37 protein-coding genes, 3 tRNA genes and 1 pseudogene (1 of these 41 running past the window's edge) are annotated in these 57,671 nt (G+C 56.2%); 24 read left to right on the top strand and 17 right to left on the bottom strand.

Going from position 1 to position 57,671, the window contains the following annotated elements; translation table 11 throughout:
- Positions 1-33: 33 nt before the first annotated feature.
- A tRNA-Ser gene (locus ABJK56_RS11090) sits at positions 34-116 on the bottom strand.
- A 121-nt stretch (positions 117-237) separates the two neighbouring features.
- Positions 238-2,073 (bottom strand): hypothetical protein, encoded by a 1,836-nt coding sequence (locus tag ABJK56_RS11095; RefSeq protein WP_347244734.1) that lies wholly within the window; start codon positions 2,071-2,073, stop codon positions 238-240.
- A gap of 286 nt (positions 2,074-2,359) precedes the next feature.
- Here ABJK56_RS11095 and ABJK56_RS11100 point away from each other — a divergent pair, with 286 nt between their 5' ends.
- A complete protein-coding gene (locus ABJK56_RS11100; RefSeq protein WP_347244735.1) occupies positions 2,360-2,809 on the top strand; it encodes a hypothetical protein in 450 nt (149 codons plus the stop codon).
- Between the two features lie 190 nt (positions 2,810-2,999).
- Here the strand turns inward: ABJK56_RS11100 and ABJK56_RS11105 are convergent, their stop codons facing one another.
- On the bottom strand, positions 3,000-4,247 hold the full coding sequence (locus ABJK56_RS11105; protein WP_347244736.1) for an HD domain-containing phosphohydrolase: 1,248 nt from the start codon (positions 4,245-4,247) through the stop codon (positions 3,000-3,002).
- A gap of 682 nt (positions 4,248-4,929) precedes the next feature.
- Here ABJK56_RS11105 and ABJK56_RS11110 point away from each other — a divergent pair.
- Together ABJK56_RS11110 and ABJK56_RS11115 are read left to right on the top strand one after the other, a co-directional pair.
- Positions 4,930-6,333, top strand: a complete 1,404-nt coding sequence (locus ABJK56_RS11110) for an undecaprenyl-phosphate glucose phosphotransferase (protein ID WP_347244737.1) — start codon at positions 4,930-4,932, stop codon at positions 6,331-6,333.
- A gap of 51 nt (positions 6,334-6,384) precedes the next feature.
- Positions 6,385-7,641 (top strand): glycosyltransferase family 4 protein, encoded by a 1,257-nt coding sequence (locus ABJK56_RS11115; protein WP_347244738.1) that lies wholly within the window; start codon positions 6,385-6,387, stop codon positions 7,639-7,641.
- Here the strand turns inward: ABJK56_RS11115 and ABJK56_RS11120 are convergent.
- On the bottom strand, positions 7,625-8,533 hold the full coding sequence (locus ABJK56_RS11120) for a N(4)-(beta-N-acetylglucosaminyl)-L-asparaginase (protein ID WP_347244739.1): 909 nt from the start codon (positions 8,531-8,533) through the stop codon (positions 7,625-7,627). The genes ABJK56_RS11115 and ABJK56_RS11120 overlap by 17 nt on opposite strands.
- 146 nt (positions 8,534-8,679) lie before the next feature.
- Positions 8,680-10,590: an ATP-binding protein gene (locus ABJK56_RS11125; protein WP_347244740.1), complete on the bottom strand. Its 1,911-nt coding sequence runs from the start codon at positions 10,588-10,590 to the stop codon at positions 8,680-8,682.
- Between ABJK56_RS11125 and ABJK56_RS11130 the strand changes: the two genes are divergently transcribed.
- Positions 10,570-10,812: a hypothetical protein gene (locus ABJK56_RS11130; RefSeq protein WP_347244741.1), complete on the top strand. Its 243-nt coding sequence runs from the start codon at positions 10,570-10,572 to the stop codon at positions 10,810-10,812. The two genes, ABJK56_RS11125 and ABJK56_RS11130, sit on opposite strands and share 21 nt — an antisense overlap.
- On the opposite strand, the gene ABJK56_RS11135 is transcribed toward ABJK56_RS11130, so the two are convergent.
- Together ABJK56_RS11135 and ABJK56_RS11140 are read right to left on the bottom strand one after the other, a co-directional pair.
- Entirely contained in the window at positions 10,788-11,381 is a 594-nt protein-coding gene (locus ABJK56_RS11135; RefSeq protein ID WP_347244742.1) for a YfiR family protein, read from the bottom strand. The two genes, ABJK56_RS11130 and ABJK56_RS11135, sit on opposite strands and share 25 nt — an antisense overlap.
- 23 nt (positions 11,382-11,404) lie before the next feature.
- Complete coding sequence (locus tag ABJK56_RS11140; RefSeq protein WP_347244743.1) at positions 11,405-13,465, bottom strand: TonB-dependent receptor; 2,061 nt, start codon at positions 13,463-13,465, stop codon at positions 11,405-11,407.
- Between the two features lie 565 nt (positions 13,466-14,030).
- On the opposite strand from ABJK56_RS11140, the gene gatC reads away from it, so the two are divergent.
- The 5 genes from gatC (at position 14,031) to bioA (ending at position 19,748) form a co-directional block, all read left to right on the top strand.
- Complete coding sequence (gene gatC / locus ABJK56_RS11145; RefSeq protein WP_347244744.1) at positions 14,031-14,324, top strand: Asp-tRNA(Asn)/Glu-tRNA(Gln) amidotransferase subunit GatC; 294 nt, start codon at positions 14,031-14,033, stop codon at positions 14,322-14,324.
- 36 nt (positions 14,325-14,360) lie between these two features.
- A complete protein-coding gene (locus ABJK56_RS11150) occupies positions 14,361-15,938 on the top strand; it encodes an Asp-tRNA(Asn)/Glu-tRNA(Gln) amidotransferase subunit GatA (protein ID WP_347244745.1) in 1,578 nt (525 codons plus the stop codon).
- An 84-nt stretch (positions 15,939-16,022) separates the two neighbouring features.
- A complete protein-coding gene (gatB, locus tag ABJK56_RS11155) occupies positions 16,023-17,504 on the top strand; it encodes an Asp-tRNA(Asn)/Glu-tRNA(Gln) amidotransferase subunit GatB (protein WP_347244746.1) in 1,482 nt (493 codons plus the stop codon).
- Between the two features lie 102 nt (positions 17,505-17,606).
- Positions 17,607-18,386, top strand: a complete 780-nt coding sequence (locus ABJK56_RS11160) for an SAM-dependent chlorinase/fluorinase (RefSeq protein WP_347244747.1) — start codon at positions 17,607-17,609, stop codon at positions 18,384-18,386.
- Positions 18,387-18,395: 9 nt separating this feature from the next.
- Positions 18,396-19,748, top strand: coding sequence for an adenosylmethionine--8-amino-7-oxononanoate transaminase (gene bioA / locus ABJK56_RS11165; protein WP_347244748.1), 1,353 nt, complete (start codon positions 18,396-18,398; stop codon positions 19,746-19,748).
- Between the two features lie 62 nt (positions 19,749-19,810).
- Here the strand turns inward: bioA and ABJK56_RS11170 are convergent, their stop codons facing one another.
- From ABJK56_RS11170 to ABJK56_RS11180, 3 genes are all read right to left on the bottom strand, one after another.
- Positions 19,811-21,196: a DUF362 domain-containing protein gene (locus ABJK56_RS11170; protein WP_347244749.1), complete on the bottom strand. Its 1,386-nt coding sequence runs from the start codon at positions 21,194-21,196 to the stop codon at positions 19,811-19,813.
- Positions 21,197-21,484: 288 nt separating this feature from the next.
- Entirely contained in the window at positions 21,485-21,796 is a 312-nt protein-coding gene (locus ABJK56_RS11175) for a hypothetical protein (RefSeq protein WP_347244750.1), read from the bottom strand.
- A 382-nt stretch (positions 21,797-22,178) separates the two neighbouring features.
- On the bottom strand, positions 22,179-23,627 hold the full coding sequence (locus ABJK56_RS11180) for a PAS domain-containing protein (RefSeq protein ID WP_347244751.1): 1,449 nt from the start codon (positions 23,625-23,627) through the stop codon (positions 22,179-22,181).
- A 469-nt stretch (positions 23,628-24,096) separates the two neighbouring features.
- On the opposite strand from ABJK56_RS11180, the gene ABJK56_RS11185 reads away from it, so the two are divergent.
- From ABJK56_RS11185 to ABJK56_RS11210, 6 genes are all read left to right on the top strand, one after another.
- The gene (locus ABJK56_RS11185) at positions 24,097-25,410 is read left to right on the top strand and encodes a UDP-glucose/GDP-mannose dehydrogenase family protein (RefSeq protein WP_347244752.1); all 1,314 of its coding nucleotides are present in this window, start codon (positions 24,097-24,099) and stop codon (positions 25,408-25,410) included.
- Positions 25,411-25,752: 342 nt separating this feature from the next.
- A complete protein-coding gene (locus ABJK56_RS11190; RefSeq protein WP_347244753.1) occupies positions 25,753-28,662 on the top strand; it encodes a serine/threonine-protein kinase in 2,910 nt (969 codons plus the stop codon).
- Positions 28,663-29,182: 520 nt separating this feature from the next.
- On the top strand, positions 29,183-33,199 hold the full coding sequence (locus ABJK56_RS11195; protein ID WP_347244754.1) for a hypothetical protein: 4,017 nt from the start codon (positions 29,183-29,185) through the stop codon (positions 33,197-33,199).
- 236 nt (positions 33,200-33,435) lie between these two features.
- Positions 33,436-35,082, top strand: a complete 1,647-nt coding sequence (nadB, locus tag ABJK56_RS11200) for an L-aspartate oxidase (RefSeq protein WP_347244755.1) — start codon at positions 33,436-33,438, stop codon at positions 35,080-35,082.
- Between the two features lie 141 nt (positions 35,083-35,223).
- A complete protein-coding gene (locus tag ABJK56_RS11205; RefSeq protein ID WP_347244756.1) occupies positions 35,224-35,697 on the top strand; it encodes an L-rhamnose mutarotase in 474 nt (157 codons plus the stop codon).
- A 100-nt stretch (positions 35,698-35,797) separates the two neighbouring features.
- Entirely contained in the window at positions 35,798-36,700 is a 903-nt protein-coding gene (locus tag ABJK56_RS11210) for a TIGR01777 family oxidoreductase (protein WP_347244757.1), read from the top strand.
- 109 nt (positions 36,701-36,809) lie between these two features.
- On the opposite strand, the gene ABJK56_RS11215 is transcribed toward ABJK56_RS11210, so the two are convergent.
- Both ABJK56_RS11215 and ABJK56_RS11220 read right to left on the bottom strand, forming a co-directional pair.
- Positions 36,810-38,033, bottom strand: a complete 1,224-nt coding sequence (locus ABJK56_RS11215) for a Rid family hydrolase (protein WP_347244758.1) — start codon at positions 38,031-38,033, stop codon at positions 36,810-36,812.
- 526 nt (positions 38,034-38,559) lie between these two features.
- Positions 38,560-41,661, bottom strand: coding sequence for a hypothetical protein (locus ABJK56_RS11220; protein WP_347244759.1), 3,102 nt, complete (start codon positions 41,659-41,661; stop codon positions 38,560-38,562).
- A 374-nt stretch (positions 41,662-42,035) separates the two neighbouring features.
- On the opposite strand from ABJK56_RS11220, the gene ABJK56_RS11225 reads away from it, so the two are divergent.
- On the top strand, positions 42,036-43,040 hold the full coding sequence (locus ABJK56_RS11225; protein WP_347244760.1) for a polyprenyl synthetase family protein: 1,005 nt from the start codon (positions 42,036-42,038) through the stop codon (positions 43,038-43,040).
- A 345-nt stretch (positions 43,041-43,385) separates the two neighbouring features.
- Positions 43,386-43,467 (top strand) — tRNA-Leu (locus ABJK56_RS11230).
- 88 nt (positions 43,468-43,555) lie between these two features.
- Here the strand turns inward: ABJK56_RS11230 and tig are convergent.
- The gene (gene tig / locus ABJK56_RS11235; RefSeq protein ID WP_347244761.1) at positions 43,556-45,076 is read right to left on the bottom strand and encodes a trigger factor; all 1,521 of its coding nucleotides are present in this window, start codon (positions 45,074-45,076) and stop codon (positions 43,556-43,558) included.
- 167 nt (positions 45,077-45,243) lie between these two features.
- A tRNA-Gly gene (locus tag ABJK56_RS11240) sits at positions 45,244-45,316 on the bottom strand.
- 308 nt (positions 45,317-45,624) lie between these two features.
- Here ABJK56_RS11240 and ABJK56_RS11245 point away from each other — a divergent pair.
- Positions 45,625-47,094: a protein kinase gene (locus tag ABJK56_RS11245; RefSeq protein ID WP_347244762.1), complete on the top strand. Its 1,470-nt coding sequence runs from the start codon at positions 45,625-45,627 to the stop codon at positions 47,092-47,094.
- A gap of 417 nt (positions 47,095-47,511) precedes the next feature.
- Here the strand turns inward: ABJK56_RS11245 and ABJK56_RS11250 are convergent.
- The 3 genes and pseudogenes from ABJK56_RS11250 to ABJK56_RS11260 all read right to left on the bottom strand — a co-directional run.
- Positions 47,512-47,772 (bottom strand): annotated as a pseudogene (locus ABJK56_RS11250) (hypothetical protein); the annotation flags it as partial.
- An 889-nt stretch (positions 47,773-48,661) separates the two neighbouring features.
- Positions 48,662-49,243 (bottom strand): carboxypeptidase-like regulatory domain-containing protein, encoded by a 582-nt coding sequence (locus ABJK56_RS11255; protein ID WP_347244763.1) that lies wholly within the window; start codon positions 49,241-49,243, stop codon positions 48,662-48,664.
- On the bottom strand, positions 49,210-50,271 hold the full coding sequence (locus ABJK56_RS11260; RefSeq protein WP_347244764.1) for a DUF1559 domain-containing protein: 1,062 nt from the start codon (positions 50,269-50,271) through the stop codon (positions 49,210-49,212). The genes ABJK56_RS11255 and ABJK56_RS11260 overlap by 34 nt, the downstream gene beginning before the upstream one ends.
- Positions 50,272-50,655: 384 nt before the next feature.
- Here ABJK56_RS11260 and ABJK56_RS11265 point away from each other — a divergent pair, with 384 nt between their 5' ends.
- From ABJK56_RS11265 to ABJK56_RS11290, 6 genes are all read left to right on the top strand, one after another.
- Positions 50,656-51,402, top strand: coding sequence for a hypothetical protein (locus tag ABJK56_RS11265; RefSeq protein ID WP_347244765.1), 747 nt, complete (start codon positions 50,656-50,658; stop codon positions 51,400-51,402).
- A gap of 268 nt (positions 51,403-51,670) precedes the next feature.
- Positions 51,671-52,822: an alpha/beta hydrolase fold domain-containing protein gene (locus ABJK56_RS11270; protein ID WP_347244766.1), complete on the top strand. Its 1,152-nt coding sequence runs from the start codon at positions 51,671-51,673 to the stop codon at positions 52,820-52,822.
- A gap of 38 nt (positions 52,823-52,860) precedes the next feature.
- Entirely contained in the window at positions 52,861-53,931 is a 1,071-nt protein-coding gene (locus tag ABJK56_RS11275) for a non-reducing end alpha-L-arabinofuranosidase family hydrolase (protein WP_347244767.1), read from the top strand.
- A gap of 124 nt (positions 53,932-54,055) precedes the next feature.
- Entirely contained in the window at positions 54,056-54,985 is a 930-nt protein-coding gene (locus ABJK56_RS11280) for an alpha/beta hydrolase (RefSeq protein ID WP_347244768.1), read from the top strand.
- Positions 54,986-55,057: 72 nt separating this feature from the next.
- Positions 55,058-56,461, top strand: coding sequence for a carbon-nitrogen hydrolase family protein (locus tag ABJK56_RS11285; protein WP_347244769.1), 1,404 nt, complete (start codon positions 55,058-55,060; stop codon positions 56,459-56,461).
- Between the two features lie 147 nt (positions 56,462-56,608).
- A protein-coding gene (locus ABJK56_RS11290) for a M28 family peptidase (RefSeq protein WP_347244770.1) crosses the window boundary here: on the top strand, positions 56,609-57,671 show its 5' portion. It continues 629 nt past the right edge of the window; the window shows 1,063 of its 1,692 coding nt (coding positions 1-1,063); its start codon is at positions 56,609-56,611; the stop codon falls past the right edge of the window.

The raw sequence follows: 57,671 nt of genomic DNA on the forward strand, positions 1-57,671 counted from the left end.
GATAAGACCGCCTGCGAGACGAGTGAAAGGGAGCGGAGGGCACGGGACTCGAACCCGCAACCCCTTTCGGGGCACCACATCTCCAGTGTGGCTGCTCACCAATTCGCATACCCTCCGAACGTCGGGCGATCGATTCTCGCCCATCATTTGATATTATACGTCTGCTGCTTTGGCCCGCGAAGACCACCCAGATCCACCTGGGTGGAACGCCGATCGGTGGTTGCCGTCCAGTGGTGCTCAGGGCCAGCGCAACTCGACGATGGTCCACAGGTCCACGGCCGGTACGGTTACCTCGACACGCTCCTCGTAAGTACGAATTGCCGCGTCATCGGCCCCCTGAGAGAAGGTTCGGACCGTTCCCAATTGGCAGTTTTCGGGTGAGCCTGGCAAAATATCCCTGTCAAGCGTGATTCCCACGTTTTTCACCGGGGTCATACCATCGTGGGTGGGGTCGTACTGGCGATTCACGATGTGGATCGCAACACGCTTTTCCCGCAAATTTCGGCGGAGAGTGACAAAAAGCTGTTTCTCCGGATTCACGCGAATCCAGCGATCGGCCAGCGCTGCCGCGTCCTGAGGTGATTTGCAGCGCACGAGCTTTTTCTGAACTGGAGCGCTGGCCAGAACCTGTTCCAGGTCTGCGGAAGGAACGATGTTTTCTGGAATGAGCACCGCCGCATACTGGGCCAGGTCGGATTCACGGATGTTGTACCCCGGCAACCAATCGTCGCCCTGAACGAGGATAGTGAAAGGCACATTGAGTTCGGCAAGAACCGTACAGACCGGCTCAATCTGTCCTTTTCCCTGCCGGTGAGAGTGATTGTCGTAGATGACGGCGACTTTGGCTACCGGTTCAAAATTATCGAGGAGCTCGGCATTGGCGCGGACGAATTGGTAAATGGGGGCATATTCCTCGGTCGGTCCGCTGTACCAGTGGGTTCCCTTTTCCTGAGTGTAGCACCACTGGCGGTGGGGCGCCATGAAGTTGTGGCCAAAAGCATACGAAAGGGCGATCCACGTGCGGACCAGGGCGGTGAGGTTGTTGGCGGCCACATCGGCCCAGTCACCACCGCTGGCCGTCGAAGTAACAGGACGGTCCAGGCCGTCAGCAAGTTTATAAACGTAGATGGGATGGAGAGGTACCTGCCGCTTTCCTGCCTGGTGATCCACTTCGCAGCAAAAATAGTCCAGGTGAGGCGTAATCGCAAGGTTCATGGGGCCCACCAGGCTGGAATTGACGGCGAGCGGCATATGGGAGCCTTTCCATTCGTTTGCCTTCTCGCGGAATTCCGCCACAAACTTCGTTGCGGACTTGACCTGAAAGTCCAGAAATTCGGCGGCCAGGGGTAACTGGGCCCGTTGCGCGTGGTACTTTTCGGGTGTAATACCCTGTTCCATCAAATACTGACGGTAGTCGAATTTGTTGAGATCGGCCAGTTTAAGTTCCTCCAACCGTTTTTGCGAAACGTTGTTCTTGAGATACTCACGGAAACCCGACATGCAACTGGCGCAAAAACACGCGTCCAACCAGGTAACGGCACCGGCTGTCCCTGTGTAATCATCGATATGAAGTGCATCCGCGCCGCAAGCGATAACTTCCCGCAGTCGAGAGTAGAGGTACTCCCGATAAAGCGGACTATTGGTGCAGAACCACCAGGCGGGTTGATCTTTGTGTTTGTGATCCCAAAGCCAAGGGACGATGAAAGGATCGCCTGCGAAATTTCGGCAGGTGGCTTCCAGAAAGTGCGGAGTGAAGTCAATCATCCGGGCAAATTCTGTTCGGAACCCGATGCTCACCGCGAAGAGGCGTACTCCGCGCTGGTGAGCCAGGTGGATGCGATCGGAAGATTGACTGCCTGCCCAGCCCAGAACGGTACATCCATAAGGCTCGTACATCTGTGGATTGTCGTACATAAAAACGACATCGGAATGTTTGATCACTCGCGCCGGGGGGTAAGTCCTTTCGGTCTGGGGCGAGTCGGGCAGAGTCGTGCTTCCGAGAACCTGCGAAGCTCCGACTACGCTTATCGCCGCAAGTAAGCAGGGCAACGGACGCCACATTCTTCGGTTCATGGTCAAATCCCTCCTGAAGCTTGCGTCGTAGAATGATTCGCTTTTTCTTCGGAAAGTTTCATGGATGAATTGACGGGAGACACCCGTCGCGGACAGCGCACCTCTCAAATTGTGGGTGCCAGTATAGTCCCAATGATTCTCATGCACAATGTGCCAATCTCGGTTAGGGAAAGTTTAACGATTTTGTGGATTTTGCAGGGTGCGTCGGCCGATTAATACAACGCGGACGCGTGTGCGCTAGGGTGTTTGTCCAACCTAGGAAAGTGCCCGATTCAGGAAAGAGGAAATGGCTGGGACAACTGTCAAATCAGCGAGTGTGGGCGGATTAGTGGCCGCCGCGATCGGCCTCGTTTTCTTAGCCGGCTGTTGCGCTACATGCTCACATCGAACTGGTCCGCTGCTGGGGATGGCACGACCCGGAGCGGTTTATCCGGAGGTTGCGCCCACTGTTTATCATTCCGGGCCACTCGCCGGTCTGTTCCATCTGTTGGGCATCGGCCGGGGATACCCCTGTGACGGTTGTGGCCCACGCTACTGGGGTGATTGGGGTGGGGAACGGGCAGGGTGTGAAGCGTGCGACGAATACGGACATTGGATTGGGGCACCTGCCGCTCGTCCAGTCGCTCGTTCTATGATCGTCGAACAGCCGCCGTGTGAAGAATGTCATAAAAACGGCAAGCAGGAGGTTATCCCAGGGGTACCGACGCGGATAACCCCTGACGGTGCAGCCGGCTAAAGCTGCGAAAAGGCTGTGTGGTTAAAGTTCCGCGTCCCGTCGCTTGGTCTGGACGTCATGTGTGTTACTGAGTTTTCTCGAAGAGCATCTTCCCCGCAGATCAGAGCATTCACTGGACCTGAGAGAAGTACCAGCTCAGAATGATCCCGGGCGTTGCCGATCGGCGCGTGGAGCATCTTTGAATTGCCGTTCAACAGGGAACAGCTTGCCGGGTAAGAAGTACCGTCTCAGTTGTGAACGACTGGCCAACAATGCCTTTAAATTCCGCGAATGACCGCTCCAGCCTTTCCTCAGGAATTTGTCGCCAGTAGGGTTCGCCCACCGCACAGATGTCTTTCCAGCGACGTTCAAAGGCTGCGACGATTTCGGGGTCGAATTGGGTTCCCGCCTCCCGCAAAATAATGCTCTTCGCGAAGTGGGGATCGATGGCTTTTTTGTAAACCCGTGGCGACGTCAATGCGTCGAAGACGTCGGCAACTGTGACCACCCGGGCAGCGAGAGGAATCGACTTTCCCGCCAATCCGTCGGGATAACCGGTCCCGTCGAACCGCTCGTGGTGGGATCGGGCAATTTCTGCTGCCCTGGCAAGAAATGATCCCGCCGGATTCTTCTTAAGCGCCTCCTGCAGGGCCTGATAACCGATGATCGTGTGCTGTTTCATTACTTCGAATTCCTGCGGGGTGAGGCGTCCGGGTTTGAGAAGGATGGAATCGGGGATCCCGACCTTTCCAATGTCGTGCAGGGGTGCGGAGCGGAAGATTTCCTCGGCGAATCGAGGGGACATGTCTTCGTTTCTCACTGGACCAGCAAACAATTCTTCGGCGATGATCCGAGAATACCAACGCATCCGCTCCAAATGTTCGCCGGTTTCAGGATCGCGCGACTCGGCGAGTTTGGCAAGGGCAAAAATGGCGAGGTCGCGGACCTCGATGATTTCCTGGAAACGGATTTCTGCGAGCACTTCGAGTTCTTGGTTGATCCGCTGAATCTCTGCGTTGAGCGTCCAGACACGTTCCACGGCTGCCCGCAATCGTTGTTGTAATCGCACCTGGGCCCAAAGTTTGAGGCGCAGACAGTCGCAGCTCAGCGGCAGTTTGATGAAGTCGTCCGCCTGAGATTCGCAAAACTGCTCAGGTGTGGCGATGGTATCCGGTTTACCAACAATAATGACCTGAGTGAACGGACCAATGGGACCGTCTTTGATTTTGCGGGACAAGTCGAAACATCTTTCGGTAGCGGCCAGGAGAACGACGTCTGGATTTGATTGGGCGATCGTGTGTAACTGTGCCTCCTCGATCGGTTGAACGATAACTTCGAATTCGTCTTTTAAATCTTTAATGAGCGTTGAAAGCTCGTCGTCTAGTCCGCTTGCGACAAAAACCCTGGGTTTGAAGGAAAGAAATCCCGCGTCGGTTTTCGGAGTAATCTCGACGGACATACTCACCTCCTCAAGACGGCGGGGCAGGTGAACCTGCAGGATGTTTTGCGGTCAAATCGTTGACGCAATTGACTCCCGCTGGCCCCAGTTTTTAATTAATCCCTGAACTCTCCAAATGGAATTGAGTTCATGCCCATTCCGGATTAACTCATGCTCGGCTGAGGTGCGTTCACACTTTGGCCCGGGCTGCTTCGGCCGTTGTTTGACAGCACGCCAAAGCCGACGGTCAAGGCGTTGGGATGAACATCCCTTTGAGTGCATCCCAGCGAAAACGGCCGGTGCGCTCTTTCTGTGACGATCTCAAACACAACAAACATAACGTGTTCGTAGCCTCTGAGAAGCTCTCGACAACCTGAAAAATGTCCCGCGGAGGCGCCGCCGTGTCGTTAGGGCTTGACTAAGCGGTAATCGACACACTTGTGCCACGCGACTAAAGCTAACAACAGAAGTGTAATGAATATCGGGGTCGTATCACTTTTTCATATTATGCTGCGATGCGCGACATGTAGCTGTATTCTGAGAGTTTCCAGTCCACGAGGAGCAACACCGATAGAACCGTCGGTTTGTATTTTCGAGGTTTGTCCTATTATTGTACAGGGACTTCAAGCACCGGCTGCCTTTGTCCACAGCGTTGCTTGGGATGTTTGAGCAATAAAACACAACGCGGCGACGGGTTCTCGCCATGGCTACGATACGTCGCATCCATCAGTACTGGTCAGTTCGGGAGTTATTCTACCGCTTGTTGGATGGGGCCGCTGTGGTTATTGGGTTATGGGGGGCGGTTGTTTTACAGCGCGATTTTCGACAATCTGACTTACTCGCCGCTGTGCTGACTGTTCTGGTTTTTCACTTTGTGGCAGAGATCACCGGCCTTTACCGTAATTGGCGCGGCATCTCGGTGGAACGCGAATTGTGGTGCGCTGTCTCGACGTGGTTGTTCACGGTGCCTGGGTTCCTCACTTTGGGCTTTGTCCTCGGAGAGCTGTGGGATCTCTCGCGGAATACCCTAACTTTGTGGGTGGTGTTGACGGCGGTGATCCTGGCGGTTGACAGGGGATTAGTTCGCGGGGTGCTGAGCATTCTTCGGGCGAAAGGTTACAACACTCGCTATTACGCGGTGGTGGGGATAAATGAATTGGCTTTTCGCCTGATCGAAGCTCTCGAAAATGCTCCGGATTTGGGACTCAAACTCCTTGGTTTCTATGACGATCGGCCTGAAGAGCGCACAGGCGCAGTTCCCCCGGAAATAGGGCATAAACTTGGGAATATTCAGGAACTGGTTGAGCACGCGCGCCAACATCGCGTGGATATGATTTACATTACTTTTCCAATGCGTGCTGAAGAGCGCATTCGCGGCATCCTGGCACAACTCGCCGATACAACCGCGTCGGTTTATATCGTTCCGGACTTTTTCGTGTTTCAGTTACTTCATTCACGATGGACGAATATCGGCGGATTGCCTGTTGTTAGCGTTTATGAAAATCCGTTTTATGGAATTGACGGTTTTGTGAAACGGGCCATGGATGTTGTGCTCGCTTCGGTTTTGCTGATCCTCTTTGCACCGCTGATGATCGCAATTGCCATACTGATTAAGGCGACGTCCCCAGGTCCCGTGTTCTTTCGGCAGCGTCGATATGGTCTGGACGGGCGCGAAATTCGTGTTTGGAAGTTTCGCACGATGACGGTCACCGAGGATGGAGACCAGGTGACGCAGGCGAAAAGGAACGATCCGCGGGTGACCAAGATCGGTGCGTTTTTGCGGCGAACCTCACTGGATGAATTGCCGCAACTCTTCAATGTTCTGCGGGGTGAAATGTCATTGGTAGGGCCGCGGCCCCACGCAACCGCGCACAATGAGGAATATCGACGCATTATTCAGGGATATATGCTGCGGCACAAAGTGAAGCCGGGGATGACAGGATTGGCTCAAGTTCACGGGTGCCGCGGCGAGACCGAAACGGTGGAAAAAATGCAGAAACGAGTTGAATGGGATTTGCAGTATATTCGCGAATGGTCGTTGTGGATGGATATCAAAATTCTATTCCAAACAATATTTGTTGTTTTGAAAGGTCAAAATGCATATTAATGGATCGTACGAGTGTAACATTTTACGATTGTAGTGAATAGGAAATAGCTAATGGAGACTATATGTGAAATATCGGCCTTAGACGGACTCAGCCGGTCCGGCCTCGATGTAGGTTATCGAGCGGCGACGGGACTGGCATCCGATGGTGAGGGAGAGAATAAACGGGAGCTATTGAGGGTGCTCCATGTCATCAACGGAGAGTATTATTCCGGCGCCGAACGCGTGCAGGATAATCTGGCGCTGACACTAGACCGATTTGGGTTTGAAGTGGTTTTCGCCTGTGTCAAGGATGGAAGGTTTGAAGCGAGTCGTCGCGCGAAAAAGTCGCCTTTATACCGCGTTCCGATGCGGGAAATGGGTTGGCGCCAGACAATGGGTCAACTATCGAAGGTCTGTGCCCAGGAGAGGATTTCCCTTCTGCATGCCCACACACCACGGACCGCGGTGCTTTGCGCAGGAGTGCATGGACGAACGGGGCTCCCTTGGGTGTACCATGCGCACAGCCCGACGCTGTGGGATAGTGCACGGTATCTAAAAAACATTGTTGTGACAATTGTCGATTGGTGGGCGGCTCGACAGGCCGACCGAATCATCGCGGTAGCAGAGAGCCTTCGCAGATACTGGATTCGCCTTGGGATCCCGGCGCAGCGGGTGGTTACAGTCCCCAATGGTGTCGCTGCCTGGGATTCTCTCACGGTGCGGAAGCCTCCTGTGGGAGCCTGGGTGTTAGGAACCATGGCGCTTTTTCGTCCCAGAAAGGGTGCGGAGGTTCTCTTGAAAGCGGTCCGGGAACTCGTTTTGAAGGGCTATAAGATACGGGTGCTAGCAGTTGGGCCGTTTGAAAGCGAGGCGTATGAGCGGCACCTCAGGCACATGACACACCATCTTGGACTCGACGAAATCGTGACATGGACAGGTTTTGTCGAGGATACTCGGGAGATGTTTATGGCCATGGACCTGTTCGTTCTGCCCAGCCTTTTCGGTGAGGGGATGCCGATGGTGCTCCTTGAGGCCATGGCCGCGGGCCTTCCCGTGGTGGCTTCGGCCGTCGAAGGGGTGCCGGAGATCATTCGCGATGGCCGTGAGGGTTTCCTGGTGCAGCCCGGATCTCCTTCCTCCCTTGCGAGCGCTATCGCCCGTTTTCTGGAAGGTGCTGCGGATTGGGAGAGCATGCGTCGCGCAGCGTACGAGCGCCAGCGGGAACGGTTCTCCTTGGAGAGTATGGCAGCGGGTGTAGCGGCCGTTTATCGTGATCTCACGTTCCCCGAGAGGATGGCGGGATCAGAGTGCTTCACTCGCCATCCATGAGCACCAGCGGCGGCTCCATAAGAGTATCGACTTTGGCCGAGCGTACAGCTACCTGAAAGCCTTTCCGCAGACATCCGGCGCTCCATTCGCCATCGCGACGGAGCGCAATGAAGGCTGCCTGCTGTCGGGGATTAGGCCGGCACTGGCGGTTGATTCGCTCCAGAGCCGTCTTAATTGCCGCGGTGGGACTTGAGCCTTTTCGCATTTCCTCCACGATCAGGAACGTTCCACAGACACGCATGATCAGCTCGCCATGACCTGTGCCCACGGCCCCACCCACCTCGGGGTCTACATAGAGACCGTGGCCAACAAGCGGTGAGTCGCCTACCCGGCCCGGCAACTTAAAAGGCAGACCGCTGGTCGAGCATCCCCCCGCGATGCGACCTTCAACGTCGAGGGCGAGCACCCCGATAGTGTCATGAGCATCTTGGGCCAACGAATTGTCCCCCGAGTGTTTGTCAAAAATATTCCCTCCGTGTTCCTGCTTCCAGCGTTGCCAGGCTTCTCGAGCCTCTCGGGTGAGAAGAGAGCGTTGGGGAAAACCTTCGGCAGCGGCGAATGCTTCGGCCCCCGGTCCAACGAGAAGGACGTGGGGAGTTTTTTCCATCACACGCCTAGCGATAGAAATGGCGGGTAAATAATTGCGGACACATGCCACGGCACCACACCGATGAGGAGCAGCCATGATTAGGGCGTCGAGAGTTACTTCGCCTGCGGCATCGGGATAACCCCCGAAACCTACGCTCGTGACGGAAGGGTCTTCCTCAACGGCCCGACAGCCCGCCTCTGCAGCGTCCAGGGCGTTCCCACCCTGGCTGAGAATCGCCCAGCCGGCACGGTTGGCTATTTGGCCGAAACGCCATGTGCTGAGGATCAGCGGTGTCTGGTTCACGGAGTTTTCCATGGGCCGAGGCGCCACTCTGAGTCAGGAGGATCTGTTGGTTACAGGTTGCGTGGTGGTGTTTTCGTCCCTTTTTGGAGCCTTTCCATCGTGAAAAGGAGCGAACGAGATTTCAAGGGGATCCGTTAAGAGCCAATTCATTTTTCGGATTGGGAATGAGAAGCGCACGCTACCTCCGGCTTCACGCTATCTCGATAGGCAGCGACATGGCGGGCGACAATCTTGACCAGCGTTTTTCGATCCACCGGTTTGGAGAGATAATCGTCGCACCCGGCAGCCAGGCACGCTTCCCGGTCGCCGACCATGGCGTGAGCCGTTAGTGCGATGATCGGGGTACGGCATCCCCGACTGCGCAGTACACGCACCGCGGTGTATCCATCAACAATGGGCATTTGCATATCCATCAGGATGCATTCAAACGGCGTACCGTGGTGTTCGGCCAGTTCTACCATGCGGATGGCCTCTTCACCATTACTGGCGACGGCTACCTGAAAGCCCGCCTTGCGAAGGATAAAGCTGATCAACCGCTGATTATCCAGACCGTCTTCCGCTAACAGGACGTGACCGTCAAGCTGCTGACACGATGCTCGGTTTTGGTTCTGAACCTCGGCTTCGGCCGGGGGCGCCCATGTGGTTATCATCGGAATCCCTTCGAGAGGGCCGGGATCGACGGTGAGGACAAAGGTGCTTCCCTGGCCGGGTGTGCTCGAAACTGTAATATCGCCACCTAATAATTCAGCGAGTTTGCGACTGATTGTCAGTCCCAAACCTGTTCCGCCGTGTCGTCGGGAGAGTGATTCCTCACCCTGGACAAACGCTTCGAAAATGCGCTCCCGATCGGATTCTGCGATTCCTGGGCCGGTATCCACAACGGCAAAGCACATTCGAGGTTTATTCTGTTTATTCTGTAAATAGAGTTTTAACGTGACTTTGCCCTGCTTCGTGAACTTAACGGCGTTATTCATTAGATTAACGAGAATCTGCTTTAATCGTATCGGATCACTGTAAATTTGCTGGGGAACTGGGCCGGCGACTTCGAAGACCAGCTTGAGGCTTTTAGCGGCCGCCTTCACTTCCATGAGAGAAACCACATCATGAGCGATTTCAATAGGATGGCAGGGCTGACGTGCGACTGAGAATTTTCCAGACTCAATTTTTGACAAATCCAAAATATCATTGATCAGGTTGAGCAGATGTTCGCCATTCCGGCGGATAATGGCCAGATAATTCGCCCGCTGTTCCGGGGTTGTATCGTCGTCTGCGAGGAAATCGAGGTATCCCAAAATCGCGGACATGGGCGTGCGAATTTCGTGGCTCATATTCGCCAGGAAGATGCTTTTAGCATGGTTGGCGGCTTCGGCAGCATGACATGCCTGTTGGAGTTGTTCGGTACGCTCCCGAACGCGTTCTTCGAGCTTTTCGTTGGTTTCCCGAAGTGCGGCTTCGGCCTGCTCGATATGGCCTAGCATGATATTGAACTGGCGGGCCAATTGTCCGAGCTCATCCCGCGAACTCACATCGACCCGCATGGAATAGTCCCCCGTCCGAACGATTTCTTCCATTGTTTTCTGGAGACGTGTGACGTGCATCAGGAACGCCTGTTGGAAATAAACCGTTGCCCTGGCGGAAAATGCGCCGGCCAGGGCGAAAACCCCGATCATCACAGCAAGGTACAGAGCCAAGTTGTGCCATGCTCCGCGGAGTGAGGATTCCACCACCACGTGACCTGCGGGATGATTGCGATGAACGATGGGTACAACAGCGGTGAGTCGGCTGAGCGGCGCAGTGCGTCGAGCATTCAGATCCGATAGATCATCGGGAAGAGGTTGGAGCCCGGATGTGGGGGTGGGAGAAAAGGTGGAGACGAATAATCGGCCGTGGGCATCGTAAATCGCCGCCTGCAGGACATCCTTTTTACAAAATGTGCTCTTCAGAAGTTCGGCCGCCGTTTCTCGGTCTTCGAATTCGACAGCGGCGGATGCGTTTGCGGCCACCACGCCGGCCAGCGCCCGGAGTTGTGCGGCTTCATGGCGGAGCGTCAGATGCACCTGGAGTCCGACGACGGCAAGACTCACGATTACGAACGCACTTCCCAGGGTAACAGCGAAAATCAGCCGGAGCTTCGTGCGCAGAGGACGATCCAGAAACCACTGCAGATTTTTGCGATGAAGTGGGAGATTAATAATCGGCTTGATGAGTCGGGCGAAGATCAGGGCAATCCCCGACGGATGCTCCGGGGAACAATCTATCTTACTGCTCTCGCAATTTGAATGAGTTTGGAACTGATTTTCAGTCCCTGAGCCTGAGCCTGCGAGGCGTTGATCTCCAGGCGTACCTTGTTTTCCACGATGACAAAATTGATTGTGCCACCCCATTCCAAAAATCCCTCTGTTTCGCCAACCAGGAGAACGCCTTTGACTGGGATGGTCTGCAAAATGTTCCGTTGCGTTTCTGGGGGGACAGCTCTAGGAAAGTATAGGATATGGCAGCGCGGAACCGGATCATCCGGATTAAGTATCCGAAGTTGTATTGGGCGGGGGACCGCGTCAGTCTCAATAGCCTGACGGAGGTAGGGGCTGATCGAATCGGGTTTATAAACGCCAATAATCACCGGCTGGCTGGGGGCCTCGGCAGGGTCGGGCCATTCGATGTATCGAACGAAGTTTATGAGAAATGCTGCCTTTATCAGATATTCACGGTTGATCACTTCTTGCGAGTATGATGGCCGGGATACAAGCAAGAGAATAAGTGCAGCAGCGGAAACCAGGGCGTTTAAGGGGTCCGCGCCCCGTTTAAAAGTGATTGGCAGTTCGTCATGCCGGACGTTGGACCGATCCATTAGGTCTTCACCAAGATTCTCGCTTAATAACGTAATGTGATGCCGCCGTATACTTCGCTTTGAACTTCCGTGCCGATGATGGCGAGGGAATCCTGTCGCGACCACTCACGATGGGCACCGTCAAACATGTTGCGCCCTACCACGAACACTTCTGCATGGTTTGACAATTGTCGTGCAAGCCGGATGTCTCCTACGAGATAACGGGGTACGTTCGGACTATCAACCTTATCAACATAGCGAAGAATAAAATCTGTCTGCCACTGTTTCCATGGGCGTCCCATCAACCAGATAAAAAAGATATTTCGAGGTGTACCTCCTTCCTCCACTGCGCGGACGACATTCGGTGCCGGTTCAATATTCAGCCTAATAAAACTATAGCCCCCGCGCAGGGACCAGGTTTCGGTGAGTTCCCAGGACCCTGACCATTCGAAGCCGTACGTCTGTGCCCTGACGCCGTTAGCCCACGTGACTGGGACTATGACAGCAGGCCAGCCACCGGGAGTAGTTCCGGCGATGGGTGTCAATGGCAGGAAACCGCGCAGATCATCATAGTCGTTATAAAACACAGAGAGGTCCCAATAGATGGTTTTGACAGGTTGACGGCGCAGGCCGATTTCGTAACTGAGGAGAGTTTCACTCTCGAAGTCAGGATTTCCCCGGACAAGGGCGAATTCCGGAAGCGGGCCGGGAAGAATGTCGTAGAGTAGAGTTAATTCTAAATCCGAGTCAGCTCGAGAGGGGCTTCGCACCGCACGGGAGACGGCCCCCCACACGGCTGTTCGTGGATTCGGTTGCCAGACGACCCGTCCTGTGGGCTGATATTCAAAACCGGAATAATCGTTATGTTCAAACTTCGATCCAACGAGGAAGAATAGCCGCTCGTCGATCACTTCAATTTCATCTTGGATGAAGTAACTGAAAAGATCATCGGCGCGCTTAGCCGGGTTGAATGCCAGGTACCAGGGCTGGGAATTCACAAAATCTTCCGTGTACCTGTATCCAAATCCCCACGTCAGCGTATGACGATCCCCCAAGAGAAAGCTGTGCTGGAAGTCGATGTCGAATATGTCACGGTCTTCGGCATACAGGTACCTGATGTTGTGACGCTCGGTCCGATCATAGTAAATTTGGATGGACCAATTGGAATCTTCGTCCACTTGCCGCGACCATCGCCACAAAAGGTTACCGCCCTCCACGTGGGCGTCATTACGGAGAGTCGTGCGGAAATCTGGTGGGAATGAACCGGGGAGACGGATTCCCTCTCCAGAATAGCCGTTGTAGTAGTCACCCTGCAGCGTCAGGAGATCGTCTTGCGTGGGAATATGGTCAACGCGGAATCCGGTCCGCGCTTGGCGCCAGTCATCTGGCTCGTTTCTTGAAAGCGAATGTGTGGGTGGCAAGTAGCCACCGTCTCTTTCAAACCATTTGCCGTAGATTCGGAACGTAGTGTGTTCGTTGAGTTTTCCGCCGTAGCGTGCTTCGGCAAAACCCTTTTCTTCCGTTCCTGCTCCCGCCTGAAAGAATGACCCCTGTGTTTTTTGGGAGTTTTTCGTGATGATATTGACAACACCGTTAACAGCATTGGCACCCCAGACGCTGGCGCCGGGACCGCGAATGACTTCGATCCGCTCGATGTCCTCAAGGAGAAGGTCCTGGACGTCCCAGTACACGCCGGAGAAAAGCGGGGTGTAAACGGTGCGCCCATCGATTTGCACCAGGAGTTTATCGGCAAAACGGTCGGTGAAGCCCCGGCACGAGATGGCCCATTTGTTGGCGTCCATGCGGGCCACATGGAATCCGGGCACAAGCCGCAGAATATCGGGAAGAGTGCGGGCTCCCGATTGGCGAATCATTTCAGACGTGATCACATAGACCGCTGCGGGCGATCTTCCGACGTTGCTTTCCTGCCGGGTTACGGTTGTCACTTCCATTTGAAAAGATGGAGCAACCACATCGATCTGTGTGAGTTGCTCCACATCCAGTTTGAAAATGTCATGAACGTCCTCTTGGTTCTGAATAACGGAGGGAGGGTCGCCCAAATTGGGTGAACCGTCGGAGGTGATGGCAGATGGTGGGGCGGCCATTTCAGAAGAATTCCCACCAGCAACTGCGATCGCTTGCGGGCAGGATGGGCCCGGTGTTAGACTCCCGAATAAACCTGCCAAAGCGGCGATGGTCCACGCTGTCCACGGCGAAAAGGGACGCCACATCCGCGTCGTGCTGGACGAACGACGATGAGAAATTTGGGCTGGAGTTATCATGTCCGCGGTTCTGCCCGCATTGTTGGCCGATTGGTTCGGGGAATCCGTCAGTCATCAATCGAAGCGAACGGCACTCTTTTCGCCGCGGAGTCGTATTCACAGATGCTTTGCGCGTCGCTCCGGGTGTGGCATCGTCAAGAGGATCAGAAAATCTGAATAAGTTTCGCTCAATCGCCAGAATTTACCCAGATTCGTGCGACGAAATCGCGTCAACGGCCTGAAATGGTTGGCCATAAAGGAGCTGGGGAGCCGCCCAGTGCGATGGTACTCGCTGTATACTGGATAGTTCTGGTGCGATCCTGAAAAATGGTTGCCATGGCGTAAGTGTGACGGGGCTATCGCCCCCACAAAGTGGACTGCTTCAAGCTGAGAATTGACTGAGGACGCGATGACCCTCACTCGCCAGGAAATTGAAAAGGTGGCTCTTTTGGCCAGGCTGATTCTCACGCCCGAGGAAGTCGAGGAGATGACCGGGCAGCTCGGTCGGGTGCTGGAATACATGGCTTTGTTGAACGAGGTCAAGACCGAAGGAGTGGAACCACTGGCCCACGCCGTGGAATTTGCCAATGTTTTTCGCGACGATCAGGTAGAAAAAAGCCTGGATCGTGAAGTAGCGCTGGCAAATGCCCCCCATCGAGATGAGGAGTGTTACCTCGTTCCGGCGGTTTTGGGTGACGTGTGAGTTCTCAGGTGTCTTCTGGAATCAATCCGATTTGCAATGACGAGTCTCAATAGATTCCCGTTCGCCAGTTCTGCTGCTGAGTTACTAGTGGCTCTCCGTAAGGGGGATATCACTTCGGAAGATTTGGTGACAGCAGCACTGGCTCAGATTCAGACATACGACCGGCATGTGGGGGCATTCCTTTCCATTCGGGGTGAAAAGGCGCTGGACGAAGCTAGGGAGATTGATCGGCGGCGAACCCAGGGAGACAAGCTTGGTCCACTGGCGGGGCTTCCTGTGGCAGTTAAAGACAATCTTTGCACGCAGGGAGAGCCTACCACGTGTGCCTCGCGGATGCTGGCCAATTTCATCCCGCCGTACGATGCTACGGTGGTGGCGCGGCTCAAGGCGGCGGATGCCATCATCATCGGCAAGACCAACCTTGACGAATTTGCGATGGGCGGATCGACGGAAACGTCCGCCTTTCAGAAAACGCGCAATCCCTGGGATCTGGAGCGGATTCCTGGCGGCTCGAGCGGCGGCGCGGCGGCCTGTGTCGCTGCCCGGATGGTGCCTCTCTCGGTGGGAAGCGATACGGGTGGTTCCATCCGGCAGCCAGCGGCTCTCTGTGGAGTGACGGGATTGAAGCCTACCTACGGCCGGGTGAGTCGTTTCGGTCTTGTCGCATTTGCCAGCAGTCTCGATCAGATCGGGCCGCTGGCTCAGACCGTGGAGGATTGCGCGCTATTGCTGGAGGTCTTGGCCGGCCATGACTCTCGGGATGCAACTTCGATTAACAGACCCGTGCCTCCTTATCGGGAGCTGCTTTTGCAGCAGCCAGAAAAGGTCAGAATTGGATACGTTCCGGAAATGCTCAGCGACGGGATTTCCCCCGACGTTGTTCGGACCATGGAAGAAGCGATCGATGTGTTTCGGTCATTGGGTGCGGCAATACAGGAGGTTTCACTGCCTCATGCCCGATACGCCGTAGCCACGTACTACATCATCGCGTGCAGTGAAGCCTCCAGTAATCTTGCGCGGTATGACGGCGTGCATTACGGATATCGGACCGACGAAAAGGCGATGCTGGCGGAGCTGGCTGAAGAACGCCGTCGCTTGCAGCAAGAGGGTAATTTGGCTGCCCTGGAAGATCTCGACACAGCTCTGGTTAGGCTCTATCGGAAGACCCGGGCGGAAGGGTTTGGAGCGGAGGTCAAACGGCGGATCATGCTCGGGACATACGCGCTGAGTGCCGGGTATTATGATGCCTATTATTTGAAGGCGCTCAAGGTTCGACGGCTGATCCGCCAGGATTACGACCGGGCGTTTGAAACGGTGGATATGATTCTCGGACCGGTGACACCGGGACCGGCTTTCCGGATTGGTGAGAAAATCAATGATCCGTTGGCGATGTACCTTTTCGACCTGTTTACGGTAAGTGCGAACCTGGCCGGGATCCCGGCGTTGGCTTTTCCTGCCGGATTGAGTGCGGAAGGCCTCCCCATCGGTTTGCAGCTTCAGGGACCGCCGCTTTCCGAGGAGCGTTTGCTGCAGGTGGGACACATGTTTCAGCGGGTGACGGATTGGCATCGGCGTCGTCCCCCATTGATCGAAAACAATGGACCGCTGTCTTGAAAACGTTCCTTGGCTGCCTGGAATGAGTCGGGACAGAATCGTCAGGCGAGACGGGATTGTGCAGGAACGAATTGCAAAGATCAGATGAACACCAGCGATACACCCTACAGGATTGTGATCGGTTTGGAAGTTCACGTGCAGTTGCTCACGGAGAGCAAACTTTTTTGTGGATGTTCCACGAAATTCGGGGCCCCGCCGAACACGCAGACCTGTCCTGTGTGCATCGGGATGCCGGGGGTTCTGCCGGTCATGAATCGGAAGGCCTTAGAACTGGCAGTTAAGACCGGACTGGCGCTCAATTGCGAGATTGCGCGATTCAGCAAGTGGGACAGAAAAAACTACTACTATCCCGATTTGCCCAAGGGCTACCAGATCAGTCAGTATGACCTGCCCATCTGTCGGGGCGGGTACCTGGAAATTCCCACTGAGAATGGCGAGGAAACGCGGCGGATCGGAATTATCCGCGTCCATCTGGAAGAAGATGCCGGCAAGAGTATGCACGACGAAAAAGCCGGCCGGGCGGACAGCCGCATCGATTTAAATCGGGCTGGCACGCCTCTTTTGGAAATCGTCACCAAACCTGATCTGCGTTCACCAACAGAGGCAAAAACGTTTCTCACCGAGCTGAAATTGCTGCTGAACTACCTGGAAGTTTCCGACTGCAACATGCAGGAGGGCAGTCTGCGGGTAGATGCGAACATCAATCTCCATATCCCCACCGGTGACGGAAAGTATGTTGCTACTCCGATCGTGGAAGTGAAAAACATGAACAGCTTTCGTGCGGTGGAGCGGGCCCTCACCTACGAAGCGCAGCGGCAGTACGAAGCCTTTCTGGAAACTGGCCATAAATTGGGAGACGTGCCCAAGCAGACACGTGGCTGGGATGAGGATGCCCAGATAACGCGACCGCAGCGCTCCAAGGAAGAGTCCAGCGATTATCGATATTTTCCAGAGCCGGATCTGGTACCAGTCACGATCACGGAGGAAGAATTGGAACGCATCCGCGCGACTCTCGGCGAATTGCCGGCGGAGATCCGGCGCCGCCTGCAGGCAACCTACCGGATCACAGCATACGACAGCGATGTGATTGTCAATCAGGGGCGGGCGTTCGTGGACTACTACTGCTCTTTGGCGGAAGGATGCGGGGACGGAAAAATGGCTGCCAACTGGGCCCAGCAGGATGTGCTGCGAACGCTTAATGAGCGTCAATGGACAATCGCGCAGTTTCCTGTCAGTGCGGATAACCTCGCGGAGCTTCTTCGGAAAGTGCGAGCGGGTGAGTTGGACACCGCTAAAGCCAGGATGGTCTTTGCGGAGATGGTGGAACGACGTTGCTCGGCGGCGGATGCCATCCAACGGTTGGGAATTGTGCAGGTGGACGAAGGCGAATTGCGCCGGCTGTGTGAGGAACTGATCGCTACCAATCCACGGGTGGTAGCCGAAGTGAAAGCGGGAAAAGATAAGGCAATCGGCAGCCTGGTCGGTCAGGCGAAAAAACGCAATCCGAATGTCAACCCTGCTCGGGTGAAAGAAATCTGTCTCGAATTGATCCAGGGGCAATCCTGAAAAACCGCCTTTACCTCGGTAAATGCAGCCTGGTTCAGAGGAACTCTTCCAGACGGAAAGTTTACATCGAGTGTTTCGATCGGTGGAGTACAAAACGGCGGTATGGCACCTCTTGTGACACTTACAACGGATTTTGGTCGGGACAGTATTTACGTTGCCCAGCTAAAAGCGGTCCTTTTGTCGATCAATCCTCGGCTCACATTAGTCGATGTCACCCACGAGATCCCACCCCAAGATGTGGTCAGCGGTGCATGGATTTTGCGTCACACAGTACCGTACTTCCCGGAAGGCAGTTTTCATCTGGCGGTGGTCGATCCAGGCGTGGGGACCGCGCGACGTTGTCTGGCGGTGGATTGGGAAAGCCGCTATGTCGTGGCCCCTGACAATGGTTTGGTGACGTTTCTCTGCCAGCTCTCACTTCCTCGAAAGATCGTTTGGATAGAAAACCGTGCGTATTTTCGAGCTGAAGTCAGCAGCACGTTCCATGCTCGGGACATAATGGGTCCGGCCCTCGCGTGGTTGACCCAGGGTGTACCGCTGGAGGAACTTGGCCCGCTCACAGGAGAATGGGTCCAGCTTGCCGGTGACTGGCGGCCTCGGATTACCGATCGCGAAATTGAGGGCCGAGTCGTGTTTGTCGATCGCTTTGGCAATTTAATCACGAATATTGAGAAAAACTCCTGGCCCAAGCACGCCACGCCCGTAATTAAGGTGGGCGATCATCAATTTGCCGAGGTCAGTCGCACGTATGGCGAGCATCGGCCAGGTGATCTGATTGCCCTGTTTGGCTCTCAGGGATACTTAGAAATCGCTGTGGTCAACGGAAGCGCAGCGGAGCGGACGAAGCTCACTGTCGGCACACCTGTGTTGGTAACATGGTAAACGAGGTTTATGGAAGAGAAAGAAAAAGAATTACTCCGCGAGTGGGATCGCACTATTTATTGGCATGCCTTTACTCAAATGGCGGAGTATGAGCCATTCATTATCGAGCGTGCCCAGGGATGTCGACTCTTCGATATTGATGGCCGGGAATACATAGACGGGGTTGCCAGTCTGTGGTGTAACGTGCATGGGCATCGCCATCCTCGGCTGGACCGGGCCATTCGGGAGCAGTTGGATAGGGTGGCGCACGTGACTTCGCTGGGTTGCTCGAATCCGACCACCGTTCGCCTGGCGAAACGGTTGACCGAAATTGCTCCGCCCGGGCTGAATCACGTGTTCTTTGCGGACAGTGGTGCCGGGGCTGTCGAGGTGGCTCTCAAGGTGGCGTTTCAGTACTGGCGGCAGATTCCTGAACCTCAACCGCAGAAGACGCTCTTTCTGGCGCTCGGCGAGGCGTACCACGGAGACACGCTTGGCGCGGTCAGTGTGGGGGGAGTGGACCGGTTCAACGCCGTGTTCCAGCCGCTCATGTTTCCCACAATTCGACTGCCTTGTCCGGATACCTATCGAACGCCCGATGGAGTACCTTCAGAGAAGCTCACCGAGTACTATCTCGCGCAGTTGGAAGACGTCTTGCGCCGCGAACATCAACGGATTGTCGGCATGATCATCGAGCCGTTGGTTCAATGTGCCGCAGGGATGGTTGTTCACCCACCGGGGTATTTACGGGGGGTTCGAGAACTGACCCGGAAATATGGAGTGTTACTGATCGCCGACGAGGTAGCGGTGGGATTCGGCCGAACGGGTCGGATGTTTGCCTGCGAACATGAGGGGGTGACGCCGGATTTGCTCTGTTTGGGGAAGGGGATCACGGGCGGGTATCTGCCCGTCGCTGCCACGCTCGTCACCGATGAGATCTACAACGCATTTCTGGGCGACTACGCATCGTTGCGGACATTCTTTCACGGTCACACCTATGGCGGGAATCCGCTGGGGGCAGCCGTGGCATTGGCAAATCTTGATGTGTTCGAGGAAGAACGCACCCTGGAACAACTGCCCCCCAAGATTGAGCGGCTGGCGAGTCATTTGCGCAGGATCGCAGAACGGTCCCATGTGGGCCACGTGCGGCAGCGTGGGCTGATCGCTGGCATCGAGTTGGTTCAAGACAAGGCTACCAAACGGGCCTACCCCTGGACGGAACGCCGCGGTTGGCAGGTGTGCCAGTATGCCCGACAAGAGGGCGTCTTCCTTCGGCCTTTAGGAGATGTGATCGTCATCTTTCCGCCGCTAGCGATCAGCCTGGAAGAAATCGACCACATTTGCCAGGCCGTGGAGCGAGGCATCATCGCCGTGACGGAGTAAAGCGCCAGCGGACGTGTGTCCGAAAACGCTCAACGCGGCACTCCGGAGTGAAGTGCTGGGATTCACAACGTAATGGCTATCAGCTCGATTCCTTCTCCCGCACCGAGATTACGCGAGTATTTCTTTTCGCGCGGATTATTCCAGTGTTCGTGAACACCCAAGCTTGCCAGGCGTTCCGTGGGTTCAGGATGGTTGGGATCGTAGAATGTTCCCGAAGGCGGCCTGTCGGCGAGAGCAGCCTCGTGGAGGTAATCGTCCACCCCGCCTTTGCGCGGGAATGGCGTGCCTTCTGCATACAAAAAGTCGAAGGCCACCGAGTCGATGGCCACGGGGTCCTGAGACGCGAATAAACTGCATGACCATTGATCTTCCATTGGCGGAATGTGCATTTTTTGCGGTACCGGATCACGTGGATGAACCCCGGAAAATAGACCGTCAATGAGGTACAACACTGTCTTGCCACCGAGATGAGCGTGCCCCATCAAATCCACCAATGGACGATAAATTCGCGGAGTATTCGAGAAGCAATGGGGATGCATGTCGTAGTAATTTTCTTGTACCGGCCAGCGGATGAGCGATCCGTAGTGATTCTTAGCGCAAAGCGTAACGCCCGCCCCACTGTGTGCCTTGAAGTTGGCAAAATTAATCAAATAATCGGCTTCGGCAAAGCATTTGGGGATCATGTCCTGTGTTACGCCCTGCGGCCGTGAGCTCCAGTAAAGGGGCACTTCTGATGCTTCAACCTTAATCCGTCCAAACTTCCCAGCATAGTCCACGTATTGAACGTCTTTATAATGGCCATGAAGGATGTCATAGTACTCATGGACGAGATAAGCAAGGGTATCGCAAATAGTGATATCGGCGGGTCTTACGCCCACTTCATCCACCAATTGCCGGAGGAGCGCAAGAATCATTTGCGGTGAGGTGTTCATGTAATTCTCGCGTCTGATAAAACGGTAGGTTTCTGGATCGACGACGTTTTCTCGGAAGATCATCCCCACCCAGTTTGGCTTGATCGCGATCTTCTGACCCGCCTGATATCCCTGCGCGAGACCTTTGCGGCTTGTGTTGAAATGCCGGAAAAGCTTGTCCCATGCTTCTTTAACCGTATTCGCTCCGGTGAGATGGCACACCGCTTGGTCCATCATCTGATTGACGCGGTCCTGCTTGATGCGGTTGCCCTCCCACCATCGGCCGTCATCGGGCCCTTTCCACGCCACTACCCCGGGATCGTGCGCCCAGACCACACGGCCGGGGAAAATACCTTTACCCTGCCCGATCGGTCTGAGCGGGACCGACTGATCTGAAACACTCTCTTCAGCACGGCCAACCTTCGTCGCGCTGAACAGGCCCACAAAGGCTGCGGAGCTTCCGATGAAATGACGGCGACTGACGGATGAGAAGTCGGGTGCCTCAGCGGCGTAAGGAGAATGGCGACGATCCGACATGACTGGCCCTCCCTTTGCGAAATACGACAGATGACACAAGTGTTCTTTCCGGTAGCCTCAATATACAGCTTTTAGTGGCCCAAGAGAATCGTTTTGATTGGGTTGCTCCGTCAATCATTGCCCGAAGATGCCGTAGCAAGCAGGAAAGCGTCGGACCACCGGACGGTTACGAACTCCGCGAAAAGCCGACCGTGACAACTTTGGACTGATAAATAAAAACGGCCGAGTACCGGCGACCTCCTAGCGGGCACACTTTTGCCGCGCTTATACGGCGATTGATACGAGTCGTCAACCACTGTCTTTGATGTCGAACACATCGTCGGGAGACAGCGAGGGGGCGTGATGGCCCTCCGTGCCGCTTGTGTGTTGGATATGTCCCTCGCCCCCCGACCCGCTCACCTTGGAACCCGCGCAAGGACGCTTCAGAAAGGCGATCCAGCCCATGATGCCTTTGGCATCCTTGTAATACTCTACTGCCACGAGCTCCCAGCCTTGCTGGCCTACGGCATTGAGCTCGTCCTGGAGGGCGAGCTCGGAGCGCCGCGTGAGGAACATGTACTCCCACCGCTGCTGCGCCTGAATGATCGCTGTCTTCGTCATGCGCCACCTCCTTCTGCCAGAGAATAAACCAAATGGATCAATGGAAACAAACCGAATAACCCGACTGTAAAGTTTGTGCTGTCAGCGAGCATCACGCAGCGTTAATTCTCTGGCCCCCCTTAATCTAATCCGCGCGGTGGCGGTTGAAAAGTTGCGGTAGCTTCGCGACGTGTGGTTTTGGGGGCGCAAAATACTTTTCTTTTTTAGCCGGCGCAAGCGTTCTACGATGGACGCTAACAACGCTTGTTTCGATGAGAGCGGCTCATCGGGCGGCGGTCAGGCAGATCGAGATGATCCCTGCTGGGGCGAGTTGATTATCGAGTTTCATCCCTCAAAATGGAGTAGGGAACCGGCGCAGGAATCTCGCCCCTGGTAAGCCAGTTCAACCGTTGGAAGAAGGAGTAGGGACCAGAGGATTCCCGGTGTAGGGGTCGAAGTCGATCCCATTGGTGGGTAGTACATCCAAAGGTACCGTCACACGCACAGTGGTGCCCCGCTGTCGCTGCGACGTGATTTCCGCCCAGCCGCCGAGAAGCTTCGCGCGATCGCGGATGGAATGGAGACCGAAGTGTCCCGCGGGGATTCGCTCAACATCAAAGCCAGTTCCCCAATCGCGCACCTCGATTTCCAGTGTGGAATTCTGCTGCCGGAGTGAGACGGCCACCCGGGAACTTCCACTGTGCCGCACGGCATTGAGCACCGCTTCCTGGATGATGCGGAAAATATGGGTTTCCACCGGCGCAGCCAGCTGAATGAATTGTGTTTGGTTGTGGAACTCGATTTCCACGTTATGGCGCGCTCGGATTTCCTGAAAGAAACTCTGCAAAGCCGGGATCAGCCCCCCTTCTTCGAGAAGGTCCGGGCGAAGTCCCCGAATCAACCGCCGAGCTTCGGCGATGGCATTGCGGATGAGATGCATGGCGCGATCGAGAAAACTTTCCGCTTCCTGCGGAGCTGTACTCCGCAGGTGACGGTACGTTTCAAGGCTCATCAGCGCCCCGGTTGCCTGCTGAATAAATCCGTCGTGGATTTCGTACGCGATCGCTTCGTTCTGTCGCTCCTGAAGCTCCCAGACTTCGTTGAGTAGCCGTTTTTCTGTTCGCCGCCACACTTCTTTCTCCGAATGCCACTCCTGGCGGGCCTGCTCGAGTTCCTCTTCAATCCGCCGCCACGTTGTCACGTCGGTGATATATCCGGTGAGAAAGGCCACCTCGCCTTCCTCGTCAAACACCGCCATTCCTTGTTCCCAAACCCATTTAACGTCGCCAGAAGCCGTGCGTATGCGGTAGACCAGACGATACGGTCGGCGCTCGTTGACCGCCTTTTGGACTTCCTGCCACACTTTTTCACGGTCCTCTGGAACGATGAGTTCCGCGTAGGCCCTACGTCGGTTTCCAATCAGGTCCTCCGGCGCGTAACCCGTCAACTCTCGGCAGCCATCATTAATGTATTGCATAGTCCATTGGGGATCATTACGACACTGATACACCGCCCCTGGCAGACATTGCAGAAGCCCGCTGAGGCGGTGTGTCTCCAGTTCCACGAACGTTTGGTATCGATAGGCGGCTTTAAGAACCGGCTCGATGAGCAAGACGCCGGCGAGGCATGTCAGAGAAATCAGTAATGCCACCGATTCGGAAATGAGGTCCCGAGGAATTCCCAGGTAGATTTCGCCCAGAACGCTGAGACTCCGAACCACCATTAAAACCATAGCAAGCGCAAGAAGCAGCCAACCCCAGCCCGGCCGAAATCGGCTGGCGATCCGCAGCGCAACCCAGGCGGCCGCGGCCTGGCATAAGAGCGACACAACGACCACAATGAGGACAAACATCTAAAATCCGTGCTGGCTGCTAGAAAAGGACACTTGTTCAAACCCTTAAAACGACCCACTATTTGGAGTACGGCCCATCGAACGCCAGGGTGCACGGATGGTGTTGCCGCCGTTGTGAGCTTCTAACCACGTCGCCCCCCAAGGCATTGACCCCGACCACCATGAATGATTGTCTCTTCGGCCGGAAGGGGTAAGGTCCTTATGGTGGGGAGGCTATGACTACTATAGCCCCCCAATTTTGTGTGTCAATAACCCATATAAGGGGCGACAATTGTCAAAGTTTTTGACTGTGCTTAATTGTGACCACACTTTCTATCTAGCTGTGTGCTAAGTTTTTGGGTGCAGCAAAAAATAAGGTTTTCCCTCGTTGGTGGGGTTCAGCCCCTTTGCCTTGTTTCGGTGGGCACTCCAAAAGTTGACGTCCAGCACGGGACTTCGGTGAGGAACCGAAAGAGGAAGGAGGTCAGCCGTGAAAATCGCGGTGATTGGAACAGGGTATGTAGGACTTGTGACGGGGACGTGTTTTGCCGAGACCGGTAACGACGTCATCTGCGTGGACTGCGACGCTGAAAAAATTCGGCTTCTGCAAGCAGGGGAATGCCCAATTTACGAGCCGGGTTTGGAAGAACTCCTTCATCGCAATATTGCGGCTGGCCGTCTCCGATTTACCACCGATTTGCCGAGCGCCGTCCGCTGGGCAAAACTGATTTTCATTGCGGTGGGAACGCCGCCGCGGGATGACGGCTCGGTCGATTTGTCGGCCCTTTGGGCGGTCGTCGAGGAGATGGCCCCCCATCTGGCCGAGGACGCCATCGTGGTGATCAAGAGCACGGCGCCCGTGGGCACGAATGCCGCGGTTACCGCCAGGCTTCGCGAGCTCACCGGCCGCCCCGTGGATGTGGCCACCAATCCTGAGTTTCTCAAAGAGGGGGCTGCTGTGGAAGATTTTATGAAACCCGATCGCGTGGTTGTTGGGGCACGGCGAGAAGAAGTCCTGGAAATCCTGTGGGATCTCTACCAACCTTATTTGCGCACGGATAAGCCCCTGCTCTTCATGTCCCCGGAAAGCGCTGAGATGACCAAATACGCGGCCAACGCGATGTTGGCCACGAAGATCAGCTTCATCAACGAAATTGCCGCCATCTGTGAGCGCACGGGCGCCGATATCAACGATGTTCGCCGGGGAATTGGGCACGACAGTCGGATCGGTTTCGCGTTTCTTTTTCCAGGTGTTGGATACGGAGGCAGTTGTTTTCCGAAAGACGTTCGCGCCCTGGCAGCCGTTGCCCGTGCGCACGATGTCACACCGCGAATTCTGGAAGCCACGCATCAGGTTAACGAACATCAAAAAGGGATTCTCCTCCGCAAGATCCGTGAGCATTTCGGTGGCGCGCTTTCCGACAAAACGATTGCTATCTGGGGCCTTTCCTTCAAGCCGGGAACGGACGACATTCGTGAGGCACCATCGCTGGTTTTGATCGACGGCCTGCTCCAACACGGGGCGGCGCTTCGGGTGTACGATCCAGAGGCCATGGAAAACGTCCGCAAACGTTACGGAAACCGACTCACGTACTGTCAGCAGCGGGACGAAGCACTGGATGGTGCCGACGCCCTAGTGATCGTGACGGAATGGAAGCAGTTCATCCACCCTGACTTCGATGAGATGAAACGCCGATTGAAACGGCCGGTCATTTTCGACGGACGAAATATCTACAACCCTCATCGTATGAAGGATCTTGGTTTCACTTATTACAGCATCGGACGGCCGCCGGTCAGACCGTAATCTGCTGCTGGGCCCACATCTGGTCCATGAGTTTCAAGTCTCTGCCAAGCGGAAGCGAGAATGCGTTTGACTGATTGACGCACGGACGGTTAAAATGACAATAACGCTGCGGCGGTATTGGCAGCGAGCATGCTCGGTGAGGGTGCAAGCATCTGGTGAGACTATTCCTCGCCTAATGGGTGGTCTACTCTAGTCCAGATAGGGGATGAGCTAAGGTAACTTCTCCAGGTCGCTGACGATAACTTGGCAGACGACTGGCCAGAGGCTCATTGAATGAAGGCCTAACGTCGGTCAGTCGGACTACGAACCCGTCCGCCGTCCGGTGAGTGTAGATCGACTGGCATGATCGAGGGAAATGAGAGAACCGGTACGCCTTCGCGACAGCTCCCAGCGGCGAAGCCCGTTCGGCTGGAAGAACAGCCCACGGTGATCACTCCGCCCGAGGCACTGGTACCGGTCTCCTCGCCCGAAATCGGTGTTGAGATTCTTACACCCAAAGTCAGCCCGGGAGCGACCCTCGGCTCTTACGAGATCCTGGAATATATTGGTGGCGGGGGGATGGGGCGGGTATTTCGGGCGTTTGATGCCCGTCTTTCCCGGGTGGTGGCCTTGAAGGTACTCACACCGGAGCAGGCCGCAGACCCTCAAACACTGGCAAGATTCCAAAACGAAGCCCGATCTGCTGCGCGATTGAACCATCCGGGTATCGTGCAGGTCTACGCGGCGGGCGAGCAGGATGGGATTCATTACATCGCCTTCGAGTTTATCGAGGGCACGAACCTTCGGAAGCTCGTGGAAGAAAAGGGGCCGCTCCCCTGGATGGATGCCGTGCGATACATTCTCCAGGTTGCTGAGGCCCTCGATCATGCGAGCAAGCGAGGGGTCATCCATCGGGATATCAAACCGTCCAATATCATTGTCACGCACGATGGTCAGGCCAAATTGATCGACTTGGGGTTGGCCCGAGTTTATCAACCCCGAGGGCCAGCGCAGGATTTAACCAGCAGTGGTACAACTTTGGGGACATTCGACTACATTGCGCCGGAACAGGCGCGGGACCCTCGGTTGGCAGATGTCCGGAGCGACATTTATTCTCTGGGGTGCACGCTTTACTACCTGCTTTCGGGACAGCCTCCATTCCCCGGTGGCACGGTCCTTCAGAAGCTCCTTCAGCATCAAACAGAAGAACCAGTCGATATTCGCAGGATCCGCGGAGATGTTCCGGAAGCCCTCACGCGGGTTCTGCGGCGGATGATGGCCAAATCTCCTCGTCAGCGTTTTCAATCGGCGGCGGAACTGGCTGCGGCACTTCGCGAATTGATCGGCGAAGGTGAACGTTCTGTCCGATTTGGAAATGGCAAGGCACTCAAGAATGGGAAGGAGCATCGCTGGCGGCGGCATCTGCCGTGGGCAGTGCCCCTGGTGACTCTCCTTCTCACCACGCTGTTTATCGACAAGTGGTTTTCCCATGGAGCTGAAGAGCTGGATCTGTCTGGCGATGAGATGATGACGCAGGTCGAGCTTTTCTCGCCGCCTGCGCCCGCGTTTGGAGTCGATACAGGATCACCGATGGGAGAGACGTCGAAACCAGCTCCGGGGAACGCTTCCGCGACGTCGATTCCTCCGGTGCGTGCATCGCAAAATTCTCCAGGTAACGCAAATCGTCGGGAATTAACAGAACCTTCGTCCGGTACAGACTCGGCGACGCCCACGTCGGGTGCGTGGAAGAAAGGGGTGTCGGGAAGTGGTCCAACTGATCCTGCAAACGATGGTTCGGAATCAAGTTCATCGAGGCAGCCCTCCGATTTTAGCCCCGCCAGCATTATTCCTGTGCCGGGGGTGCTAGGTGGTGATGCTCGCAAGCCTTTGGGAATGTCATCTTTGCCAGGGAGTGGCTTGGGACTTCCCCAGGCCGTTCCGCCGGATACACCGCTCTTTGTTCCGCCGACAAATCGGTCGTCGGACCTGTCCGCTGAGAGCCCGACTCGGGGAAATCTTCTGCCGTTTTCAGCCGCCGTGAATGCCCAGCAGGGGACCCTTCCGGACCAGAAATTCACCACACCCACTGCATGGATCAGGTGGGTTGATCCGACGGGCCGCCGGGAGGGGAGCTTCCCGACTTTGCAGGCCGCCTGCCGAGCGGCTTTGCCCGGCGATGAAATCCGTTTGGATTTCGACGGAACACTGCTCGAACGATCGCTGGATCTAAGAGGCCGTCGGTTGAAAATTGTCGGTGAACGGGGGCGCTGGCCAGAGCTTGTCTTTCGTATGGACGATCGGCAAGGGGTAACTTCTGAGAGCTTTGTGTTGCTGGCCGCCTCAGAGATCAGCTTCGAGAATGTGGGGCTGCGATTCGAGGTGCAAGGGCAGAACGCTGCCCGGGAATTCGCATGTTTTCAGATGGTTCGAAGTTCTCGGGTTACCTTCACGAACTGTGTTGTGACACTCATTGTGGACGAAAACCGATCATCGATGATGGCCACCGCGGCAGCACCCGTCGTCTTTGAATCCACGGATGATCCGCAAAGCGAGATTCTGGTGAAGGCTCTGGCCTCTGACCTGAACCAGTCAATGGCCGGCAATATAATCGAGGTGAAACAGTCCGTCATCCGTGGCCGGGGCGGAGTCCTTCGCAGTCTGGGCGTTCAGGGAGGAGAATTGCGAATCAGCGAGTCGCTGATCGCCATTGACGGGAGGTTGTTAGATGTCGCGGGAACAGACCGCACTCCCGAAACTGGAACGCAATGGAAAGTTGCATTGCAACGGGTAACGGCCTTCTGCCGTCAGGGGCTCTGTCGCCAGAGTCTTACAGCCTATCAGTGGCATCTCCTTCCAGTGCGGGTGGAAAGCCAGGCAAGCATTTTTATAGCTGCCCGGGATGCCAGTTTTATCGAGCAGGTGGGGATGTCGTTGGAAAAAGCGCTGCGATCGTTTTCGTGGTTCGGACAGGATAACTTCTACGAAATGTTTACCCGATTCTGGTCCATCACGCCCGGGGAGCCGGGTTCTAACGTCTTCTATGTCTCTTTTGAGTCGTGGATGAGTTACTGGCGGTCAGAGCATGAACAGAACCCTGCATACGGGGCGATTCCATGGCGCAACCCGCTCCCGTTGACCAAGCCAGCTTATCTCCATCAGCCCTCCGATTACCGCCTCGCAGATCCTTCGGTCGATGACGTGGCCGCTGAGATCGCCGGGAAGATAGGCTGTCCGGTTGATAACCTGGCTGGTCTTCCAAAGTCTCTTCCCTGATGGCCACCTTTTGCCAGTCAAGTTGCCTGCCCAGTAAACGCGGAAAGGTTGGACCGGCACGCCTGTCATGTTCGATGTTACTTGTACGCGTCTTGTCACCAGCCTCGGTAGGGCCAATTCATTTATTGCCCCCACCGCGAATAATGGATTCCCATCCCCGTTCCAAAGGCAATTCGAATCGCCCCCACAAAAACGCAGTCGATTGGCCATCCACCTTGCAAGGACGATTCATGGATAGTTCCGAGCGCTGAATCGTTTCGTGCCCGTCGACATGCTGTTTTGACTCTCGTTCGACCGCGGTCACAACTGGTCGATGCAAACCCCGGGGTGCTATAATATCCTTGGAAAAGCTCGTGAGACACCCGCGATTCAAGGTTGGAGAGATCCTTTAGTAGTGAGGCCATCGGTGTTAAGCTTGTCCAGGCTTAAGGTGTGGGGAGTGGCCATCGCGGAGTCTTGGGATTGAGGGGCAGGGACAACGCGACTTGGGGTGGGTCGAACATGAGGGAACAGTGCAGTGATGAGCCGTGCGGTTGCTGACGTCCGACCGTTACCACCGCCACCTCCGGAATCGGGTTCACCGCCTGAGGATGAGGAGGTGCTGATCCTCAGACAGGTGGAAGCGATGCGTCGAAAGATCGCAACGGTTGAGATCGTCTGGCGATCGCTGGCGCTCGTGGCCGGGATGATTGCCTACGGCCTTCTGGCCGCCGTGGTAGATCAGTGGATTTATCCACATGGGATGCCCGCCGCGGTACGATGGCTGTTGTGGATTGTTTTTATCCTGGCCAGTGGTGGGTGGATTGTCCTGTCCCTGGGGCCTTATCTGATCCGCAGAATTCATCCTGTCTTCGCCGCCTATCAGGTGGAACAAGCGGTTCCCACTCTCAAACATTCCCTGATCAGTTTTCTTTTATTGCGTGGGGAGAAGGACGCTCTGCGGAGCGATCCGCTCAAGCTCAATGTGTTTCGCGGTCTGGAGCGGAACACCGCCCAGCAGGTGTCGCAGGTATCGCCAGAGATCGTGGTGGATCGGTCAGCGATCCTGCGCACGGGTTATGTTCTCATCGCATTGCTCGCAGTCTTCGCTTTAGTGGTACTGCTGTCGCCCAAAAATCCTCTAGTTTCAGCCGCCCGGGCCATTCTTCCCTGGAGCCGCATTGCACCCCCGAGCCGAGTCAAAATTGATGTGGTTCAGCCCGGCACCACGGAAGTTCTTCAGGGTGACAGAGTTGTTGTCTCGGCTTTTATCCAGGGACTGTGGGAAGGTGAGGAAGCTCGCGTTGTGTACTCGACGGCCGACGGCCAGGCGGTCGATCAGTCCGTCCCTCTTCAGCCGGTTCCGGGTAAGTCGGGTCATTACGAATGTGAACTGTCACCTTCCATTCAGCAGAATACGACTTATCGCTTGGTGGCGGGGGATGCCGTCACTCCGGACTTTCATCTCACGGTCGTAACCCCCCTTCGCGTCAAAATCCAAAAGGTCGAATACCGGTTTCCGGCTTACACCAAGCTCGAGCCGCGTGTGGTCGAACACCTGGGTGACATCCAGGCGATAGAGGGAACGGAAGTGACCATCCATGCGGAGGCTCCGGAATCTCTCCGGAATGCCGAGATCACCATCGAAGGGGACCGACGAGGAACGCTTCGGATGGTTGTGGAAGGGAAGCACGCCCGAGCGACAATGCGATTGAAACTGAACAAAGTGGGAAGCACTTTGCATGAGTACTCTGTTTATTCCATCCGAGCGGAGAGTCAGGACGGTCGGCCGAGCGTGGACCCCGTCAAATACACGATCGAAGTCGTGCCCGATATGCCACCCACCGCGCGCTGGGAGTCGCCCTCTGAGAACCGGGTGAATGTGCCGGTGAATGGAAGTCTCCCGCTCAGGATAAAGGCGGAGGATCCTGACTTTGGACTGCAGCAGATTGTGCTCACCGTCGAATCGTTGGGAAAGAAGGTTGCGCAGGAAGTACTGCTGGACAGACCCAAGGGGGACGCCCATATCGGGGAGTTCAGCGGCGAGTATCTTTTTGTTCCGAGCAAACTCGGTTTGGCCACCGGGGATGTCGCTCTGTGTCGTGTCGAGGTCGCGGACAATCGAGAGCCTACGTCCAATCTTGTCAAGCTGCCCGAGTTGGAGATCCACATCGGACCGGCGGAGAGGGGTGAGGAGTCGAGGTCCGAGGAATCCCAGCAAAAAGCGTTGAAGGGGCAAAACGGAAAACCCGGTGAATCACCCCCGGATAAAAGTTCTGGACAAACGCAACCGCCTAGCCCGCTAGGAGAGCAGCCGTCGGCCAAACCGAATCAACCTGGTCGGCAACCAGAACAGTCCCGATCGCCGGGCGCAGCTCGCCAGCCGGAGAGCCCCGATCAACCGAATCAACAGAACCAGTCGAACCAACGCAATCAAATGGAGTCGTCCCAAAAGTCAACAAGCGGATCGACTCCGCAGTCGTCAACACCTCAGCAATCAGCGGGTGACTCTTCGGGGACGCCGCCCTCGGCCGAATCTGGTCAGCCGGCGAACCAGACAAATGCCGAGAAGTCATCCCAGGGTCAGCAGTCAAGCTCGCCCGAACCGCAAATGAGCGGCAATCCGACCGCTCAGGAACAGCACGGAAAAACGGAGGATTCCGGATCGGGTGAGTCTCAGACCGGTTCGCAAGGTGGTCCTGGCAAACAGCCACCCGGAACGAAAGGTGGGCAGGGCCAGGCAGGTAGCATGAACGATACACCGGGAAGACAAGCGGAAGGTTCTGACACCCATAAATCGGGTGAATCGCCGCAACAGGGCGATCAGAGATCGCACGCGGAGGAAGGGACACCTGCTGGGCTGGACCGCCACCACGCTGGCGAACAGGCTGCCGCGGCAAATCAAGATCAGTCGCAGGGAAGCACTGGGCAGGGGCAACAGGGGGCTCGCGAGGGAAGCAGTCCTGACAGGACCGATTCAATGGGGGCCGGTGGAAAAGAGGCGAGCGACCAGGGGCCATCTGGCACAGACGGAGCACGCTGGTCGCAAGGAAACGAGGCCCAACAGAGCGGTTCTGGTAAGTCAGGTTTGTCAGGAGAAAAGCAGCAGTCCAGTTCGTCTGGCACCGGTGGATCTGGCACAGGGGAAAGTAACTCGCAGGAGGGGACAGCTTCGTCCAGTCAGGGGGCGACGGAAGGTATGCAACAGGGGGAAAAGCCGCTCCACGGTGGAACCTCCAAAGCTGGTGGCACCGAGGGCGAGCAGTCGTCCGGTGGAAACGTCCCAGGAGACGGCCAGCGGCGGGACAAGATTGACGGGATATCAAATCCGGGAGATGCCATCGAAAGGATCCTGAAATACCTGGAACGCAGCGGTGCGGCAAAACCCGACGGGTCGGCGTCGAAAGCTCAGAATAACAGTTCGCAAACGGCAAACTCAAATGACCAGCAACCCGGCTCGGGAAATCAAGGCGCGACTCCGACGCCGCCACCGGGGCAACGACCAGGCAGCCAGCAGGAGTCGCCAAATAGCTCGGCAGGGACACCGTCAAACGGTCAGGCTCCGCCGGATCGGGATGCCCGCGCTGTCTCACCCGGACAAGCACCTCCCGGTGGAAACGCCGCGCAAACTGCTGACTCTCACAACCACGCGGGGGGCGGCGAGTCGCCTCCAGCGAGTTCGGGAATGGCACCGCCGCAAGCCGATCGGGCACCACAGCAGAACGTTGGTGCTCCCGATACGGTTGCCAATCCGCCTCGATCGAACGAGCGGCACGGGACAAGCAATCGTGAAGGGGAAAGCGGAGATCAATCTGGCTTGGGAGGTCAGGGAGGTGGTCAGCAGACGCCGGGCCAGGGAAGCGGCGCGGCGGGAAGTCAATCGCCTGCTGACTCTCAAAGCGGGAATCCTTCCCCAGGAGCCGGCCCGGAGGCGTCCGCCTCATCGGGAAATCAGGCGAGCAGTTCGGGCGGGAGTTCGCAGGGGGGAGGTGCGACCGGCGACTCGGGCCAGAGCGGTCAGGGGGGGCAGCAAAGTTCCGCTCAAGGGTCTTCCGCGGGTGGTGGTCGGAGGGCGCCGAACGGCTTTCAGCCGGGCAATGCCTCACGCGGTGGTGGACTTCCCGGCGGTGGTTCAGGCGGTGGAGGGGCCTGGCCTGGCACCGAAACACCTGTTGACGATCCCAACCTGGAGTTTGCCCGACAGCAGACGGATCTCGTTCTCCGGTATCTGGAGGAGCAAATAGCGCGGCAAAACCCGGATGAAAACCTTCTTAAAGAGCTAGGCTGGACGAAGGAAGAAATGGCCCAGTTCGTGAGGCGTTGGCAGGAGTTGAAGAAGGCAGCGGAAGCCGATACACCCCAGGGGAAAGATGCGAAAAAGCGGTTGAACGAGATCCTCCGCAGTCTTGGTTTGAGGCCGAGTGGTACTGAGATCCGACGCAACGACGAACTTAGAGACACCGTGCACGGGCTGGAAGCCGGTCGAGACATCCCGCCCCCTCCCCAGTGGAGTGATTACTTCCGAGAATATCTCAAATCTCTCGGTGCGGCTCAGTAATCCCGTTGCTTCCCTGCGAATCATCTCTCAAATACTGTGTTTTGAATTGGGGCGCCGAACACTAGCGGGTATGCTAAATAGTTTCGGAGCTCGGGAAATTGACCGCGCTCAACCATAGGGTGGCCGGTAGAATCTTGCTGCGGCAAGGTCTACCCGTTGTTTCCCAGGATTTTATGACGCCGAGTTCCCGGTTGAAGCACGGTTTAGGCTCCCCGCCCGGATGATGGAAAAGATCGGTGGGTCGAGAAGTGGAGTCAGCAAAGGTGTTCGGAATAGAAACTCCAGAACCACGGTACTTAACCCCGTTTAATCCGCGCCAAATTCCCCACTTTTTTACGGACATTTTGATTGTGGGAGCCGGTTTGGGGGGACTGCGGGCGGCGCTGGCCGTCGATCCGCGGCTTAACGTACTCATCACGTGCAAGGACGGCCGTGAAGGATCCAATAGCTGGCACGCTCAGGGCGGAATTGCAGCCGTTCTCGATCCAGAAGATGACCTGGAAAATCATGTGCGGGACACGCTCGAGGCGGGGGGCGGCCTGTGTGATGAAGTGGTCGTTCGTAGTGTTATCTACGAAGGTCCGGAGCGTATTCGCGAGTTAATGGCGTGGGGAGCTCAGTTCGATCGTGCTGGCGATCGGCTGGCTTTGGGACGTGAAGGTGGGCACAGCCATAATCGGATCGTGCACGCGAATGGGGATGCGACCGGGCGAGAAGTTGTCCGCGTCCTATACGACCGTGTCCGCCAGCAGCCGAATGTGGATGTCTGGGAGGACACTTTCACGCTCGATCTGCTGACCTGGGAGGGACGCTGCCGAGGGGCCATGGTCTGGAATCACCGCCATGGTCGAACGCTCGTCTGGGCCAAACAGACGATTCTCGCCTCGGGCGGCTGTGGCCAGCTCTATCGGGAGACAACCAATCCGGAAACGGCCACGGGAGACGGAATGGCCATGGCGTTTCGCGCCGGAGCAGAACTGCGTGACCTGGAGTTCATGCAGTTTCATCCCACGGTCCTCTATATTGCGGGAAGTGCCCGTCACCTGATTACGGAGGCCATGCGGGGAGAAGGTGCGCGACTGGTCGATCGACATGGTCATCGGTTCATGTTCGACTATGACCCTCGTGGCGAGCTGGCTCCGCGAGATGTGGTGAGCAGTGCCATTGTGGCCCAAATGGAAAAAACGCGGCATCCTTGTGTGTATCTCGACTTAACCCACTTGGATGCTGCCCAGATTAGAGCACGGTTCCCTGGGATCACAAAAATCTGCGAGGAATTCCGTCTCGATTTGTCACGGGACCGGATCCCGGTTCGTCCCGGCGCTCACTACATGATGGGCGGGGTTACCGTGGATCTCGAAGGCCGGACCACGGTGCCGGGTTTGTGGGCAGCGGGCGAGGTGACATCGTCGGGCCTTCATGGGGCGAATCGGCTGGCCTCCAACAGCCTTCTGGAAGCGCTGGTGTATGGACGCAGAGCAGGGCAGGGTGCTTCAAGAGAAGCCCTGGAAATGCCTGACCAGTACACCGTCTTGCCTTTGGCCAATCCGACTACCCCCGCTCCTCATGAACCCCTAGACCTTGTCGATATTCGGAATTCTCTGAAAAGTCTCATGTGGCGGAGCATGGGCGTTCGACGCGTGGGTGACAAGATGCGAGAAGCTCTCGAGGACATGGAGCGATGGTGCAGTTATGCGCTTCTCCGTCAGTTCACGCACCCCCAGGGCTGGGAATTGCAGAACATGCTCACCATTGCCAGGCTGATGGTTCGAGCGGCCATCCAGCGGGAAGAATCGCGCGGATGCCACTACCGCCTTGATTTTCCCGAGCCGAAGCCAGATTGGCAAAACCGGCGCATCACCTTTCGCCGTTCGGACAGCTAATGAGTATCCAAAAACTTGCTACACCCCAATGGTGTTGATTGAGCCGTCGCTTACTTGACACACCTTCTGTTTCGTGAATAATCGCACTTCAGGCAAGGGTTCTGGGTGTTAGACAACAGATGATGCGTGGGAGGTCCTGGTATGCTCAAACAGCGTGCGATTCGGATTGGCGCGGGTTTTGTTCTCGTGGCGGTAGGGTTTGTTCTCGGACTTGCCGCGCATTCGCAATGGGAAAATCTCCAGGCATCGGAAGGGAACAAGGAGGTGGCTGCTAAGAAGGTCATGCGGGTGGGACAGGTTATCGGACTGCGCCCGGAGAAAAAAGATTATTACATCCAACTCCACGCCAACACCTGGCCGGGGGTACTCAAACGCATTCACGATTCCAACATCCGAAACTACTCAATCTATTTGGCGGAACTGGATGGAAAGCTCTATCTTTTCAGTTACTACGAATACATCGGGGATGACTACGAAGCGGACATGGCCAAAATCGCTGCAGACCCCGAGACTCAGCGCTGGTGGAAAGAAACCGATCCCTGTCAAATTCGATTACCCGGAACGCCTGAGGGTAAATGGTGGAAGCCGATTCCCGAGGTGTTCCACACCGATTGAGGCGAGAACACACAAATCTGCTTCCAGATGTTGGTTGCCTGGCGTGGGGGCAACGTGGTCGGCTCCGTGTCCCGGGTGGCAATAATATTAACCGCACATCATGAGAATTCTGCTCTCTGGATGTTCAGGTCTGATTGGGCGGGCGGTCGTGCGTGAACTGCGCAGCCGCGGACATGATCTCGTCGTGCTTGTGCGACGACCTCCCGCCGGGGAGAGCGAAGTTTACTGGGATGCCCGGACGCGAATTGACAACGTCTCGCAGTTGGAGGGCATCGACGCAGCGATTCATCTGGCGGGAAGATCGGTGGCCTGTCGGTGGAATGCAGCGGTCAAGGAAGAAATTCGTTCCAGCCGCCTCGCCAGCACGCGATTATTGGTGAATGCGCTGGCAGGTCTTCAAAAGAAGCCGCACACTTTCCTCTGTGCTTCGGCGATCGGTTTTTACGGTGATCGAGGGGAAGAGCCGCTCACCGAGCAGTCTCCTCCCGGGAGTGGTTTTCTGGCCCAAACCTGCCTGGAATGGGAGACTGCGGCTCAGGAAGCACAGGCACATGGCATTCGGACGGTCTGTCTTCGATTTGGTCAGGTCCTTTCGCCCGAAGGTGGGGCCCTCCAACGGCTGTTGCCGATTTTTAAATGGGGGTTAGGGGGGCCGATTGGCACCGGCAGGATGTGGTGGAGCTGGATTCTGCTTGAGGATGCCATTGAGGCTATCTTGTTTCTGCTGGAGCGTGAGGATTGTGCGGGTGCGTTCAACATTGTGAGCCCAAATCCGGTGCGCAACAGAGAATTTGCGCACACGTTGGGACGTGTGCTTCGCCGACCTGCCATTTTCCCGGTCCCGGCTATGTTCTTGCGAGCGTTGTTCGGAGAGATGGCCCGGGAAGTCCTCCTTGCCAGCGCCCGCGTATTTCCGGAACGGCTGAAAGAAGCCGGGTTTCAATGGAGATTTTCGGACCTGCGCGAAGCTTTGCGGCATGCCGTGGGTGGCGCCTCGGGATGATCGATCAGCAATCGCGACGGTCCCGGTGCTCTTTCTGTAGCAGTGACGACCTCCTGCACATGTAACCGGAGGCCTGATTCCGAAGAAGAGGGGTTTGAGCTTGTCGCACTCAACAGTGGCCGTCATCACAACTGAGGTGTGAGAATGCCACGCCCTCGATTTCGACGAGAAGCTCGGGACGGCACACGTCGGCAATGGCATAAATGGTGGGTACCTCACCGAGGCGGCGGTCGCAGATCGCTTTCACTTTGATATAGTCTTCCGGGTTCTTGACGTACACGCGAACAAGGGCCAACTGATCGAGCGTCGTGCCCAATCGTGGGAGATTGTGGCGGGCAAGGTTTTCCTCGCTGACGAGCGCTGCAATGTTGTCAAGCGTTTCCTCCGTTTGTTTTTCCACATCCCCTATGTGACGCGTTTCAGAATTGGTGATGCTTGCCGTACCGGAGATAAAAATCGTCGCATACGAGCCACATGAGAGCGCCATCGCCCGAGAGAACTTGGGGCTTTTCGGACCGTACTCGCAGCCGTAGCCGAACGCCGGAGTTTGCCGGGGGTTTTCGAGGGGCATGGCCACAATGTCCCGACGGTCCGTTTTCATGGCAATGCAGCTCATGATGAGGTGATGCCCATCCACGCCGATTCCCGTACTAGCCGGGTACACTGCTCCTTTTTCGACTGGCAGATACTTGGTGAGGAACCGGATGTTTTGGTAGAAGTCAGCCCGAGCGCGATTCAATTCCTTGTACCGCTGTTTGTCACCTTCGCCCTCGACGATTCCTCCCAAATAAAGCCAGGTCCGAATGACCTGGGCAAAATCGACTCCCACAGACCCCAGAATTCCCCGCATCTTGCTGAATGCGTTGAGTGCCTGGTGGTAAACCCCGTCCACTTCTGGATCGGGAGTGACATGAGCACAGTGGATCCATGAGACACCGTTGTGCGACGCGATCACGAGCTGTTCGCTCTTGCGATCAATAGTCACATCGCCTTTTTTCCGACCCACACCCAGCGCCTCGATTGACACGAGGGCGCCGTGGCACGGCTTTTGAGGGACATAAGTGGTGGCAGGGAATTCCGGTCCGTAAAACTCCCGCATCACTTGGCGACATTCGGCAAATTTGGAGTCGTCGGCCAGAAACACGACCTGATGCACAATCGAACCGAGCGTGCTTTCCTCTTTCATGACGGACTCGATTGTGCGCAAGGCGTCCCAGGTTTGCGTGGCTAGGTCACCGGAAACTCGCGGCACCGCCGCCGCAAAAACGTGCCGCACGTCGGTGAGATCCACCACAGAATACCCAACGCCGTCGCTGCAGACCTTACGAATCATAGGCGGGCAACCTTTTTCGGGGGTGATATTACTCTTAGCATGGACGAAGACACCCTTGTTTGTCAATTTAATTGCGCAGAGTCGGCATCAATCGAGATTGAGACTCAATTCGCTTCAGCGTTACGACCCGTTCCTTCTCGAGTGAAAACGCTCTCAGCCCGTCTGAGTTTGGTCCAAACACCATCGCGAGTACTTGCCCTAGAGGCAAAAACTTCAGCTTTAGAACCCGACCAAAATTCTATCCAACCCGATCTTTCCACCTATTGGTATACAGGTCACGCAACACTTTCTTTACAATTCTCCTCGTCATGAACGAACTCTTCACCCTTCAGGCAAACGAGATGAGCGCGCCCGCGGAGGTATCTGAAGGGCACATTTCCAATGCAGGATGGAAAGTTACGGCGGGTTGAACGGCTTTCGATTCCACCGTTGCTCATGGCAGTCGAAGGCGACGCTCTTCTCCGTAACTACCATGGCGCATCCGGGGCTCAGCGCACGGCGAACTGGAAATTCGCGGGGCGGGAAATCATTCGAGATCTGGCCCGGCGATGGCTTCGCCTCGTTGTTGCCTTTGTTGATCGGCTAAGTTGAACGTTCCGTAAAACAGGACATTACAATCCATCCAGGTGTATAAACGTTCCCAGTCTTCCTGGCTTAAATGGACGCCGTGGTGCCCCTGAAGCAAGAGGTGGGTCAAGCGTGACGCTCGCGCTCCGAAAAAGTCCGGCTTTGTCGTGGGTTCGCAGTTGACCACCCGAAAGTCGCCCGGTTTCCCGGCCCAATCTGAATACGGTACGTATTTGGCAAGCGCGTTATAGGAAACGCTGTATCGTCCCGCCGGTTCGCCCGTTAAAACAATTCCTCCCTCACTTTTGGTCGGATTGTGACAGGCGACGCAGTGCCGGTCGAGGACCGGTTGAACGAGCAACGGATAGCTGAACGGTCGGGAACCGGGCGGACCAGGGGTGATTGGCGATGGCGGACGCCGAAGGGCCAGTGGGAAGCCTTTTAGCGAAGGAGCGAGATGACGCGGCTCATGACATCCAACACAGGAAGTGATTTCCCCCGGCTGAACATAAGTGACGCTCCGCATCATCTGTACGGCGCGGCCCTGTTCGTCCAGCGCTTGAAAGGACAGGGGCTTACGAGCTGGCACGCGAAACAGCGCTGAGCCGTCGGCCTCCACCGGAACCGTGCCCAGTACCTGTTTGCCAGGCGAAATATTGGGCACTCCCAACATCGGCTGATTTGCATGCCAGGTTGACTTAGGCAACACCTGAATGATTCGCAACCGGGTGATTCGCTCCTTGGGGAGATGCGGCCAGGCGGCATACACATTGGCCAAGAAGATGATCCCTTCGTCTTGTGATTCTTCGACGGGCGTATAGGCCGTTGGCGTTTCTGAATTTGCAGGCAAGTGAGTTTCGGACGCTGCGTTGGACCAAGTGGATCCTACCGGCGTGGTGATCGCTTCCGCGGCAGTCATCTTCGAAGCGACGTGAACCCGTTCAGCCATAGTGACTCGCGATGGGGTAAACGCCACGGGCCAGAGGCTCGATACATTTAAGTCGCGATAGAGCAGCTCCTTATTTCCGAAAATATCCATCCAATAGAGTCCGAACATGTTAACCTGATTGGCGTCCGGTTCACCGATTAGACTGTCGTAACTGTACGCTGCGAGAAATGTGGTTTCGGAAAGAGGGTATGGGGTGCGGTAGCAATGGCCGGGAAATCGCGCCTGCTCGGGTGGAAGAGCAGGCGGGGGCTCCACGCCGACCGGGTTGAACCATCGACCACCGGAACGGTTAGGAACGGGGACCTCGCTTTCCGGAAACAGGGCGTCAGGGGTCAGGCGAGTGATGGCTTGAGGGCCATCCTGGCCATCCCTGATGTCGACCCGAATGATCGAACCGGCTGTCATGGCGTGGTGGGGCGCCGCGGTGGCGATGACCGCGTTCGTCCCGGGAATGGGGCGTGCTTCCCAGATTCCCACTGGATTGAACGTGTTGTTTCCGTAATAAGCCTGGACGAACTCGCCATTACTGCGGACCGTCCACAGTTGTTGATAGAAGACGGCGTTTCGATCCACGTAATCCCATCGGGTGTACAGAATTCGGCCGTCCAACAAGGGCACAGGATCCCATTCGTGAGTCTCGTGGAAAGATATGACGCGGATGTTACGGCCGTCGGCATCGCCCAACGTGAGCGTGTGAACCGGGCAGGGCCCCTGTCCGCACCGGTGAAAGCCGCCCCGTCGAGTGGAAACAAAGATGATCCGGCCGTCTGGTAAGTACTTCGCACCAAAATCGTCATAAGGATCGCTCGTCAGTTGACGAATTGTCCGCTGGGGAAGCACGATTTCGTAAAGATGAAAAAATCGATCCAGGGCCTGTTCCCGATTGGCCGGTGCGCTCTCGACCGCACAAAAAGAGAAGAGTAGACGCGTGCCGTCCGGAGAGACGTCGCAGAACTCGAAGCTCCCCCGTGGGAGCTGCCCGGTAGTAAGATCTGTACACGCCATTGATTTGTCGGGGGAGTCGAGAAGGTACACCCCGCCACCCGGCCGAGCGCAGTTGCCTGTGTATTGGGTCAACTGGTGACTGAAAATACTGGGGACGTGCTTGATAAAGGCGACTTTCTTCTCACGGAGGGCGGGGTCACGAAGAGAAAGCTGGCGCTTGACCCGGCGAGCTTGCAACCAGAGAGCATACAGCGCTTCCTGAGCCTCGCCATCGGACGCTTTCTCCTCCCCAAATTGCAATTGCAGAGAGTGCCATTCTTTCTGCAGTTCGTTCCATTTGGCGACCAGTTGAAGCCATTCCACATCCTTTAAGCCCTGCTGCGAATAGCTTTCGATAGCGCGTTGTCCCCGATCAAAAATCTTGTTCAGAGCGGCACCGTATTGGGAGGAAAGTACATGCGGATGGTTGAGGCCATCCTGTAGACGCCAATCCCATTCAATCATCGCGACTTCGATCGGTGGGGCCAGGGGTGGAAGCTCCGGTGGCGGCGTGACGTGCGGATCACCAGGCGTCAACGTTAGAAGCTGCCCTGGAGGAAGGCTTGCTTTGTAACGAAGCTGTGCTTTCCAGACCGCAGAAGCCGTGTCGCTGGGATTCTTGAATATGAGTGTCTTTTCGCAAATGGGGAAGCCCTCGCCCGTCACGGTGAACTCCCACACCTCTTGATTGCCGCTGGCAAGAAAAACTTCCCGCGGCGGCGTGTTAGTGTCGCCGCCAATCTCGAGGTCGGTTTGCCCGAGGTTCTCTATGTGAACTGATGCCGCAACCGCTGTGGGACAACCGACATGAATGATCAACTGCTCTTTGGGACCAAGAACGCCCACCAATTCTCCGCAGGAGGGCATCACGGCCAGTTGCGTTCGATCATCCTTGGCGAAAACAAAGAAACCGAACGCGGTGGCGCTGGAACATGGGATGGGCCGGTTGTTCTTATCGCAGACTTTAAGAAGTTGGAGACCCTCGGGAAGAGATTCCACGGTGATCGCCAAACCCGGTGAAAGCGAGACCGTCCTCGGGCCAAAAACGAACAGCAGGTGCGGGAGGATAATCCATGTCACAGCATGTATGCCCACTCGCCAGATGCGAGGGAATCGTCTCGGCAACATGGAATGGTCTCCGGAGCTATACCCCACCCCTGAATGAACAGGTGAATGCTGACTATCAGAATAACAATTCCCGCTGGGATTGCAACGTCACTAGTTTTCGGAAACCTTAATGTTGTTCAAAGAGTAGAAAGAAAAGGGCATGAATTGCGTAGCCTGATGAAGCTCCGGAGGTTGCCGAAGCGACAGGCCAGCAGTTACACTTGATACAATGCCAGGCTCCGGAAAAAGCTTGGCGAAGGTTGTTCACCGCTGAGCGGCGGTGGTTTCTCTCAGCAAAATGATGTTTGAGCACGGGGAGTTCTTGTTCCCAATTCGAGCAGAACGAAGCACCGTCGCGGGAATTTATTGCACCTCCCGGCTGGAGGACGAACCGAATGGCCGATGTCAGTGAGAGAGTTCCTGCCTCAGTCAAATCGCTGCAGGAAGTGTACGAGGTCATTGCAGACGAAATGGCGGAGGTGGATCGACTGCTCAGGCAGGAACTTCAGAATTCCTCCCCTTTCATCGATGGGATGCTCAAACACGGGCTGCAACTTGGGGGAAAGCGACTTCGGCCAGCGCTGGTTCTGCTTTCTGGCAAGCTGTGTGGGAAAGTAACGCAAACGCATCTTCTTCTCGCCACGGCGCTGGAACTTGTGCACACGGCCAGTCTGGTGCATGACGATGTCCTCGACGAGGCACAGCTCCGCCGCCACATGGAGACGATGAATGCCCGTTGGGACAACTCTGCCAGCGTGCTTCTCGGTGATTATCTGCTGGCTCGAGCACTCTGCCTCGCCAGCTCGCTGGACTCAGTCGTGGCCTGTCGGGAGATTGCCCAGGCCAGTCACCGCATGTGCCAGGGGGAGCTACGGCAGATCGCGGCCTGCGGTCGTTTCGATATGTCGGAGGAGGAGTACCTGGAGATCATCGCCGAAAAGACAGCGGCACTCTGCCAGGCGTGCTGTAGGTTGGGAGCCTATTATGCCGATGCCCCGCCCTCCTTCATCGAGGACCTGGGCGAATTTGGACTGCTTGTGGGGGTGGCTTTTCAAATTATCGATGATATCCTGGATATCCTCGGCGATGAGGAAAAGACCGGCAAATCGCTGGGGAGTGATTTGGCCAAGCAGAAGCCGACACTGCCCATCATTCACATGTTAAGGCACCTCTCGGAGCCTTCTCGGGAGCGAATCATCGGCCTCTTGCGGGAGCAACCGCCCGGTTTTCGCCACCAGGTGCGACAGGTGATGCTGGAGACGGGCTCGATTGACTATGCCCGGGAGAAGGCGGCGATGTTCATCAGCGATGCTGTGGAGCGGCTGGACGACTTGCCCGTGAGCCCTGCTTCCGAGTCCCTCCGTCAGCTTGCCGCGTTCGTCATAGCACGCGACCGCTGAACGCCCGTCCACCTTGGCAGGGACCTATTATCGAAGGGGCCTGCTCGTCAGGACTACCGATCAACCCTGGATGAAGCATTCTTTTTAGTAGGTTAGGATAAGCGTGCCCTTGCGACCTTTCTGGTGGGCATGCTCGTCACGTCTGCTTGTCAACCGCGGATAATCCATTTCACTCCGTCGGAGACAATCAGCGTGCCTCCTCCGTAAGTCTTTCCCTCATGGGCAAGCAAAACTCAAACAAAAGTCGCGGTTTTGTCGCTCCCAGTGCTTGGTCGATCGCCGATTTAACCGTACAATCAACAGTGGATACGATGGCGAGTGAGCGCCGGTTCGTTCATCGCGGCTGCGGACGTGGTGGAACTGGCAGACACGCAGGACTTAGGATCCTGTCCCGCAAGGGGTGAGGGTTCGACTCCCTCCGTCCGCATTGATGGATAGCGACAAGTTGGGCAACAAAAAACCGCCCCGAAGGGCGGTTTTTCCACCTTTGATGATGTGGCGGAACGCATCGCTTTTCAACTTGTGGCTTCTTCCTCCCTTTCCGGGACCGGGCGAACCACCTCCATACCCAGCGCCGTTTCCTGCGCAGGTTCTTCCACCGGAAGCGGCACCTGCACCTCGGTAACTTCTGCTTCGCTGACGATCCTGTCGATCACCTTCCGCTCGACAATCGCATTGCGCAGCACGTCCCAGGCATTTTCCTGTTCGTACTCGGCACGGACCTGGCGGGGTGACCGCATGGTCATTCGGGCGATTCGCTGGATTTCGTCTTCAATATCTTGTTCCGACGCTTCGATTTTCTCTTCTTCAGCCAGCCGTTCGAGGAGGAAATGTTCCCGCAACAGCCGAACGACGACCTCTCGAGCCTCCCGAGCGATGTGGTTTAACTCCCGGCGGATTTCCTCGGCCGTGTATCCCGACCGGGTCAACTCCACAGCGCGACGCCGAATCTCGCGCTCTGTCTGTCTGCGGACTAGGTCTTCCGGAAGATCGAACGGAACCACATCAAGGAGCTGATCCAGGATTTGTTTCCGCAAATCTTCATAGACTCTCAATTCCAGGCGAGCACGGATCTGGTCTTCAAAAGATTTGCGGAACAGATCGGGTGAATCGTACCCCGCAACACGTGCGATTTCTTCAACGCTCTGCGCGGTTTGTGGCCGAAGCACCCTGTGGACCTTAAAATGCGCCTGGACGGTCTTTCCGGCCAGATTGGGATCGGCGCAACTTGCCGACACTTCAACATCGCAAAACCGGGATTCGCCGTGGCGAACACCCACCATTTTTTCGCCGAAGTCGCGGATGATCCCGTCGAGGAACGTCAGCGTCGGTCGAATTTGAATGCGTTCATCATCTGCGGAGTTAAGGACCCGTCCCTCGTGCCGCAAAGTGATTTCGCATTCGAGGTAGTCGCCCATCTCGGCCGGTCCGTCCACCTCGGCAAGCTCGGTGAACCTTTGCAGTAAATCTTGCATTGCGCGGTCAAGGTATTCGGGGGTGAGCTCGAATACCTTTCGCTGCAGTTTGAGACCACGCCACTGCGGGAGCTCAAACTCGGGTCGCACCTCAACGGTAAATTCAAATGCGAAATCCCCTTCGTCGGGCAGCTCGACGTCGTCGGGATCCAAGTCGGGGTCACCAATCGGGGCAAGTTTGGCCTCTTCTATCAGAGACCAGAATGAATCAAGCATCAGTCGGGATTTTACCGGCTCCTCAAGCTCACTGCGGAAGCGTTTCTCCAAAAGCCGCCGGGGTACGCGGCCCGGACGGAAGCCCGGGACACTTGCCTCGTTTCGAATCTTATCCAGTTCTTCATCGAAATAACGATCGACTTCTTCACGCGGAATCGTGACAATGATTCTGCGCTTACAAGCCCCGACCGATTCGACGTCGTATTCGAACCTGAGCTTCGGCTTGGCCTCTTCCTGCACCGCCGTCCCAAGGGATTCCTGGGCGGCCTCACCAGAGGGACCAGCCTCTGTCTGAGGCTGATTCGCACTTAACGCATCACGTTCGGGAATGTCGGAAGCAACCATGCCTGAATCCGTTTTGGAGGAAATGTTTACGGGTGCAGACGCAGAAAGATCAGAGTGCCCTAGCCGGCCGCCAGACTCCATACCAAGACGTGTGAGTCGCCCGCAGACGATCGAGGGTGCCTGCGCCGCTTTCTATGGGGGCACTCGGCCTTCACCTAATAAAAAAGAGCGGGTGATGGGACTCGAACCCACGACAACGACGTTGGCAACGTCGTGCTCTACCACCTGAGCTACACCCGCATTCTTTATTCCGGTGTTTGATTCACCTTCTCAATTGGCATTATAGGTTCGACTTGAGGCATTGCAAGAGGGTGTCCTCGGCCCCGGCCGGTGAAACATCCAGGCAGACCGTGTCCCCGCGGGAAGGCCGCATTTCGGCCGATTTGTTGCCACGTCGTAAGTTCAAAGCTAACATAAATGCTTGGAAGCTTTAAGTGAGGCTGCCTGAAGTGGGGCCGCTTTATAGGGGGGGCATTACAGTCCCAAATTGGGGCATTCGAACGTCTGGACACTGTGAGATTGCGGCTGTTTGGAACAGAGGAAGAGGTATGCCGGAAATCAACGCTGAAGCACTGGCTGAGCGGGCACATGACGTGGGGCTGATCACCGACTGGGAATTGCGTCAGATCTGGTCCGAGCTGGGGCGAAAAAGCATCAGTGTCGACGAATTCATTCAATTCCTGGTTCGGCGTGAATACCTCACCAACTATCAGGTGGAGAAGCTCCTTAATGGAGAACGCGAGGGGTTCTTCTATGGCCCGTATAAGGTCCTCTATTTGGTTGGAGCGGGGACCTTCGCTCGAGTGTTTCGAGCCGTGCATAAAGACGATAAGTCGAACGTCGTAGCGCTCAAGGTGCTCCGCAGACGGTACAGTGACAATCCCCAGTGTTACCAGCAGTTCATCCGTGAGGGACGGTTGGGAATGGCTCTCAAGCATCCCAACATCGTCCCCGTCTATGACGTCTGCTCGTACGACCACACGCATTTTCTTGTGATGGAATTCGTCGAAGGGCAGAATCTCCGCGAGTTTGTGAAGGTCCGCAAGAAGCTCGATCCCATTGTGGCCACCCGCATCATGGTGGACATCATGTCGGGGTTGGACTATGCCTTTCGGCAGGGGAGCACGCATCGGGACCTCAAACTGAGCAACGTACTCATCAGCAGCGACGGGACGGCCAAGCTAGTGGATTTTGGTCTGGCGGCAGTGGACGAGTATCTTGAGGCTACTTTGCCGGAGGTTCCCGCGAATGCCAGAGCCATTGATTATGCGGCCCTTGAGAAAGCCACTGGCGTACCGCGCAACGATCCTCGGAGCGACATCTACTTTGCCGGGTGCATGTATTACCACATGTTGACGGGTGATCCACCGCTTTCGGAAACCAAGGACCGAATGAAGCGGCTGAGCCGTTCGCGATTTTTTGAAGTGGTGCCCATTCAGGAGCGTGATCCCACGGTTCCCAAAATTGTGGCGGGGATCATCAACAAGGCTATGGCACTGGATGCCTCAGCACGCTATCAAACCCCGGCAGATATGCTTTTTGATCTCAAGCTGGCGGCGAAGCGACTGGCCCAGGGCGATACCGATGTGGACCTCCTGACGGCGAAAAAAACCAATGACGATAAGACGTCTGCCACTGTTCTGGTGGTGGAACCAAATGTCGAAATGCAGAATATACTACGGGAGGGCCTGAAGAAACTAGGATATCGGGTCCTCATTATCTCCAATCCGCAGCGGGCCCTCGACCGGATCAAAGAGGAAAATGACGAAATCGATTGCGTTATCATCAATGCCACGGAATTGGGAGAAGCCGCAGTGACGGCTTTCAATCAAATTGGAGATGATCCGCGGACCTACCTTATCCCCGCTATCCTGCTTCTTGACGAGCCCCAGCGCGACATGCTGGCCATGACAAATCGCGCCGACCACCGCCGGGTGGTATCGCTTCCCGTCACGATGAAGCAGCTTCGTGCCCTCGTTACAGAGTTGGTGGACAGGCAGCGCGACCTGGCCAGGTAGCGATTGCGTTGGGCGTACGGACCACGTAAGCGGGCCCGTTGATTAAGCCCGGACCAATCTAAAAGTGCTGAAACCGCAAGTTGGAATCGGGCAAAAGGGACTTTCGGCAAGAAAAAACCCGGCCGTGTGCCGGGGCCAAAAATTAATTTTTAAAGGCTTGTGTTCACATCAATTCTGAGTCGGTAACTGAGGGCTAGTAACATCGGCATTGCCCTCAACGCAGGTGGATGGCTCTTCTGGAGATTTGGAGCACGTTGGCATTTTGGAATCATCTTCCATGGCGCCTCCACCATCACCGGCAGAAGAGGCCACCGTCGCGATCGGAGCAGTGGTACTTAGTGCCGATGGAGTATCAGGCTCTTCCGGACTGCCCTCAGAAGCACGAGTGGGTTGGACCGGTGGCCGCGGGCGCTTTTCGTACCCAAGTTTTTTGAGCACCTCGAGAATTTCGCTGCAAGTGGGAAACATCCTTCCGCTGGCCCGTTTGTATTCGTCGAGGGCCCGCATGAACTCGATTTCTTCCGGGGTGTAATCTCGCTCGCAGGTGGTGGGGTCGATCTGGCGCCTGCGAGGAACTTTCGCACGACGTTCCAGTTGCCGCCGCTCCACGGGAACAGGGATGTTCTGCTGACGGCGATCCGTGCCGCTTCGCCGATCGGGCAATCGACGCCGATCGATGGTCACGATCATCGGATCGCTCGGGGATTGATCCGAGGTTGTTTCGGGCTGTGCCGTGACCCCGTGACTTTTTGGCGTGGAACTGCTCGTAGCAGGTGGTTGTTCCGTGGGATCGTCCGCTTTGGTGGGGCCGGGACCTGATTTGCGTTTTCTGGAGGAAGAGACAACTTCAGAACTCGACTGCGTCTTGTTGGCTGTAGTTCGCTTGACAGATGGGCTCTTTTTCCCAATGGTTTTTCGCGCCTTCGAATCCTTCGAATGCTTTGTCTTGACCACTGTTGCGACCTCCTTAACTCGGATTCTTGTGTGGAAAGACTCAAGTTGCCGCAAGATGGTTGACAACAAATGCAGTACAAATTCAGAACTCAAACAGCGGCACCGTCAGTAGTCTGTCCTTCAGCGGCCCTGCACCGGTCCGGAAGTGAGTTCTCGCTGGTCACAGGGGCAGATCGGGCGGGCCAAAACTGGGATGGCTGGCCGGCATGTTCGTGCTCGGCCAAAAACGGAAGGGTTAAAAAGGCAACCGCCGCGCGGTGCCGCTCTGTCGCGGCCGCTGCCTCTCATCGGGCCTGGCAAAGTTTTCCGTCAGGGAAATATAACACACAGGCGTTGAGTGTGCGGAACGGGAAAAGCCTGACGGCTGTTTTTCTGGTCGGGACTTGCCCACAAACTCTTCCGAACGCGAAAAGTCAGCACCGCTCACACAACCGGATCGGCCTGGATCGGATGCAGCGAAAAACTTTCCAATGAAGCGGGGCGGCTCACGGCGCAAATGGACCGCAGACTACTGGGTACGTCGCAGAAAGTGCAAACAAAAAAGGGCGGCCATCCAGATGACGACCGCCCCACAACTGCTCTTGGCGTGCAATACTTTTGATGCCAATTCACCTCATGGAGATGTGGTGAGATCCAAGTTGATCTCGTTGGATCCAGGTTTGACTTCCCGGACGAGCGTGGTGTTCGTATTGTACTTGGCGGGGATTTTTTCTTGGAAAACAGGTGCGCGGCTGCTATCCTCCCCGCCGTACTGGTATGAGGGGTCATCCGAAGAAACGGCGCCAGCTCCCGTTTGGGTCGGAGGTTGGGACCTTACGGAAACTTTATGTTGTCCCACTACCGCGCCCTTTCCGAGCTGACAGGCCAGCTCGTACTCGCCATTGGCGTTTGTGACGCCGGTCGAGGCAGGGCCGCCCGCAACCGGTGTAAACGTCACAATGGCATTGGCCAGCGGTTGACCATCCAGCGTCACTTTGCCCTTGACCGAGGCCAGTCGGGGACCTTTAGCCCCGCACCCTGCAAGGAAGAGCATCGTTAGGACGCACGCCGTTGTCCACGCGAATCGCGCCATAAGAATGACCTCCCAGAAACTGAAAATCTCCTCATCCCACGTACCCGGGGAAAAGTTCGAGAATACTTCCCCTGTGGCGACGGCCCCCATCACGGTACCGCGACGGCCTCTCCACCGCCGCAACTGCCCAGCGCTCCCCAAACACCCCAGGGCGATGGCCGATTGCCTGGATCAGGCACGTCATCGATGGCCTGATTCCCCACGTCGATCGTCTGGCTGATGAATCGCACCGCGCCATCTGCCATGGCGACGTTCACTCCACCGGGATGGTAGCTGGAGGCCGTTCCCATATGTTCGTTACCATCGACGCTTCCCCAGTGACAGCTTGGGCCGTTCGGGGCCACCATGGTAGCAAAACCGCAGAAATAGGGCCGACCATCCCAGGCCCGACCACCCGTTGGCCGAAAGTCGGCACGCACCGGCGGTGTGATCTTTTTCGGATTAGTAGGATCGATTCGAGCCAAGCAGGCGGCTGGGTTCCAGGATTGCATGAGTAATGCCACGCCACCCAACACGTCGTCCGGGTAACCACCCGCTACCATCTCGCCCAGCATCACCGTGTTGGAAGTTCCGTCGGTGACGTACTCCGTGCCGATCCAGCGTTCACACTGGAAAATTCCTCGATTCTGGCGATAGTTCTGGTCCGGCCGAAAATGATTCTGATGGTAGTCGTCCCCCACACATGCCTTGTAATTCAACCGTGCCGGGCTCTCCGCACGGTTGGGGATGGGCTGATCGGAAGGGCAGGTGTAGCTTGCTATGTCTTTCCGCCACCAATCACGGACAAACGGTCCCCAAGTGGGATGGTTGGGGTCAGTGGTCCAAGGCTCGGGCAGCATCGCCGGAGATTTTGCTTGTGTCATGATCGCGTCGTAGAGAGGCTTTTCTTCAATGTACGGGAGGATCATCATCGACCAGGCGTAATAGCGACCACGGCAGGTGCGAACACCAAGAGCTGGGAAGACTTTGTACGTATCGTGGTAGTTGTGAATTCCCAACGCAACCTGCTTCATATTGTTAGTGCACTGGCTTCTGCGGGCTGCTTCTCTCGCCGCCTGCACGGCGGGCAAAAGCAGGGCGATTAAAATTCCAATAATGGCAATGACTACTAATAGTTCCACGAGTGTGAATGCGGATCTCCTGTTCCTCATGATTGGTCCTCCAATTACCTCGAAATGATTTAACACAATGCGAACGTAAATTCGTCAATGTAGCAAAGTCGTCGCGCTTTGCAAGTTCACAATTTATTCTGTTTTGGCGCTTCGTAGCCCGCAACAATTTTGCAAGACTGGGCTCGCTGACATTCGCCCTGCCCGACATGAGAAGAGGAACAACATCTCGCACCGAGCCCGTTTATACCACTATGGAGTGGTAGAGTCTAACCAATGAGTAGCATATACGTTTTTCTCAGTCGTTGGCTTTGTTGACTTCTTGAAAAACGTAGTTATAAATAAGGTGACCTTGCAGGTTTGAGGGATTGCGCTGAAATTGTGCGATGTGCCTGGTGGGTCGCCTGTCTGCAGAGGAGTTGCATCATGCGGTGGTCGATTCTGGGCGCGGTTGTGGCAGCTCTTGCGGCGTCAGGGCTCGTTTGGGCAAGTCCTTTTGAATGGGCCCCGGAAGAATATCAGCCGTGGTCGAGCGGTTTTCCATATCAACGCAACGTTGATCTTACGTTTGACGTCTCTCCAGTTGATCCACCCGGTCCCAGTGGCTCTGGAATTCCGGGTGCCCACTACGAGGGCTCAGCCGACGCCTGGCTTTCGGCGAGTGATTTTGTCACTTTCTCCGGTTCATTCCAGTGGTACAGTTCAGTCGCTGGCTTACCTTTGACCGGTCTGGTTGGCATCGACAACCGAGGAGGGGTTGCGCCACGTAATGGCCAGATGGTCATCCATTTGGACAACATTCCCTCGCTTACTGGCCAAAAGCGGATCTGGATTGAATGGGACTATGTCGTGTCCGCGCAGAATATCCCATCGAGTTTCTTTATTGCGGATTCGCTCGGTCATTTGCCTGCTCAGCAATGGGTGAGTCAGGCGCGCCAAGTCAACGGTGTGTGGCGACAGAATTTGTGGTTCCAATTGGAGCCGAATCCCCTGTGGGAGGAAATTACTCTGGTGTTGCCCTTTGTACCCGTCGGGCAGTACTTTCTCGTCGATCGATTCCACGTGGCGACGGAATGCATTCCTGAGCCGGCCTCTGTGACTTTAGCATTACTGGGGGCATTTGGCCTTATCTGGGCTGGCCGAAAACGCAGCAAGACGGCGTTGCAAAATTAAACTCTGTTCGCCGTCGAAATTGAGTGGTCTGCAGCACCCCGCCTTCGACGCGGGGTTTTCTTTTTGGGACGACAGGCACGCAGGATGTCCCCGACCCATGCTGGACAGCCGGGAGGACCTGCGTCAAAATAACGGCGGCCTGGACTTCGCGACTGTTTGGCTCGACCTTGCAACCTGAGATTGGGAAACGGGCGGGCCGGATGGTCCTCGCCCCCTGCCCGGTTGTACCCAAGTTCTGTTGTGATGCTGGTTCGTGGGAGGCTCGCCGATGCGTCGTATCCGGAAGATTTTTCCCGCCCTTGTTTGGCTAGCTTGGGGAGTTTTTGCAGCCGTCGCTGTGGGTGAACCGTCACCGGCCGATTTTATTTCTCGCTTTGATCGAGACAAGGACGGCAAACTCACTCGGGAAGAAGCGCCGCCACCGATTGCACAAAACTTTGCGCGAATCGACTCCAATAACGACGGCCTGGTGGATCCTGACGAGATTGCGGCGTTTCGCCAGCGTGTGGTCCAGGCTGCGCGAGTACAAAACCAACCTGGTCAACCTCCGCGAGTTCCTGATTCAATCGATGCCATCTGGGACATTCCCTATGCCCAAACCGACCATCCCAGACAGCGGCTCGACTTGCTCCTGCCCAAGAAGCGGGCAAGTGATAAGCCGCTTCCCGTGGTGGTGGCGATTCACGGCGGCGCCTGGATGGGCGGTGATAAGCGTCAGGTTGTTGGGTGGCTTATCCCATTTGTGGCCAGTGGGCAATATGCTGGGGTGTCTGTGGGTTATCGATTGAGCCAGGATGCCACCTGGCCGGCCCAAATTTATGACTGCAAGGCCGCTCTTCGGTGGATTCGGGGAAACGCCAAAAAGTACAACCTGGATCGAGAGAAAATCGGAGTCATCGGATGGTCCGCAGGTGGACATCTTGTGGCCATGCTTGGAACCAGCGGCGGTGTGAAGGAACTGGAGGGGAATCTTGGAGAGTTTACCAGCGAGAGCAGCGGCGTCGCCTGCGTGGTGGATTTCTTCGGACCGACCGATTTTCTTACAATTGGCGACCATCCGAGTCAGATCAAGCACAACGCCCCAGATTCGCCGGAAGCGCGCCTGATCGGTGGTGCCATTCCCGATAATCCTGACAAAGCCCGTCAGGCATCCCCCATCACGTTCGTGTCTGAGGACGACCCGCCGTTCCTGTTGGTTCATGGGACCAAGGACCCTTTAGTGCCGCATCAGCAGTCCGTCATATTGCGGGATGCTCTGCGAAAAGCGGGTGTGCCCGCGTACCTGATCACTGTTGAAGATGGAGGTCATGGGGGCTTTAAGAATCCGGAAATAGAACGCATCGTGCATGCATTTTTCGATGCGCACCTGCGGGGAGTCCAACATGATTTTGAAGACAAGACATTACCCAACACGCCTTGATGAAAACGCACGCTGATGCTTCCGGGAGTCAGGTGATTATGAGAACGGCATCCTGTGCGTCGCAAATGGCGGTTTTTGTGATTGCGGGAGTTCTTCTTGGGGACTTTGCCAGAGCGGAGTCCCCAAGTGAAAAGCTATGGCCGTCAGCATTCGAAACGGGTCGTTTTCACTGGGTTGTGGGATCGCCCATTGTGGCCGCGAGAGAAAGCACGCCCCAGATGACTTATTTTTCGATCAAGGATCCTTCGGTGGTACGCTTCGAGGATCGTTGGCATTTGTTCTGCACAGTGCGGGGCAGGCCGAGGACGCACCAGGTGGAGTATCTGGCTTTGCGGGACTGGCAGGACAAGCAACCTCGGCGGAAGTTTCTCGAAATCACAGACGGCTACTACTGTGCACCGCAGGTGTTCTATTTTCGGCCGCACAAGAAGTGGTACCTGATCTATCAAACTTCAGACCCGAATCGCAAACCGGCGCTTCAGCCAGCGTTTTCCATAAACGAGCGGTTGGACGCCGTGGAGGGATGGACTCCACCAATTTTGCTCTTCCCGACCGGCCCGGAGGGCGTCCAACGGTGGATCGACTTTTGGGTCATCTGCGATGAGAAAAATGCCTACTTATTTTTCACGTCATTGGACGGGCAATTCTGGCGTTCCGAAACTTCACTGGGGGAATTTCCCCACGGGTGGAGCCAACCAAAAGTGGTACTTCGGGCGGATATTTTCGAAGCCGCGCATGTGTATCGTCTGAAGGGCTTGCCGCTCTACCTTGCGATCATCGAGGCCCAAAATGGTAGCCGCCGATACTATAAGGCCTATTTGGCTGATCGATTGGATGGTGAATGGCGTCCCCTGGCAGCCGAGCGTGAAAAGCCCTTCCTGGGACCGCAGAACGTGATGTTCCGCGGAGAGCACTGGTGCGACTCGTTTAGTCATGGCGAATTGATCCGCGAGGGGATTGACGAGCGGATGGAAGTGAATCCCAATCGGCTGGAAATGCTGTTTCAGGGGGTGAGCGATGAGGAAATGCGAGGAAAGGTGTACGGGGAAATCCCCTGGCGACTAGGATTGGCGGTGCAGCAGTTGCCAGTGACTCGTGACAACCGCTGATTAGGAAAAAGGTACCTAGTCATAGCAATGAACATCGCAGTTCTACAATTCTGTAGTATGTCTTCACCTGAGTTGAGCACTTATTTAGTGCCTGTTTGTCATAGGCGTGGGAGGCGAGCCAACAATGCGCAACCAAATGACCTTTGCCGTTATTTTGGTCTTCTGTGTGTTGATTCCCGGCAGCGCCTCGTCGGCGGAAATGGGACGGCTGCGCTATCCACCGGAAATGCCGGGTGCAGAGGCCAAGGTTTACAAAAAAGTTAATAATGTCGAGTTGAAGCTCTACATCTACAAGCCTGCGGACTGGAAACCCACTGACCGTCGCTCAGCCATTGTGTTCTTTTTTGGGGGCGGCTGGCAGAGTGGAAGCCCCGCACAATTTCGCCCGCAATGTGAGTATTTTGCGTCCCGGGGTATGGTAGCCATGGCTGCCGACTATCGCGTGGGCAGTCGCCATAACGCGAAGGTGGCGGACTGCGTGGCAGACGCCAAATCTGCGATTCGGTGGGTCCGGCAGCACGCCGCCGAGTTGGGGGTGGACTCGCAGAAGATCGTGGCTTCCGGAGGATCTGCCGGAGGACATCTGGCGGCGTGTACGGTTATGGTTCCGGATCTGGAAGCTCCTGACGAGGATCACACGATAAGCTCACAGGCCAATGCCGCGATCTTGTTCAATCCGGTGCTGATTCTCAGTCGAGAAGGTTTGTCGGACCGTGTGCCGCGCCAGGATTTGGAGGAACGACTGCGGGAAAGGTTCGGTACTGAGCCCAAAGCTGTGTCACCCTATCATCACATCCATCCGGGCCTGCCTCCCATGATCATTTTCCATGGAACTGCTGACACCACTGTTCCATTCGAGACCATCCGGCTTTTTGCGGAGGCCATGAAAAAGGCAGGCAATCGATGCGAGCTGGTGCCGTTCGAGGGGGCCGGCCATGGGTTCTTTAATTTCGGACGGGGTGACAACTCGGCCTATCAGAAAACACTGGAACTGGCAGATAAATTCCTGGTGGAGATTGGTTTCCTAGCTCCGAAGAGGCAGTCTGAACCGTAGTCCGCTATCCTGATGACCGGCCTGGGTCAGATCCTCAGTCAAGCCGGGAACTCTCGGCATGGGAGGAAAGACGTGAAGAAACTGGTGCTTGGCGTCTTTGTGGCAGTTTTCGGGGCTACCGGAGCGGCTGCGGAATCCCCATCTGGAGTGCCGGCATGTCTTCCGTGTCAGAATCTGGTGGTCAATTCCGGTTTTACCGGATGGAGTGAGAAAGGACCGCCGCACTGGGAGGTTTGGGAGCCGAGTCTGCCTGGCACAGCTTGCCGATTTCGCCCGGACAGCGATGGTGTTCTGGTTGATGCGCCAGAGCGGCCATTCGCGGTGGGCGGTTTGAAACAGGTGATCTCCGGAATCGAAGCCGGTCAGTATTACGCGGTGGAGGCTACTGGCCAGATCCGTCGTTGTGAAGCACCTTGGCAAATTGTGCTGGTGAGGGTGACCTTCACAAAGAAAGGCCAACCGACCCATCCAGCTGGCTGGCTGGTTGCCGGTCCTTTTTTAACGCCTCTGGGAGCTGCATCCGGTAGCTGGCGGTTTCGGTTTGCGGATGTCTTGGAAGCGGATGGAGGGGCGGACGGAGCGGTCATCTCTCTGGATGTCAAATGGCCGCGGGGAGCCGAGGTCCTTTGGCAAAGCGTGACCATGCGCCCTACCGCCCCGCCGCCTCCGCGCAAAGTGAAGGTGGGGACGGTCTATCTCCGTCCCCGCAGCAGCACGCCGGAGAAAAACCTCGATCTGTTCTGCGCCCAGCTGGATGAAGCGGGAAAACTGGGGCTGGATATCGTATGCCTGGGGGAAGCGATCACGCTGGTGGGCACCAGTAAGTCGGCCGCCGATGTGCTTGAGCCTATCCCGGGGCCGTCCACTCAACGGTTGGGGGAAGCTGCCCGGCGGAACCATCTTTGGGTTGTGGCGGGGCTGTACGAGATCGACGGCCAAACGCCGTACAATACGGCCGTCCTCATTAACAGGCAGGGAGAGGTGGTGGGCAAGTACCGCAAGGTTCATCTGCCCCGTGAGGAATGGACGAAAGGTTTTACGCCGGGGATGGATTATCCCGTCTTCGACACGGAATTCGGCAGGATTGCCATCCAGATCTGTTACGACTGGTTCTTTCCTGAGGTGGCCACAATTTGGCGGTTGAAGGGGGCCGAAATCGTCTTCGCGCCCACCTGGGGTACGACTTTCCCCGACCAGGATGGCCGTGCCGAGGGAGAAACCGTATTTCGTGTTCGAGCACGGGACGCGGGTGTCTATCTGGTACCATCGGTCTATGATGGCAATAGCATGATCATTGATCCAATGGGACGTATCCTCGCCTCCAGCGCCGGCAAAGAGGGGTTGGTCTGGGCAGAAATCGACCTGAACAAACGGGAAAGGCTGCCCTGGGTGGGATGGTGGCGAAGTATCGGGCCACGCCATCGCGTCATTCCGAGTTATGGTCCATTACTGGATCGGGGCGAAGTCTCACCGTGAAAGCCAGGCCACACGCCAATCGCCGTCATCTCTATAATGAAGGCTGACCGGGCTTCGGTTCGTGGTGGCTGATGGCATCCGTTTTTAGTTTGAGATTCCGGGTAGAATGCTATGATTCATTTTTCCAGAATTGGCACGAGAGAATGCTTGCGGTTTTGGTGCCTTCTTCTCCTCTTTGCGTTTGGCATCTCGGCAGGTGGAATAGTTCAGGGCAGTGGGGCGCACGATGCGGGATTCGTCGCCTCGTTGCACTCCATCACCCGGGATGAATTGCTCACTCATGAGGCAATCCTGGCCAGCGATGAGCTGGAGGGGCGAGAGGCGGGAACACCGGGCAATGAGATGGCGGCCCAGTACATCGTCTCGGCGCTGGAACATTATGGGCTGCGGCCTGCCGGTACCGAAGGCTTCTATCAGCCGTTTGGTGACGGGTTTCATAACGTGATCGGGGAGCTGCCTGGAAGCGATCCGTCGCGACGAAGTGAGTACATCATTTTAGGTGCGCACTATGACCACGTGGGCTACGGAACGCGGCGAAACGTGCGGGACCAGCCGGGGCAGGTCCATAACGGGGCTGATGATAACGCAAGTGGGACGTGTGCGCTCCTGGAAATCGCGCAAGCGTGCACCCTTCTTCCACAATCTCCGCGACGTTCGCTCCTGTTTGTGTTCTTCGACGCGGAAGAGAAAGGCTTGCTGGGGTCCAAACACTGGGTGGCCCATCCTACCCGGCCTCTCGAGCAGCTCAAACTGATGGTGAACATGGACATGATCGGACGCCTGCGGATGGATCGCGTGGAGGTATATGGGTGGCGCAGTGCGCCGGGATTGCGTCCGATTGTAAGCCGTGCCAACCGCGCGTATGGCTTCGATCTTGAGTTTTCCTGGATGAACCGTTCCGATTCCGATCATGCGCCCTTTTTCTGGCGGTCAATTCCCGTGCTCCTTTTTCACACCGGTCTGCACGAGGATTATCACAAGGCGAGTGATGACGTGGATAAGCTCAATTTGGAGGGCATGGAGCGCATTGCACGGTGGGTGTTCCAGATGACCTACGACCTGGCGAATGCGGACAACCTGCCGTGTTTTCGCTCTGGGGTTACCGAAGAGTCCGAAACGAGGCGCCGTGAGATTTTGGAATCTCCACCCAACTGGCGGAATCGCTTAGGCCTCTCTGTGGAACGCTATCCCTTGCCGGGCAACGATGTAA

This window comes from Thermogutta sp. (assembly GCF_039793925.1).
GTDB lineage: Bacteria > Planctomycetota > Planctomycetia > Pirellulales > Thermoguttaceae > Thermogutta.

Coding starts and splice junctions, on each gene's coding strand:
- ABJK56_RS11095 (WP_347244734.1), bottom strand. CDS start 2,073: ATGAACCGAAGAATGTGGCGTCCGTTGCCCTGCTTACTTGCGGCGATA.
- ABJK56_RS11100 (WP_347244735.1), top strand. CDS start 2,360: ATGGCTGGGACAACTGTCAAATCAGCGAGTGTGGGCGGATTAGTGGCC.
- ABJK56_RS11105 (WP_347244736.1), bottom strand. CDS start 4,247: ATGTCCGTCGAGATTACTCCGAAAACCGACGCGGGATTTCTTTCCTTC.
- ABJK56_RS11110 (WP_347244737.1), top strand. CDS start 4,930: ATGGCTACGATACGTCGCATCCATCAGTACTGGTCAGTTCGGGAGTTA.
- ABJK56_RS11115 (WP_347244738.1), top strand. CDS start 6,385: ATGGAGACTATATGTGAAATATCGGCCTTAGACGGACTCAGCCGGTCC.
- ABJK56_RS11130 (WP_347244741.1), top strand. CDS start 10,570: ATGGCGGAGCGTCAGATGCACCTGGAGTCCGACGACGGCAAGACTCAC.
- ABJK56_RS11135 (WP_347244742.1), bottom strand. CDS start 11,381: ATGGATCGGTCCAACGTCCGGCATGACGAACTGCCAATCACTTTTAAA.
- ABJK56_RS11140 (WP_347244743.1), bottom strand. CDS start 13,465: ATGGCCGCCCCACCATCTGCCATCACCTCCGACGGTTCACCCAATTTG.
- gatC (WP_347244744.1), top strand. CDS start 14,031: ATGACCCTCACTCGCCAGGAAATTGAAAAGGTGGCTCTTTTGGCCAGG.
- ABJK56_RS11150 (WP_347244745.1), top strand. CDS start 14,361: ATGACGAGTCTCAATAGATTCCCGTTCGCCAGTTCTGCTGCTGAGTTA.
- gatB (WP_347244746.1), top strand. CDS start 16,023: ATGAACACCAGCGATACACCCTACAGGATTGTGATCGGTTTGGAAGTT.
- ABJK56_RS11160 (WP_347244747.1), top strand. CDS start 17,607: ATGGCACCTCTTGTGACACTTACAACGGATTTTGGTCGGGACAGTATT.
- bioA (WP_347244748.1), top strand. CDS start 18,396: ATGGAAGAGAAAGAAAAAGAATTACTCCGCGAGTGGGATCGCACTATT.
- ABJK56_RS11170 (WP_347244749.1), bottom strand. CDS start 21,196: ATGTCGGATCGTCGCCATTCTCCTTACGCCGCTGAGGCACCCGACTTC.
- ABJK56_RS11175 (WP_347244750.1), bottom strand. CDS start 21,796: ATGACGAAGACAGCGATCATTCAGGCGCAGCAGCGGTGGGAGTACATG.
- ABJK56_RS11180 (WP_347244751.1), bottom strand. CDS start 23,627: ATGTTTGTCCTCATTGTGGTCGTTGTGTCGCTCTTATGCCAGGCCGCG.
- ABJK56_RS11190 (WP_347244753.1), top strand. CDS start 25,753: ATGATCGAGGGAAATGAGAGAACCGGTACGCCTTCGCGACAGCTCCCA.
- ABJK56_RS11195 (WP_347244754.1), top strand. CDS start 29,183: ATGAGCCGTGCGGTTGCTGACGTCCGACCGTTACCACCGCCACCTCCG.
- ABJK56_RS11205 (WP_347244756.1), top strand. CDS start 35,224: ATGCTCAAACAGCGTGCGATTCGGATTGGCGCGGGTTTTGTTCTCGTG.
- ABJK56_RS11210 (WP_347244757.1), top strand. CDS start 35,798: ATGAGAATTCTGCTCTCTGGATGTTCAGGTCTGATTGGGCGGGCGGTC.
- ABJK56_RS11215 (WP_347244758.1), bottom strand. CDS start 38,033: ATGATTCGTAAGGTCTGCAGCGACGGCGTTGGGTATTCTGTGGTGGAT.
- ABJK56_RS11220 (WP_347244759.1), bottom strand. CDS start 41,661: ATGTTGCCGAGACGATTCCCTCGCATCTGGCGAGTGGGCATACATGCT.
- ABJK56_RS11225 (WP_347244760.1), top strand. CDS start 42,036: ATGGCCGATGTCAGTGAGAGAGTTCCTGCCTCAGTCAAATCGCTGCAG.
- tig (WP_347244761.1), bottom strand. CDS start 45,076: ATGGTTGCTTCCGACATTCCCGAACGTGATGCGTTAAGTGCGAATCAG.
- ABJK56_RS11245 (WP_347244762.1), top strand. CDS start 45,625: ATGCCGGAAATCAACGCTGAAGCACTGGCTGAGCGGGCACATGACGTG.
- ABJK56_RS11260 (WP_347244764.1), bottom strand. CDS start 50,271: ATGAGGAACAGGAGATCCGCATTCACACTCGTGGAACTATTAGTAGTC.
- ABJK56_RS11265 (WP_347244765.1), top strand. CDS start 50,656: ATGCGGTGGTCGATTCTGGGCGCGGTTGTGGCAGCTCTTGCGGCGTCA.
- ABJK56_RS11270 (WP_347244766.1), top strand. CDS start 51,671: ATGCGTCGTATCCGGAAGATTTTTCCCGCCCTTGTTTGGCTAGCTTGG.
- ABJK56_RS11275 (WP_347244767.1), top strand. CDS start 52,861: ATGAGAACGGCATCCTGTGCGTCGCAAATGGCGGTTTTTGTGATTGCG.
- ABJK56_RS11280 (WP_347244768.1), top strand. CDS start 54,056: ATGCGCAACCAAATGACCTTTGCCGTTATTTTGGTCTTCTGTGTGTTG.